This is a genomic window from Pseudoalteromonas sp. NSLLW24, from assembly GCF_015864725.1.
GTDB classification, from domain to species: Bacteria; Pseudomonadota; Gammaproteobacteria; order Enterobacterales; family Alteromonadaceae; genus Pseudoalteromonas; species Pseudoalteromonas arctica.
Genome location: NZ_JADYWQ010000025.1, coordinates 1 through 46,691, shown reverse-complemented (window position 1 = coordinate 46,691; position 46,691 = coordinate 1). Strand labels below are relative to the sequence as shown.

Annotated in this window: 42 protein-coding genes and 5 tRNA genes; 19 read left to right on the top strand and 28 right to left on the bottom strand. The window is 39.7% G+C overall.

Going from position 1 to position 46,691, the window contains the following annotated elements:
* Positions 1 to 103: 103 nt before the first annotated feature.
* From I6E72_RS18590 to I6E72_RS18555, 8 genes are all read right to left on the bottom strand, one after another.
* Positions 104 to 179, bottom strand: a tRNA-Gly gene (locus I6E72_RS18590).
* A 64-nt stretch (positions 180 to 243) separates the two neighbouring features.
* A tRNA-Leu gene (locus tag I6E72_RS18585) sits at positions 244 to 330 on the bottom strand.
* Positions 331 to 367: 37 nt separating this feature from the next.
* Positions 368 to 441: transfer RNA gene (locus tag I6E72_RS18580), tRNA-Cys, on the bottom strand.
* Between the two features lie 32 nt (positions 442 to 473).
* Positions 474 to 549, bottom strand: a tRNA-Gly gene (locus tag I6E72_RS18575).
* A 212-nt stretch (positions 550 to 761) separates the two neighbouring features.
* The gene (gene pgsA / locus I6E72_RS18570) at positions 762 to 1,307 is read right to left on the bottom strand and encodes a CDP-diacylglycerol--glycerol-3-phosphate 3-phosphatidyltransferase (protein ID WP_032827134.1); all 546 of its coding nucleotides are present in this window, start codon (positions 1,305 to 1,307) and stop codon (positions 762 to 764) included.
* 42 nt (positions 1,308 to 1,349) lie between these two features.
* Positions 1,350 to 3,173, bottom strand: a complete 1,824-nt coding sequence (gene uvrC / locus I6E72_RS18565) for an excinuclease ABC subunit UvrC (protein ID WP_197113678.1) — start codon at positions 3,171 to 3,173, stop codon at positions 1,350 to 1,352.
* 9 nt (positions 3,174 to 3,182) lie between these two features.
* A complete protein-coding gene (gene uvrY, locus I6E72_RS18560) occupies positions 3,183 to 3,833 on the bottom strand; it encodes a UvrY/SirA/GacA family response regulator transcription factor (RefSeq protein WP_002963136.1) in 651 nt (216 codons plus the stop codon).
* A gap of 108 nt (positions 3,834 to 3,941) precedes the next feature.
* Positions 3,942 to 5,093 (bottom strand): dicarboxylate/amino acid:cation symporter, encoded by a 1,152-nt coding sequence (locus I6E72_RS18555; protein ID WP_007587010.1) that lies wholly within the window; start codon positions 5,091 to 5,093, stop codon positions 3,942 to 3,944.
* A 362-nt stretch (positions 5,094 to 5,455) separates the two neighbouring features.
* Between I6E72_RS18555 and cysK the strand changes: the two genes are divergently transcribed.
* Together cysK and I6E72_RS18545 are read left to right on the top strand one after the other, a co-directional pair.
* Complete coding sequence (gene cysK / locus I6E72_RS18550; protein ID WP_002963138.1) at positions 5,456 to 6,424, top strand: cysteine synthase A; 969 nt, start codon at positions 5,456 to 5,458, stop codon at positions 6,422 to 6,424.
* A gap of 142 nt (positions 6,425 to 6,566) precedes the next feature.
* Positions 6,567 to 7,001, top strand: a complete 435-nt coding sequence (locus I6E72_RS18545) for a hypothetical protein (protein ID WP_007587009.1) — start codon at positions 6,567 to 6,569, stop codon at positions 6,999 to 7,001.
* A gap of 76 nt (positions 7,002 to 7,077) precedes the next feature.
* Here the strand turns inward: I6E72_RS18545 and I6E72_RS18540 are convergent, their stop codons facing one another.
* Positions 7,078 to 9,354 (bottom strand): acyl-CoA dehydrogenase, encoded by a 2,277-nt coding sequence (locus I6E72_RS18540; RefSeq protein WP_010555304.1) that lies wholly within the window; start codon positions 9,352 to 9,354, stop codon positions 7,078 to 7,080.
* 167 nt (positions 9,355 to 9,521) lie between these two features.
* Here I6E72_RS18540 and I6E72_RS18535 point away from each other — a divergent pair, with 167 nt between their 5' ends.
* On the top strand, positions 9,522 to 11,369 hold the full coding sequence (locus tag I6E72_RS18535) for a M2 family metallopeptidase (protein WP_197113676.1): 1,848 nt from the start codon (positions 9,522 to 9,524) through the stop codon (positions 11,367 to 11,369).
* Between the two features lie 67 nt (positions 11,370 to 11,436).
* On the opposite strand, the gene I6E72_RS18530 is transcribed toward I6E72_RS18535, so the two are convergent.
* The 8 genes from I6E72_RS18530 to I6E72_RS18495 all read right to left on the bottom strand — a co-directional run bounded on the left by I6E72_RS18530 (position 11,437) and on the right by I6E72_RS18495 (position 18,938).
* Positions 11,437 to 12,240 carry a putative porin gene (locus I6E72_RS18530; RefSeq protein WP_197113674.1) on the bottom strand — a complete coding sequence of 268 codons (804 nt, stop codon included), beginning with the start codon at positions 12,238 to 12,240 and terminating at the stop codon, positions 11,437 to 11,439.
* A 662-nt stretch (positions 12,241 to 12,902) separates the two neighbouring features.
* Positions 12,903 to 13,697: a putative porin gene (locus tag I6E72_RS18525; RefSeq protein WP_024591302.1), complete on the bottom strand. Its 795-nt coding sequence runs from the start codon at positions 13,695 to 13,697 to the stop codon at positions 12,903 to 12,905.
* Positions 13,698 to 13,898: 201 nt separating this feature from the next.
* Positions 13,899 to 14,273 carry a PH domain-containing protein gene (locus tag I6E72_RS18520; RefSeq protein WP_007377979.1) on the bottom strand — a complete coding sequence of 125 codons (375 nt, stop codon included), beginning with the start codon at positions 14,271 to 14,273 and terminating at the stop codon, positions 13,899 to 13,901.
* Positions 14,273 to 15,181 (bottom strand): ABC transporter ATP-binding protein, encoded by a 909-nt coding sequence (locus tag I6E72_RS18515; protein WP_007377980.1) that lies wholly within the window; start codon positions 15,179 to 15,181, stop codon positions 14,273 to 14,275. Before I6E72_RS18515 ends, I6E72_RS18520 begins: the two co-directional genes overlap by 1 nt.
* The gene (locus I6E72_RS18510) at positions 15,178 to 16,005 is read right to left on the bottom strand and encodes an ABC transporter permease (RefSeq protein WP_024599820.1); all 828 of its coding nucleotides are present in this window, start codon (positions 16,003 to 16,005) and stop codon (positions 15,178 to 15,180) included. Before I6E72_RS18510 ends, I6E72_RS18515 begins: the two co-directional genes overlap by 4 nt.
* Positions 16,006 to 16,148: 143 nt before the next feature.
* Complete coding sequence (locus I6E72_RS18505) at positions 16,149 to 17,330, bottom strand: cystathionine beta-lyase (RefSeq protein WP_197113672.1); 1,182 nt, start codon at positions 17,328 to 17,330, stop codon at positions 16,149 to 16,151.
* A gap of 9 nt (positions 17,331 to 17,339) precedes the next feature.
* Positions 17,340 to 18,260, bottom strand: coding sequence for an NAD(+) diphosphatase (nudC, locus tag I6E72_RS18500; RefSeq protein WP_197113680.1), 921 nt, complete (start codon positions 18,258 to 18,260; stop codon positions 17,340 to 17,342).
* 174 nt (positions 18,261 to 18,434) lie between these two features.
* Complete coding sequence (locus tag I6E72_RS18495; protein ID WP_024594121.1) at positions 18,435 to 18,938, bottom strand: LabA-like NYN domain-containing protein; 504 nt, start codon at positions 18,936 to 18,938, stop codon at positions 18,435 to 18,437.
* Between the two features lie 150 nt (positions 18,939 to 19,088).
* Here I6E72_RS18495 and I6E72_RS18490 point away from each other — a divergent pair, with 150 nt between their 5' ends.
* Together I6E72_RS18490 and I6E72_RS18485 are read left to right on the top strand one after the other, a co-directional pair.
* Entirely contained in the window at positions 19,089 to 19,712 is a 624-nt protein-coding gene (locus I6E72_RS18490) for a hypothetical protein (protein ID WP_010555313.1), read from the top strand.
* On the top strand, positions 19,712 to 20,455 hold the full coding sequence (locus tag I6E72_RS18485; protein ID WP_165735701.1) for a DUF3307 domain-containing protein: 744 nt from the start codon (positions 19,712 to 19,714) through the stop codon (positions 20,453 to 20,455). Before I6E72_RS18490 ends, I6E72_RS18485 begins: the two co-directional genes overlap by 1 nt.
* A gap of 127 nt (positions 20,456 to 20,582) precedes the next feature.
* Here the strand turns inward: I6E72_RS18485 and I6E72_RS18480 are convergent, their stop codons facing one another.
* Together I6E72_RS18480 and I6E72_RS18475 are read right to left on the bottom strand one after the other, a co-directional pair.
* Positions 20,583 to 21,977, bottom strand: a complete 1,395-nt coding sequence (locus I6E72_RS18480) for a DEAD/DEAH box helicase (RefSeq protein WP_007377987.1) — start codon at positions 21,975 to 21,977, stop codon at positions 20,583 to 20,585.
* A gap of 200 nt (positions 21,978 to 22,177) precedes the next feature.
* A complete protein-coding gene (locus tag I6E72_RS18475; RefSeq protein ID WP_024599825.1) occupies positions 22,178 to 23,017 on the bottom strand; it encodes an isopenicillin N synthase family dioxygenase in 840 nt (279 codons plus the stop codon).
* Positions 23,018 to 23,283: 266 nt separating this feature from the next.
* On the opposite strand from I6E72_RS18475, the gene I6E72_RS18470 reads away from it, so the two are divergent.
* A complete protein-coding gene (locus I6E72_RS18470; RefSeq protein ID WP_197113670.1) occupies positions 23,284 to 24,486 on the top strand; it encodes a bifunctional alpha/beta hydrolase/OsmC family protein in 1,203 nt (400 codons plus the stop codon).
* A 58-nt stretch (positions 24,487 to 24,544) separates the two neighbouring features.
* Here I6E72_RS18470 and I6E72_RS18465 read toward each other — a convergent pair whose 3' ends face one another.
* The gene (locus tag I6E72_RS18465) at positions 24,545 to 25,312 is read right to left on the bottom strand and encodes an alpha/beta hydrolase (protein WP_197113667.1); all 768 of its coding nucleotides are present in this window, start codon (positions 25,310 to 25,312) and stop codon (positions 24,545 to 24,547) included.
* A gap of 129 nt (positions 25,313 to 25,441) precedes the next feature.
* Between I6E72_RS18465 and I6E72_RS18460 the strand changes: the two genes are divergently transcribed.
* Entirely contained in the window at positions 25,442 to 25,765 is a 324-nt protein-coding gene (locus I6E72_RS18460) for a hypothetical protein (RefSeq protein WP_010555318.1), read from the top strand.
* 57 nt (positions 25,766 to 25,822) lie between these two features.
* Here the strand turns inward: I6E72_RS18460 and I6E72_RS18455 are convergent, their stop codons facing one another.
* The 3 genes from I6E72_RS18455 to aspS all read right to left on the bottom strand — a co-directional run bounded on the left by I6E72_RS18455 (position 25,823) and on the right by aspS (position 28,563).
* Complete coding sequence (locus I6E72_RS18455; protein WP_169044394.1) at positions 25,823 to 26,419, bottom strand: pentapeptide repeat-containing protein; 597 nt, start codon at positions 26,417 to 26,419, stop codon at positions 25,823 to 25,825.
* Between the two features lie 16 nt (positions 26,420 to 26,435).
* Complete coding sequence (locus tag I6E72_RS18450) at positions 26,436 to 26,666, bottom strand: hypothetical protein (protein WP_101163163.1); 231 nt, start codon at positions 26,664 to 26,666, stop codon at positions 26,436 to 26,438.
* Positions 26,667 to 26,784: 118 nt separating this feature from the next.
* Entirely contained in the window at positions 26,785 to 28,563 is a 1,779-nt protein-coding gene (gene aspS / locus I6E72_RS18445; protein WP_024591308.1) for an aspartate--tRNA ligase, read from the bottom strand.
* A 247-nt stretch (positions 28,564 to 28,810) separates the two neighbouring features.
* On the opposite strand from aspS, the gene I6E72_RS18440 reads away from it, so the two are divergent.
* The 6 genes from I6E72_RS18440 to I6E72_RS18415 all read left to right on the top strand — a co-directional run bounded on the left by I6E72_RS18440 (position 28,811) and on the right by I6E72_RS18415 (position 35,404).
* On the top strand, positions 28,811 to 29,659 hold the full coding sequence (locus tag I6E72_RS18440; protein WP_197113664.1) for a DUF72 domain-containing protein: 849 nt from the start codon (positions 28,811 to 28,813) through the stop codon (positions 29,657 to 29,659).
* Positions 29,660 to 29,683: 24 nt separating this feature from the next.
* Positions 29,684 to 30,184 carry a M48 metallopeptidase family protein gene (locus tag I6E72_RS18435; protein WP_197113661.1) on the top strand — a complete coding sequence of 167 codons (501 nt, stop codon included), beginning with the start codon at positions 29,684 to 29,686 and terminating at the stop codon, positions 30,182 to 30,184.
* Positions 30,185 to 30,414: 230 nt separating this feature from the next.
* On the top strand, positions 30,415 to 32,598 hold the full coding sequence (locus I6E72_RS18430) for a YHYH protein (protein ID WP_197113658.1): 2,184 nt from the start codon (positions 30,415 to 30,417) through the stop codon (positions 32,596 to 32,598).
* A gap of 37 nt (positions 32,599 to 32,635) precedes the next feature.
* Positions 32,636 to 33,142 carry a hypothetical protein gene (locus tag I6E72_RS18425; RefSeq protein ID WP_197113655.1) on the top strand — a complete coding sequence of 169 codons (507 nt, stop codon included), beginning with the start codon at positions 32,636 to 32,638 and terminating at the stop codon, positions 33,140 to 33,142.
* Between the two features lie 221 nt (positions 33,143 to 33,363).
* Positions 33,364 to 34,722: an ATP-binding protein gene (locus tag I6E72_RS18420; protein WP_231620588.1), complete on the top strand. Its 1,359-nt coding sequence runs from the start codon at positions 33,364 to 33,366 to the stop codon at positions 34,720 to 34,722.
* Between the two features lie 4 nt (positions 34,723 to 34,726).
* Positions 34,727 to 35,404, top strand: a complete 678-nt coding sequence (locus I6E72_RS18415; RefSeq protein ID WP_197113650.1) for a response regulator — start codon at positions 34,727 to 34,729, stop codon at positions 35,402 to 35,404.
* Between the two features lie 148 nt (positions 35,405 to 35,552).
* Here the strand turns inward: I6E72_RS18415 and I6E72_RS18410 are convergent, their stop codons facing one another.
* Entirely contained in the window at positions 35,553 to 36,239 is a 687-nt protein-coding gene (locus I6E72_RS18410) for a DUF3334 family protein (protein ID WP_007586957.1), read from the bottom strand.
* Positions 36,240 to 36,355: 116 nt separating this feature from the next.
* Here I6E72_RS18410 and cmoA point away from each other — a divergent pair, with 116 nt between their 5' ends.
* From cmoA to I6E72_RS18385, 5 genes are all read left to right on the top strand, one after another.
* The gene (gene cmoA, locus I6E72_RS18405) at positions 36,356 to 37,081 is read left to right on the top strand and encodes a carboxy-S-adenosyl-L-methionine synthase CmoA (RefSeq protein ID WP_007378000.1); all 726 of its coding nucleotides are present in this window, start codon (positions 36,356 to 36,358) and stop codon (positions 37,079 to 37,081) included.
* Between the two features lie 12 nt (positions 37,082 to 37,093).
* Positions 37,094 to 38,062, top strand: a complete 969-nt coding sequence (gene cmoB / locus I6E72_RS18400) for a tRNA 5-methoxyuridine(34)/uridine 5-oxyacetic acid(34) synthase CmoB (RefSeq protein ID WP_197113647.1) — start codon at positions 37,094 to 37,096, stop codon at positions 38,060 to 38,062.
* 190 nt (positions 38,063 to 38,252) lie between these two features.
* On the top strand, positions 38,253 to 39,305 hold the full coding sequence (gene purM / locus I6E72_RS18395; protein ID WP_002959993.1) for a phosphoribosylformylglycinamidine cyclo-ligase: 1,053 nt from the start codon (positions 38,253 to 38,255) through the stop codon (positions 39,303 to 39,305).
* Positions 39,305 to 39,952 carry a phosphoribosylglycinamide formyltransferase gene (gene purN, locus I6E72_RS18390; protein WP_007586949.1) on the top strand — a complete coding sequence of 216 codons (648 nt, stop codon included), beginning with the start codon at positions 39,305 to 39,307 and terminating at the stop codon, positions 39,950 to 39,952. The genes purM and purN overlap by 1 nt, the downstream gene beginning before the upstream one ends.
* Positions 39,953 to 39,968: 16 nt before the next feature.
* Complete coding sequence (locus I6E72_RS18385) at positions 39,969 to 40,703, top strand: DUF3108 domain-containing protein (protein WP_024591315.1); 735 nt, start codon at positions 39,969 to 39,971, stop codon at positions 40,701 to 40,703.
* Between the two features lie 43 nt (positions 40,704 to 40,746).
* Here the strand turns inward: I6E72_RS18385 and I6E72_RS18380 are convergent, their stop codons facing one another.
* Positions 40,747 to 41,511, bottom strand: coding sequence for a class II glutamine amidotransferase (locus I6E72_RS18380; RefSeq protein ID WP_010555339.1), 765 nt, complete (start codon positions 41,509 to 41,511; stop codon positions 40,747 to 40,749).
* Between the two features lie 324 nt (positions 41,512 to 41,835).
* Here I6E72_RS18380 and fadE point away from each other — a divergent pair, with 324 nt between their 5' ends.
* Positions 41,836 to 44,292, top strand: a complete 2,457-nt coding sequence (gene fadE, locus I6E72_RS18375) for an acyl-CoA dehydrogenase FadE (protein WP_007586946.1) — start codon at positions 41,836 to 41,838, stop codon at positions 44,290 to 44,292.
* Here the strand turns inward: fadE and I6E72_RS18370 are convergent, their stop codons facing one another.
* The 3 genes from I6E72_RS18370 to I6E72_RS18360 all read right to left on the bottom strand — a co-directional run bounded on the left by I6E72_RS18370 (position 44,293) and on the right by I6E72_RS18360 (position 46,691).
* Positions 44,293 to 45,408: a DUF6136 family protein gene (locus tag I6E72_RS18370; protein ID WP_197113645.1), complete on the bottom strand. Its 1,116-nt coding sequence runs from the start codon at positions 45,406 to 45,408 to the stop codon at positions 44,293 to 44,295.
* The gene (locus I6E72_RS18365) at positions 45,405 to 45,995 is read right to left on the bottom strand and encodes an ABC transporter ATP-binding protein (RefSeq protein WP_197113642.1); all 591 of its coding nucleotides are present in this window, start codon (positions 45,993 to 45,995) and stop codon (positions 45,405 to 45,407) included. Before I6E72_RS18365 ends, I6E72_RS18370 begins: the two co-directional genes overlap by 4 nt.
* Before the next feature lie 619 nt (positions 45,996 to 46,614).
* Positions 46,615 to 46,691 (bottom strand) — tRNA-Asp (locus I6E72_RS18360).

Here is a 46,691-nt window from a genome sequence, read left to right as displayed (position 1 = left end):
CCGGCACGACTTGTTAGTCGAGGGATTTTAAATCCCTTGTGTCTACCAATTCCACCACTCGGGCATCGAGTTTGCTATTAAAAGCAAGTGGATAAAACTAATATGGAGCGGTACACGAGGCTCGAACTCGTGACCTCGACCTTGGCAAGGTCGCGCTCTACCAACTGAGCTAGTACCGCATCATATTAATTCTAAATTAACCATTTTAAAAATTACACTTGGTAATGTAATTAAACCACAAAGTGGTGCCCGAGGCCGGACTTGAACCGGCACGACTTGTTAGTCGAGGGATTTTAAATCCCTTGTGTCTACCAATTCCACCACTCGGGCATCGAGTTTGCTAATTAAAGCGTGTGGAGTGTTGAAATGGAGGCGGAACCCGGAGTCGAACCGAGGTAAACGGATTTGCAATCCGGTGCATGGCCACTCTGCCATTCCGCCCCAATACTGGAGTAATAACCTTGAGATAAACTTGGAGCGGTACACGAGGCTCGAACTCGTGACCTCGACCTTGGCAAGGTCGCGCTCTACCAACTGAGCTAGTACCGCATTTTATTTATCAGTTATTTGAATCAACACATGATGATTTATGTGAACATTCAGGTAACTGATTAATTACCGTTTTGTTTATCTCGGGGGCTATGCCCTCTCAACACGGACGCATTCTACAGAGATTATTAAACGCGTCAATACAAAAAATGCTAGTTTTGAACTGTTTGCTTGTTTTTTATCTAAAACGGTGCGTTATTATACATTTAGAGTTAATTTTTAGTCAATTCACCCCATGCTGCACGTAAATATTGCATCATAGAACTCAAGGTTAAAAAGGTCGCAATGTACAGTAGTCCAAAACTTAAATAGTTCATCCACGTATCATATTGCCAAATCAAACCGATAATGGCTAACATTTGTGCAGCCGTCTTTATTTTACCCATATTTGATACAGCTACATTACCACGCTTACCCTGCTCTGCCATCCATTCACGAAGTGCAGATATGATAATTTCACGGCTTATTATAATAAGAGCAGGTATTGTCATATACATTGACTGGTACTGATCAGATAACGCTACAAGTGCAGCACATACCATTACTTTGTCAGCAACAGGATCTAAAAAAGCACCAAAAGGAGTTGATTGCTCAAGCTTTCTTGCCAAATAACCGTCTAATATATCGGTGATCGATGCAAGCCAAAAAATAAAGGCGGCAGCAAAAAAAGCCCAGCTATAAGGCAAATAAAATATCACCAAAAAAACGGGGATAAGAAAAAGTCTAAATGTTGTGAGTGTGTTTGGAATATTCCACATAACTACTTGGATATGTCTTTTTTGCTATATTCGCATGTAGGGCTAGCCCTTGTCATGCAAATGGTTAAATATCTTCTCAGCCATGTCAGGGCTGATCCCAGGAACTTTCTTTAACTGTTCTATATTAGCAGCTTTTACACCCTGCATGCCCCCTAAATATTTTAATAATGTTTGGCGACGCTTAGAACCTACTCCATTTATTTCTTCTAGTAGTGATTGTGTACGTTGTTTTTGTCGTTTATTACGATGCCCTGCAATAGCAAAACGGTGAGACTCATCACGTATATGCTGAATCAAATGAAGCGCAGGCGCATTTGAATCCATTGGTATTGTTTTTCGACCACCGTCAATCAATAGTGTTTCAAGACCGGGTTTACGACTCGTTCCTTTTGCAACACCGACTAATAAAGGCATTTTAGTGTGCGGCCAATTAGAAAAGTACTGCTCAGCGCGTCCTAACTGCCCCTTACCGCCATCAATAAAGATAACGTCTGGAATCTTGTCTTCGTCTACTAACTTGTTATAGCGCTTGTTAAGTGCAAATTCCATTGCAGCATAATCATCGCCACCGGTTATACCTGTAACATTGTAGCGCCTATACTCTTTTGTATTTGGGCCTTGTGAGTCAAATACAACACAACTTGCAACGGTGTTCTCCCCCATGGTGTGGCTTATATCAAAACACTCCATTCGGGTAATATCATCAAGTCGCAGTGTTGCTTTTAATTGTGCATAACGTTTATTAATAGAGTCTTGGGTACTTTGCTTAACTGCAATACTGTTTAATGCATTTTTATTGGCCAGTTGTAAGTATTGAGCACGCTCACCACGGGTAACTACTTTAAGGGTTACTTTGCGCTCACTTATTTGTGTAAGCGCTTCGCCGAGTGCCCCGCTCTCTTCTATTTCAAACGGTAATATGATTTCTTTTGCAATACGCCCTGTTGCTCCTGGCGCTAAATAGTACTGTCCTAAAAATGAAGTCAATATTTCTTGCTCACTCGAATCTTTAGGTACTTTTGGAAAATAGGTTTTACTACCCAGTACTTTATGATCGCGGATCATTAATAAATGAATGCCGTTTAACCCGTTTAAATGCGCAAAACCGACAACATCCATTTCTGCAAAGTTACCAGAAATAGACTGTTGCTCCTGCATTTTACGAAGTAGCATTATTTGGTCGCGAACTTTTGCCGCTAATTCAAAGTTTAATTGCAGGCTGGCTGCTTCCATTTTTTTTATTAAATCAGCAATAACTTCGTGAGATTTACCCGTTAAAAACTTACGAACATAGTCAACTTGCTCACTGTAATCATCATCAGTTACTTTATTTACACATGGAGCTGAGCAACGTTTAAGTTGATATTGCAGACACGGGCGACTTCTTGCGCGGTAATAAGCATCTTCACATTGACGAACAGGAAATATTTTTTGCATTAAGCGCAAGCTTTCAGATACCGCTCCTGCGCTTGGGAAAGGCCCAAAGTACTCACCTTTAATTTTACGACTGCCACGATGAAATGCTAAACGAGGGTGTTTATGGCTAGTTAGTAAAATATAGGGGTACGACTTATCGTCGCGTAATAATATGTTGTACCGAGGCTGATATTTTTTTATTAGATTATTTTCAAGCAGCAGCGCTTCGGTTTCAGTATTGGTGAGGGTGACTTCAATGTTACAAATATTACTCACTAAAACGCGTGTTTTGCTATCGGTAATGTTACTTCTAAAATAACTGCTCACACGCTTTTTTAGATGCTTTGCTTTACCAACATAAATAACTTGGTTGTCACTATCAAGCATGCGGTATACGCCCGGCTCACTTGATAGCGTTTTGAGAAAATGTACGTGATCGAATTCAGACATAAATTATAGTTAGTACGAAACGTCTATATCAATCATTTTATGACGAATAGCTAAATGGGTAAGCTCAACATCACCACCTACATTTAACTTTTCAAACATACGGTAACGATAGCTATTTACTGTTTTAGAGCTTAGATTTAAGCGTTCAGCTATATTTTGTGCTTTTTCACCTTTGGTGATCATAAGCATAATTTGCAGTTCGCGCTCAGATAAACTCTGAAAAGGGTTTTCATCTGTGCGGCCTGTCACTTGTGCAAGCGCTATCTGCTGTGCAATTTCAGGTGCAATGTAACGCTGACCAGCATGAACACAACGAATGGCACGAACCATTTCGTCAGAGCCTGCACCTTTAGTTAAAAAGCCATGTGCACCAATTTGCATTACCTTGCTCGGAAACGGGTCTTCACAATTAACAGTAAGCACAATAATTTTTACATCTGGGCAGTAACGACAAATCTTTTTAGTCGCCTCTAATCCGCCCATACCTGGCATGTTCATATCCATTAATACTATGTTTGGCGCATGCTGACGACAAAACTGTACAGCCTCCTCGCCAGTTTTAGCTTCGCCAATTACTTTAAACCCTCGTACGTCATCAAGAATACGCTTGATTCCTGTTCGTACAAGTTCATGGTCATCAACTAAAAGTACATTAATCAATGGAACATCCTCACTTACCTAACAACATGCAATTTAATTAAATTAATTTGCCACAGTAACATACATAAAGCGAAACAATAATTAATATTATTGCCTCGCTCTAATAGTTTAAGATGACGATTTTTCGCTAAATCTGTCAACCCATAACGCAATGATACCATCACCCGTTACATTACACGCAGTACCAAAGCTATCTTGTGCTAAATAAAGTGCAATCATTAATGCAACAGCACCTTCATTAAACCCAAGCATGCTTGTTAATAAACCAAGCGCCGACATGACTGCACCACCTGGCGCACCCGGTGCTGCAATCATTACTACACCTAACATCATAATAAACGGTAGCATACCCATTAATGAAGGAACTTCCATGCTTGGCGATAAAAACATAACAGCCATTGCACAGGTTACTATAGTGATAGTTGAGCCTGATAAGTGAATAGTCGCGCAAAGTGGCACTGTAAAGTTAGCTACATCTTCTTTAACGTTATTTGCTTTACTTGATTGAAGCGATACTGGAATCGTTGCTGCACTTGACATAGTACCTAACGCTGTAAAGTAAGCTGGTAGCATATTTTTAACTAATTCGATTGGATTACGTTTTAACAATATACCTGTCGCTATATATAAAACGCTTAACCATAACCAATGCATAACAAGCGCTGCAATTAATACTACACCAAATGTTTGCAACGTATCTACCACAGTGCCTGCCACCGTCATTTCGGCAAATACGCCAGCAATGTAAAATGGTAAAGCTGGAATAATTACTTTCGATAATAACCCGTCCACTACATCACGACCCTGATCAGACACCTTTTTAAGCGTATCAAGTTCTAGTTGGCTCATGCCTATACCAAATACAAAAGCAGTCACTAATGCGGTCATTACACCCATCAGAGGTGGAATTTCTAAATCAATAAAACTACCTATTTCAGTAGCAACTTCTGCTTCGAATGTAATGCCACCACTTAAAAAAGGGATAACAGCACTTACTAATAAAAATGCAAGCGTACCTGCAATAATGGTAGAGCTGTAAGCAAACCCGACTGTTTTACCAAGTAAGTGACCAGACCCTTTTGGTAGGCCAGCAATACCCGATGCAATAAAAAATAAAATGATAAGAGGGATGGTAAAGGAGATAATTTGACCAATCAGCTCTTTTACTGTAAATAAAAGTTCAACACCAGTTATAGGTACATATAGTCCGACTAAGATACCGGCCACAATACCGGCAATTAATTTTAAGATTAACTTCATTGTGATTGCTTAATTGAATTTAGATACGTGTTTTTATCATGTTTTAGACGCATTGTGTGATAAAACTATTCAAGTTACATTCATATGCACAAATAACGAACAAATACAGCTTGATCCAATGCTCTTTCGAACATTTTTTGACTAAACGAGTTTTTACTCTTTAAATTTCAAATTAAGCCCGCACCTATAATAACTAAAGCACCGTTAATAATTGATTTTTATTTCGGCTGGTTATAAGCCCAATAGATATATGTTATAGCCAAACTTTACTTTAGTTTTTTTAAACTCACAGTAAAGTGTGTTTATATAGTTAGTAGCAAAGGCTATTAACACGTTGATCAGATTGCATCCAAAGGAACATTATGTCTACTATTTTTGAAGATAACTCACTAAGCATCGGTAATACACCGCTGGTAAAACTTAACCGTGTTACAGGTGGGAATGTATACGCTAAAGTTGAATCTCGTAATCCAAGCTTTAGTATCAAATGCCGCATTGGTGCATCGATGATTTGGGAAGCTGAAAAGTCAGGTCAGCTTGTTGAAGGTAAAGAACTTATAGAACCAACATCGGGGAACACCGGTATTGCACTTGCATTTGTTGCAGCAGCACGTGGTTACAAGTTAACGCTTACTATGCCAAACACCATGAGCCTAGAACGTCGCAAGCTATTAAAAGCATTAGGTGCAAATCTAGTACTTACCGACGGTGCTAAAGGTATGAACGGCGCAATTGAAAAAGCAAAAGAAATTCAAGCAACAGCACCTGATAAGTATATTTTATTACAACAATTCGAAAACCCTGCAAACCCAAAAATTCACTTTGAAACAACAGGCCCTGAAATTTACGATGCGCTTGACGGCAAAGTAGACTTTTTTGTAGCAGGTGTAGGTACTGGTGGTACTATTACAGGTGTTAGCCGCTACCTTAAAACAGAAAAAGGTTTAAACGTTAAGTCTATTGCTGTTGAGCCAACTAACTCTCCTGTTATTAGCCAAACGCTTGCCGGCGAAGAAATTAAACCTGGCCCTCATAAAATCCAAGGTATTGGTGCAGGCTTTATCCCTGGCAACTTAGATATGGACTTAATTGATGGTGCCGAGCTTGTATCTAACGAAGACGCAATTGCAATGGCGCATCAGTTAATGAAAAAAGAAGGTATTTTAGTCGGTATTTCGTCAGGTGCTGCGGTTGTTGCAGCTAAGCGAATTGCTGAAAAACCTGAAAACGCAGATAAAAATATTGTTGTTATCCTACCTAGTGCAACTGAGCGTTACTTATCAAGCCCAATGTTTGATGAAGAATTTAGTGAGCAAGAGTTAGTACAATAAGTAATTTTAAGATTTTTAAAAGGATGCTTTAGGCATCCTTTTTTATTATTTATTATCCAATTTTCTATTTATTGCCCCCCATACCTTTACATCTGCATAGATAAACCACACACTTTAAAAAAACTAATTAATAATAACTAATATGAAAAAAATCACGAGTTTATTAAGTTTGGTTATCTGTTTATTTTTATCAGCCTGTGGAGACGATACCAAAACACTTGGCGACACTCCTGGCGATACAGCAACCGCTTATTTTGATGCGCTTTATAACCAGCAAGACCTTCAAAAAGCCAGCACCATGGCAACACCCAATCTTACGCGCATCATGAAATCCTACGGCACTGCAAAACAGTTTTCCCGTAACTTAGTAAATATGCAATATGATGAAGTAACCATTGAAGTTGATATGACCAATATGAGCATCCGTGAACAATACGGTGATAACGCCAAAATAAACCTTATTTTTACCGGCTATTTAAATGGTGATAAAATTGACGAAATGCGCAGTGTAAAAATGCTTCGTAAAAAGGGCAAATGGTACATAGATAAAATAGTTGCCGACCCTTACGCTCGTTAAAATAAATGAATTAAATATAAAAAGGCCTTACATTTGTAAGGCCTTTTTCGCTTTAGTTAGTATTTAAAGTACTGCGCTACAGCTCACCTGGTTGAAAATTATCAACTGCGATGGCTTTCTTTCGTAACTTATTAGCGTGATGCATTGCATCTGCATCAGTTTGCTCTAATAACTTATTTTCAAGCGCATAATTTATAGCACCTTCAATATCAAGCGTTGCAGGCACACTGCCCTTACGCTGCCATTGTTTTAGATCTTTAAACTGCGCTTGCATATCATGCATAGCTAAAAATGCGCTTTCCATGACCCCTGTACCTGCATTTTCATCTACATAACATAAATGCGTTAAGCGGTTTCTAAATACACCCGGTTGAGTCATACGCTCACAAATACTTTGTGCAATTTCATCACTTGGTCTGTGGTAATGATTTCCAAGCGGGAAGACGATACGTTTAAGGGTAAAATTAACAACCGGATTTGAAAAGTTTTTAAAGAAGCCATTAAACGCTTGGCCAATTTCAAATAATGAGTTCTCAATAGCATATTTTACAAATGGTAAATCAGCTTGTTGGCGCCCTTCGTCTTCATAACGTTTTAAAACAGTTGATGCTAAGTACAAATGACTTAATACATCACCCAAACGTGCCGATATCATTTCTTTTCGTTTAAGCTCACCGCCAAGCATTAACATAGCCACGTCTGTGCAAATAGCTAAGCCTCGGCTCATTCTGCTCAGTTGCTTATAATAAACAGCCGTTTCACCACCTACAGGCGCTTTAGCAAAATAACTACGTGTTAAGCCATGCACAAATGCCATACCTGCATTACTTGCTGCAAATATTATATGGTTCATTAATAAACCATCAAATTGTTCAAGTGCTGCGTCGTCATCTTCCATTGCAGCGGCTTCCATTTCTTTTAAAACAAATGGATGACAGCGTGTTGCACCTTGGCCAAATATCATTAAGTTACGCGTTAAAATATTCGCGCCTTCAACCGTAATTGATACTGGAATACCCATATAGCCATGCGCCAAATAGTTATTAGGCCCTACTTGAATTCCTTTACCTGAATGAATATCCATTGCATCATTCATTACCGTACGACCCATTTCAGTCATATGGTATTTAGCAATCGCTGTTACAACCGACGGGCTTAATTTTAAATCAATCGCACCTGCGGTCATTAATCTGCATGACTCAAGTGTGTAAGTTAAACCACCAATACGCGCAAGTGCCTCTTGCACGCCTTCAAATTGCCCTATAGATACACCAAACTGCTGGCGTACCATGGCATATGCCGATGTCATTTTTGAAGCTAAATGTCCAGTTGCTGCACTCAATGCTGGTAGTGATATACCACGCCCTGCACTTAAACACTCAACAAGCATTCTCCAGCCACGCCCTGCACACTCTTGACCACCAATGATCCAGTCCAGTGGTATAAATACATCTTTACCGTAAGTGGTACCATTCATGAAGGCCATATTAAGCGGATAATGACGCTCACCCGTTTCGACACCCGGATGATCGGTTGGTATTAGAGCACATGTAATGCCTAGCTCTTTCTTATCACCTAATAAAGCATCAGGGTCATACATTTTAAATGCTAAGCCGAGTACAGTAGCCACGGGTGCAAGTGTAATGTAACGCTTTGACCAATTTAAACGCAGGCCCATTACTTGCTCGCCATTGTGCTCACCCATACACACCACGCCCGAATCAGGAATGCTGCCAGCATCAGAGCCCGCCTCTGGTCCCGTTAATGCAAAACAAGGAACATCTGTACCATTAGCTAAACTTGGCAGCCAACGATCTTGCTGCTCTTTAGTACCATAGTGAAGAAGTAACTCGCCCGGACCTAAGCTATTAGGCACCATAACAGTGACTGCGGCTGTTAAGCTTTTAGTCGAAATTTTTGACACTATCGTTGAATTAGCAATTGCCGAGAACTCACGACCGCCAAATTTTTCAGGAATGATCAGCGCAAAAAAACCTTCTGTTTTTAGGTAATCCCACACTTCTTTTGGTAAGTCTTTGTCTTTTTGTACAATTTGATAATCATCAAGCATCGCCAATAAGGTTTCTACTTGGTTAGCCATAAATGCGTTTTCTTTATCGCTAAGCTCTGGTTTAGGAAAGCGGTGCAGTTTTTGCCAGTCTGGGTTACCACTAAATAACTCACCATCCCACCAAACATCACCTGCTTCCATCGCCTCTCGCTCTGTTTGCGATAATGGCGGAAGCACCTTTTTGAACATTTTAAACGTAGGACGACTAATCAAGTTTAGGCGAATATCTTTAACCGCAAAAATAACCACCACCACGACCAGCAATATTATAAATATTAACATGCGCACATTCCTTACACATTGAATGAAAATAGTAACTTAATTATGACCCATCTTAATTTAAATACAATCATTGCACGACGAGTCGTGAGCCTTAACGCATTCATTTTATTGTTTTAAACATCACTGCTATTATCAACGTTTTAATAACAATAAATTAAAGGAATAGCATGACCCCCTTTCGATTTAAACTAAGTATGAGCGCCTTAATGGTAGCAAGTACTCTTGCTTTAACAGCCTGCGATGCGCAAGTAACGATAGACACTACCGATTCAGCACACACTAAAAAAGCTGTAACAGCTAAAGATGCAAATACATTTATAACAAACACAGAAAAAGAACTAAGTGCACTTTATTTAGAATCGAGCCGTGCAGAATGGATTTACGCAAACTTTATTACTCATGATACGTCGGCTCTATCGGCTGAAGTTAACCGTAAAATGACCGAAACAGTCGTGCGTTTAGCAAATGAAGCTGCAAAATACGACGAACTAGAGCTTGATTACGATGCTCGCCGTAAGCTTGATAAACTAAAACTAGCACTTACACTTCCTGCCCCACAAGACGCTGATAAAACAGCGCAACTTTCACAAATTGTCGCAGAGCTTGGCGGGCTATACGGTAAAGGTGAATACTGTAAAGAAGACGGCACCTGTTTAAGCCTTGGCGACATGACTTCAAAAATGGCCACCAGCCGAGATTACAACGAACTACTTGATTTATGGCAAGGCTGGCGTCAAATATCAAAACCAATGCGCTCACTTTACGAGCAACAAGTAGTGCTGACCAACGAAGGTGCAAAGGAGCTTGGTTATGCCGATACGGGCGCTATGTGGCGCAGTAAATACGATATGCCTGCTGATGACTTCACCACCGAGCTTGACCGTATTTGGGGCCAAGTTAAACCACTGTATAACTCGCTACATTGCCATGTTCGCGCAAAGTTAGGTGAAAAGTACGGCACCGACAAAGTACCTCAAGATCAGCCAATACCAGCGCACTTACTTGGTAATATGTGGGCGCAAGCATGGGGTAATATTTACGATGTAGTTGCACCAGAAAACGCCGATCCGGGTTACGTCGTAACCGAGTTATTAGCTCAAAATAATTACGACGAACTTAAAATGGTAAAAGGGGCTGAAAACTTTTTTACCTCAATGGGTTTTGACGCACTACCAGAGACATTTTACGAGCGTTCACTGTTTGTAAAACCAAAAGACAGAGATGTGCAGTGTCATGCATCAGCATGGAATATCGATAGCAAAGACGATTTACGCATTAAAATGTGTATTCAGCGCACAGGCGAAGAGTTTTCAGTTATTCACCATGAATTAGGTCATAACTTTTATCAACGCGCATATAATAAGCAGCCTTTATTTTATCAAGAAAGTGCAAACGATGGTTTTCATGAAGCCATTGGTGACACCATTGCCTTATCGGTTACACCGGGTTACTTAAAAGAAATCGGCTTACTTGAACAAGTACCTGATGAATCTAAAGATATTGGTTTATTAATGAAAATGGCACTTGATAAAGTCGCCTTTGTGCCGTTTAGCTTAATGGTTGATCAGTGGCGCTGGCAGGTATTTTCAGGAGAAGTAGCACCGGAAAATTACAATAAAGCATGGTGGGAACTACGTGAAAAATACCAAGGAGTGCAAGCTCCTATCGCACGTAGCGAAAATGATTTTGATCCGGGTGCTAAGTACCACGTTCCGGGTAACACGCCTTATACACGTTACTTTTTAGCGCATATTTTGCAATTTGAGTTTCATCGCAGCTTATGTGAAATTGCCGGTAACGATAAAGCCATTCATCGCTGCTCTATTTATAACTCAAAAGAAGCAGGGGATAAGCTAAACGCTATGCTTGAAATGGGTTCGTCTCGCCCTTGGCAAGAGGCGCTTGAAACTGTAACAGGTAAGCCGCAAATGGATGCAACAGCAATGCTCGATTACTTTGCACCATTACAAACTTATTTAGATAAACAAAACGAAGGCCGCAACTGCGGCTGGTAAATAGCGCTGAATAAAAAGCCCGCTCAAATGAGCGGGCTTTTTATTCATATTCTAATTTTCTGTTAAATTAGAACTGTAAGCTTACATTTGCAAAGTAAGCATCATAATCAGAATCATCCCAGTTATTGCCGTAACCTGCTTTTAAACCAACATTGTTGTTGAAAAAGTGTTGGCCACCAAGAGTGTAGTCATCATTTTTATTAACTGTAACAAACACCGATGTTGCTTTGCTGAAATAGTAGTTAGATGCTAATTCCCAGTTACTTGAACCGCCATCAACATCTTCAAATTTACCTTCAACAGTCAAGTAGTTACCTTGCTGTAAATCAACAAAGTACTTAGCTGCTACTGCACGGTAATCAAACTCATCATCTGCTGTTACTGTAAAGCCGATGTAATCAGTGCTGTTTAACTGATGGTTATATGCTAAGTCAAACACAAACTGATTGTCAGCATCTTCTACATCAACAAACGTTGCTTTTAATACAAGGTTTGGATTAAAGAAGTAACCCGCTGAAAGTTCAATTACATCCGTGCTTGAGCCAAAATCACTATCGAAATTATTGTACTGTGCACCTAATACAAAATCTTCTACAAAATACTCACCGCCAACGCTAGTAACATCTCCAAGATCATTATCACTGTATGCACCATAAACATTTGTTTGCTTATTGATGTATTCAAATTGATCGTAAGGACCTAAAGTCGCTTTTGGAGAAAAATAATACGTTGAGTCAACACTTACTGTGTCATCACCATCTACGTCCACATATCCTACATGGCTGATTGATTGGTAAGTATCTGCGGCTATTGCAGTGGTTGCAGCGCTTGATAATAAAATGCTCGAAATGATAACGGCTAATTTTTTCATTTTAAATTCCCTATAAATATTACTTTTATGCCTCAGCTGTCTAGCCAAAGTCGGGGCGCATCCTAACGCCAAAAAAATGAACAAAAACTGAATAAAGGTCAAATTAAACCCAGCGGAATTGTAATAATTTATACGTAAATGTAAATGCAAAGTATCCATTAAATCTACAAGACAATATCATGTCATCATTTAAATTTAAAAAGTAACAAATACGGTACAAACTGTCGCTAAATTGAACACAACTTAATTATTCGATAAACCTCATCAATATAATTTCCTCTCACTAAATTTTTTTAATTTCTCAAAAAATTACTCTATTTAATTCATTATTTCTGTATTTATAATGAAAAATAGGTTTGTATCCGTGCATATTTTTATCTGTTTTTTTCCAATAACTATTGTTTACTAGCAAAAACAACTCCAATACTTACTATTTTATAGCTATTATCATCGACTGCACTTAATGACTTTAGTAATAATTTAGCCATTCATGGCACTCTATTTATAACTTAAAGGAGTTATTTAGATGAGTATAATAAAGGCCGTAATTATGGCTGGTAAAAGTTTATAGTTGAAAGCTCAAACGTTTAAAAACGACAAAGCCCGCTAAATTTAGCGGGCTTTTTAATATTACTCTTGTATTAACTAAGTACGGGACTTAATTAAAACTGAAAACGCATGTTAGCAAAGTACGCATCGTTGTCAGAATCATCAGCGTTGTTTTCGTAACCCACCTTTACACCAATATTTTTATTGATAAAGTGTTGAGCACCAAAGCTATAAGTATCTTGCTTATTGTAGTTAGCAAATACAGATGTTGCCTTTGAAAAGTAGTAGTTAGTTTCTGCTACCCATTGGTTTTGGGCATCATCAATGCTTTCGTATTTACCTTCAAAAGTAAGGTAGTTACCTTGCTGTAAATCAATAAAGTATTTAGCAGCTACTGCACGGTAATCAAAATCGTCGTCTGATGTAAGTGTAACACCTACATAATCTGTGCTGTTTAGCATGTAGTTGTAAGCTAAATCAAATAATGCGTAATCATCGCCGTCTTTATTTTCAACTAGTGTTACTTTTGCAAGTAAATCAGGGTTGAAAAAGTAACCACCCGTCAGTTTATAAAGCTCACTGTTAGAACCTGAATCTGGGTCTAGGTTTTCGTAAGATGCGCCAACAACAAATTCATTAATGAAGTATTCACCACCAACTGATGTTAAATCGCCAAAGTCGTCATCAGCATAGCCACCATATACGTTAGTTTGTTTATTGATGTATTCAAACTGATCGTACGGGCCTAAAGTTTTTTTAGGAGATAAATAGTAAATAGAATCTACAGCAACAGTATCGTTGTTATCGCTATTTTTGTAGCTTAGGTTACTAATTGAATTATAGCTGTCTGCAGCAGCCGCAGTGCTAGATAATAAAATGCTCGAAATAATAACTGCTAATTTTTTCATTGTAAGACTTCCCTATGTACATTGCTTTTTATGCTCTAGCTGTATTGCTAAAGTCGAGGCACATGCTAACGTTAGGAAACTGAATGAAAACTTAACTAACCAGTTGTATTTATTAAGTTAATTGTAAGGAAGTGTTGTAAACTGTAAAATTAAAGTAGTTGCAACATCTAGTCAACAACTACTTAAAACATGTACCGCAGCTTAAAGCGCGTGTTGGCTAATAATACGATAAACATCGTTAATATTATCGCCAGACTTAAACTCTTTACTAATTGGTGTTGGATCTGAGCCAACCCATATTTTTAGCTCGGCATCTAAGTCAAAATGGCCTGCACTTTCTTTACTAAACTTGGTAATTTTAGAGTAAGCAATACTCACCATTTCCATTTTAGAGCCGGTCATACCTTGCTTATCAATTAAGATTAAGCGCTTATTAGTAAAAATAAACATATCACGTACTACTTTATATGCTTTTTCTACTTGCTCGCCGTCAATTAATGTATTGGCGAGGATTTTCTCTAAATCAGAATCGTCAACTTCGCTTGCATTACCCATAAGTCCGCTAAGTAAACCCATTATACTTTCTCCTGTTTAAATATTTGATTCTCTAATGTGTGACCATTAACTAACTGCCTGTACTGCCAGTGTTGCTGATGACAAAAATTCAGTAGTGCAATATCAAGTGGATCGCTCGTTGGCTGATACTCAACAACATATTCTTTATGTTGGCTCATATACACCCGGCTCACCCCTGCAATTGCTTGAAGCTGTTGCTCAACATTTTGATAAGCTTCGCTTAGCATTAATGTATAAAAGTGTTTATCGGTATTGTTTGTTTTTGTTTGATGCTCGCTTAGTACGCCTTTATCTAAATGAAGCACCTGTGAGCATAGTCGTTCAAGCTCAGTTAAATCGTGAGAGCTTAAAATAAACGTAGCCTGTTCACTTAATTCAGATACTAGCTCGCGTACTTCTCTGGCATGAATCGGATCAAGCCCTGCGGTTGCTTCATCAAGCATTACAATTTGTGGTGCGCCAATAAGTGCTTGCGCTATCGTAACGCGCTTGCGCATGCCGTGCGATAAGTCCCCCGCACGCTGCTTTGCAATCTCTTTTAAGCCAACCAAGTCAAGTACACGTAGCGCCTCAGTTTGGCTTTGCTTAGCGCCCATACCTTGCAGTTTTGCATAAAAGGCGAGTTGCTTGTCTATATTAAAACGAGGGTCAAGTTGTGCATCTTGCGGTAATGCACTTACTTTATTAAATAAAGCAGCGCTCCCTGGCTTATGCCCTAATATTTCAAGGCTGCCTTTACTTGGCGCTATATAGCCGCACAACAAACTAAATAAGGTGGTTTTACCCGCACCATTTGGCCCAACAAGCGCCACTGGCGCGCCTTTATTAATCTCAAAGTCCACATTATTAAGCGCAAGTTTTGCACCATACGATTTACTTAAACCGCTAGCTGTAATTAATGGTCTCATAGTGAGCTCCTTGCAAAAATACGTTGAGCAACACTTAGTAACACCGCAGTTTGCACAAGGGGAATAGCCACAGCGCTTAATAATGGTAAATTTTGCCCCGCTAATAACTCTATTTGCACACCCGGAAATAAATAATCAAGCAAGCCTAATGCGGGTATTTGCCATTGCAATATACCAACTACAATACCGCCTGCTGCAAAATATAAAATTGCCAATACAATAGATAAACGCGATGAGCGAGCAAAGGTATTTATTAACGTCATAAGTGCTACAAATGGGCACAGAGTAATCACTAATATTAAAAATATAGAAAGCGCACGGGCAAAACCACCAGCCAGTAAACTTGGATCTCTAAAACCCAATACCGCGAGCGTAGCCACAAGAGTAATGCCCACTAAGCAGGCTAATACCGCTAATTGCCCTAAAAAACGACCAAACAGTATTTCAAAGCGAGTGGAGCGCAGTGATAAAAACCTTAGTGTGCCGCGCTCTCTATCGCCTACCGTTTGGTCGCTACAAATAAATAAACCAAAAACGGGAAAGCTATACAGGGCTATTAACCAGTACATAGCAAATTCGGCCTCAGGCCAATCCAATAATTTACTTAAACCAATAGAACCTGATATATCACGGGCTATTTGCTCAAAATCGGGCGCACTTACAATGCCTACTGCCTGCCCTATTGGGTAGCGCAGTATTATTAGCCACACCAATGCAAAGGCAGCTAATGCAATAAGTCCACGTTTAGTTAAAAACATACGTACAAGCTCAAATCCCGCTATTTGCGTTAATCGCCCTACGTTTATCGGTAATGGTGTTGCCATTGACTATCCTTAATGACTTTTTATTTTCTGTGTATTTATCCACACTAAGTGTAAACACCTTGAATTACCAGCAAAAAAAAGCTCACCTATAGTGAGCTTTGTAACAATACATTTAAATGTAACAGCATAAATTGCGATATAAATTATAAATGCTGCTTATAAACCTCAAGTGCTTGGCTTAAATCGCTAATTAAATCTTCAACATCTTCAAGGCCAATATGCAGGCGAATAACCGGGCCTAAATCCCAACCTGTATTTGAACGCAGCCCTTTCATAGTTAAATTAGCCGTTACTAAACTTTCAAAACCGCCCCACGAAAAGCCCATTTTAATATGCTCAAGGCTATCTAAAAATGCATCAATCGCTTTTTGATTACCGGTTTTCATCACAAATGAAAACAACCCATTACTGCCATCAAAATCACGTTTAAAAAACTCATGCCCTGGGCAGGTTTCAAATGCAGGGTGGCGAATATGATCAACAAGCTCATGTTGCTCAAGCCATTTAGCTACTTCTATTGCTGCTTTTTCATGTTGATTTAAACGCACACCCATTGTACGCAGGCCTCTAAGTGCTAAATACGCATCATCGGCACTGGTACATTGCCCTAGTAAGTATGAGTTTTCGCGCAAGGTTGGCCAGTACTTTTTATTAGCAACAGCCACCCCCATCATCACGTCTGAATGGCCGACAATATACTTCGTTGCAGCCTGAATACTAATATCAACACCGTGCTCTAGCGGACGATAATGCAAACCGTTGCCGTAGGTATTATCAAGTATGGTCATTACGCTATGCTCATTGGCTACTTTTACTATAGCAGGCACATCTTGCACTTCCATCGTAATAGAACCTGGGGACTCTAAAAACAATACTTTGGTATTTGGCTGAATGTAGTCTTTAATACCTGCGCCAATGGTTGGCGGGTAATAGGTTGTTGTAATGCCCAGCCCCACTAAAATTTTATCGCAAAAATCGCGAGTTGGTTCGTACACGTTATCAACCATTAAAATATGATCACCGGTTTTTAAAAACGATAAAAATACTTGGCTGATCGCCGCAGCGCCACAAGGGTACAATGCACACCCTTCGCCGCCTTCAAGTTCTGTAATCGCTTCTTGTAGCGCAAAGTGTGTTGTTGTTCCTCGGCGCCCATAAAATAACGTTTTATCGCCACGGGTTTTAGCTGCTTCTTTTAAATCGGCTACAGTATCAAATACAATGGTAGATGCACGCTGTACAACGGGATTTACTACGCCATGTGTATAGGCTTTTTTTCGCCCTGATGATACCAGCTGAGTGTTTTTATTACTTTTACTCGACATTGTTAATCCTTAAGGGTTTGTGCGCCAATGCTCAATTAAATAACGAGAGATAGAATCGGTTCTAGGCAGCTTTAAATGCTCGCCTTCTTCGTGCCAATTACCAAATTGCTCTAAGTCTTCACGACTAAACCATTTTGCATCGTCTAGCTCTTCTTTATCTACGTTAATTTCCTCAGATGTCGCCTCTGCAAAAAAACCAAGCATAATTGACGATGGGAACGGCCATGGCTGAGATGCAACATAACGTACGTTATCAACCTCTATGCCTGCCTCTTCTTTAACTTCACGCGCAACAGCTTGTTCCAGTGTCTCCCCTGGGTCTACAAATCCAGCAAGCGACGAATACATACCAATAGGCCACGCAGCTTGACGACCTAATAAACAGCGTTCTACTCCGTCAGCAAAGACTTTAGTAACGACCATAATTACCGCAGGATCGGTACGCGGGAATGTAGGATGCTTACAGTTTTCGTTTTCACACACTCTAGAGTGCCCGGCTTCCACTGAACGGTTTTTACTACCGCAGCGCCCACAAAAACGGTGCGTTGCATGCCAATAACATAAGCCTCTTGCAAGTGCGGCTATTGAGGCATATTTAATGGTTACTTGAGGCCCATATTGGCGAATATCAAAAAATTGAGCGCCCTCTATTAAAGGCGTAAGTATGCTTTCATCCAGATCAGAAACATCCAATGCAAACACACCATGTTTAGCATTGTTTAAACCAACAAAAATAGCACTCGTTAAATCTAAATGCGCCACTTGTTGATACGTTAAATAGCTTACTTTAGGGGTATCTTTAATAAATAGGGTTTGATTATTTTTAACTAAAACCCATTTACTTTGCGCCGACATTTGCGCTTTAAGCCACGATGGGTCTTTACGAAAATTTGAGCCTCTGTCTAGTGGCATGTTGCTGTAATGAAGCATGTAAGTCCTTGGTAACTCGTTATGCTTTAAAATTACCATAATCATTTAGCAAACCCAATTGATTACAGTAATAAAAAAAGCCTATATAAGGCTTAATTCATCTATTACGGCTTTGTATTAAAATCTCTCATGTTGCAGGCACTTAGCTTGCACTTTTTTAACTATTTTTTACTGTTAAAGGAGCAAAGTATTATCAATTAAATGAAATTGCTCTGCGCTTTGTTTTAATACCTCAGCGGTTAACCGGTCAGCACCGTATACATCGCACGGTACATTATATTGATTTTTTAAATGCCCAAGTAACAAAGCAAAGTCACCATCGCCAGAGAGCAAAATAACCTTATCAAGATTCTTACCCTGCTCTAACATGTCTATTGTTATGCCTACATCCCAGTCACCTTTAGCACTTCCATCACGGCGTTGAATAAATGGCTTTAGCTTTACGTCAAAACCAATCGCACGCAAAATATTTTGAAACTGATTTTGCTTTTCATCACCTCGATAAATAGCGTACGCAAAAGCACACTCAATATTGTATTGCGCCTGCATTACCCGCCAAAACGCATTGTAGTCAAAGTTTTTTCCGTAACTCTCGCGGCACGTGTAATAAATATTTTGCACATCAACAAAAATACCTACGCGTGGTTTCGTGCTTTGCTGCTCGTTTTGTAAAGTCATTTAGTGTCCTAGTGAGGATTAATAGCAATAAAAGTAACGTTATAAAATAAGTGTACCTTGCAATTTATATTTAAGTAACCTAAATTAGTTACATACCCTTATGTAACCAATATTGGTTACATATTAAAAAGTAACCATTTTGAGATTTTTATGATTGGTGTGATCAGCGGCGATATTATTAAATCGCAAACAATCCCTAAGCAGCAATACGATGCCATGCTTTATCAACTAGAGCAAAGTTTGCGAAACATTTCGGGGGAGCAAACACTTTGGAATATATACCGAGGCGATGCCTTTCAGTTACAAGTTAATAATCCTGAGCTCCTTTTTAAAAATGCCATACTTGTATATTTACACCTTAAATCGTCAGGTTATGAGCTACGGCAAAGCTTGGCACTTGGGCAAATAGATAACCCACGCAGCGATATAAAAACAGCAACCGGTTCTGCTTTTACCCTTTCGGGGCAAGGCCTTGATAAAATAGGTAATCAACGCTTTGTTTTTAATATTAATGAGCAGCAGCTTGATGAAAGCTTAAATCTTAATTTAGCCTTTGCCGACGTATTACTCACTAAAATCACGCAAAAACAAGCAAATGCCCTGTATGTCTATTTAACATCATCAGACAACAGCCACGCGGCACTGGCTAAAGAGCTTAAAACAAGTCGCGAAAATGTAACAAAACTACTAAATTTAGCGCACTACCAACTTATAGAACGCTTTATTAAACACACACAACACGTTATAAAAAATATAATTAAAGGAGGTGAATAATGCAGTTTTCACTTTTACTGGTCGCGCTTATTATTGGCCACTTACTCGCTGATTTTTACTGGCAACCTATGAGTTGGGTAAACGACAGAAACACCCGTCACTTTAAAGCCAGTAAGCTTTATTTTCATGTACTTGTGCATGGTGTAACAAGTGCACTCATTATTACCGTGTGGGAATACACATTCGGGTGGCAACAACTAAGCAGTGTTTTAATTGCCACGGCGAGCATTATGCTGAGCCATTACTTTATTGATATAGCTAAATCGTATTCTAATAAAGGCGTGGTGCCTTTTTTACTTGATCAAATAGCGCACATACTCGTTATTATTGCGCTCAGTATTTGGCTAACTGATAACAATAGCTTTATGGCAGCAATTAATAATATGCTCACTGATCCCAAAATACTGTGGGTGGTATGCGGTTATTTAATTATTTTAAGTCCTAGCGCCGTATTTATAAGAATGATGTTAGAGCGTTTAACAAGTAACTTTTCAAGTACTGGTAGCTTACCATTTGCAGGGCAAAGCATAGGTATGCTTGAGCGCGTACTTATGCTGAGCTTTATATTGCTTGACCAATTTGCAGGGCTTGGCTTTTTACTTGCGGCAAAGTCGGTATTTAGGTTTGGTGATTTAAGTGCAAGCAAAGATAAAAAACTTACCGAGTACGTTATGCTCGGCACACTACTTAGCGTAAGTGTTACTTTATTTGTCGGCTTGGGTATTAACTATTTAATCAGGTAGGCAATACAGTAAGTACAAATTACAGGCAATAAAAAACGCGCTGCTTCTATTTATTCAAAAGAAGAGAGCGCGTTTTTTGTATCAGCCTTTAACCAAGTTCTAAATTAATTAAACGCCAATATGATCATTAATCGTTATTTGTGCGACGACGGCGTTGGCCACTACCGCCAACAGATTCACGCTTTGCCCATGGGTTTTGCGCGCTGTCATCTGTTTTAGCAGCTGGCTTTTTAGAACCACCACGGCGTGGGCCGGTACCATTACCACCATTATTTGGCTTTTTACTGTTAGGCTTGCTGCTATCAGATTTAGGCTTATTGAAAGGCTGCTTTTTCTTAGGCTTTTTAGACGGCAGTGGGCGAGCATCTAATGCGCGCTCTGCTACTGGGTTAATAGGCTCAAAACCGTCTTCTTCAGCACGTGGGATAAGCTCACCAATAAAGCGCTCAATACCGTATAAATCAACAGCATCTTCTGTTGTTACAAACGAAATCGCATGACCCGACGCACCGGCACGGCCTGTACGGCCAATACGGTGAACGTAATCTTCATATACATTTGGTAAGTCGTAGTTAACAACATGCGGTAATTCAACAATGTCTAAACCACGTGCAACAATGTCTGTTGCTACTAGTACGCGTACTTCACCACTTTTAAAACCATCAAGTGCTTTAACACGTGCGCCTTGTGATTTATTACCATGGATAGCCGCGCCTACAATGTCATCGCGCTCTAGTTGTTTAACTAAGCGGTTAGCACCGTGCTTTGTGCGGCTAAACACTAATACTTGTTGCCAATCGTTAGTACGAATTAAGTGGCTTAGCAATGCTGTTTTACGTGTTTTATCTACCGCATAAACACACTGAGTAACACTTTTTGCAGTAGTATTTTTTGCAGCAACTGAAATTTCAACAGGGTCATTAATTAACCCTTTTGCTAATGCACGAATTTCGTCAGAAAATGTAGCCGAAAACATCAAGTTTTGACGTTTAGCAGGCATTTTAGCAATTAAGCGTTTAATGTCGTGAATAAAGCCCATGTCTAACATGCGGTCAGCTTCATCGAGTACAAGCACTTCAACGCTATCAAATTTAACTGCATTTTGATTATGTAAGTCGATTAAACGACCCGGCGTTGCTACTAAAATATCAACACCTTTACGAAGACGCTGCATTTGTGGGTTAATTTTAACGCCACCGTAAACTACAAATGAGCTCACATCCGAATGCTTAGCGTACTCTTCAACGTTTTCGCTTACTTGCAAAGCAAGCTCACGTGTAGGCGTTAAAATAAGTGCACGTACGTGGTTACTTTTAGCTTTAGGGCCTGACGACAAACGCTCAATAAGTGGTAATGTAAAACCCGCTGTTTTACCTGTACCTGTTTGCGCTGCTGCCATAACATCACGGCGTTCAATAATTGCAGGAATTGCTTGAGCCTGAATCGGCGTTGGCGTTTCATAGCCCTTTTCTAAAACCGCATTAACCAAAGACTGTGATAAACCTAAACCTTCAAAACTCATATAAACTCTCTTTTAAATTAGGCTACGTTAGCCAGTTGCGCGCATTATACCTGTAGTAGCTAAGAATGCATGCCATTATTTACGTTGCGAGCAATTGAGCATAGCTTAATAAAATTAAACCTGTGCTCAAGTTGCTTAAAAATGCAAAAAACGGCCATAAGCCGTTTTATATTTATACTTAATTACTCTAAGTATAAGAGTTACTTAACACCTAACTCACGCAGGCGTTCTTGCAAGTAGCTATCTGCCGTGTAGCGCTCTGAAAGCACAACATCTGGATGCGGGTGTAAAAATAACGGTAGTGAAATACGCGATTTAGTAGATGCTTTACCCGTTGGGTTAATTACACGGTGAATTGTCGATGGGAAATACCCGCCCGACGCTTCTTGTAACATGTCGCCGATATTAATAATTAAGCTGCCAAAATCACATGGCACGTCTAACCAACCGCCATCTGTTTTTTGAACTTGTAAACCAGGCTCATTAGAAGCTGGCAATACAGTCAATAAATTAATATCGCCGTGAGCTGCTGCGCGAATAGCACCTGGCTCTTCATCACCTGTCATTGGCGGATAATGTAAAATACGTAACAATGTTTGCTCAGAGCCTGCAATCATGTCTTTTAAATCAATCGAAAACTTAGCACGTACATCAGCTGGAGATTCAGCCTGCACCCAGCTTAGTAAAGTACCAGCAAATTCACTTGCTAAACGGTAGTATTCACGTACATCAGCTTCAAGCTCTGCAGGAACGCGACCTTTAGGGTACACATGGAAGTACTCTTTAATGTCTTTTATTGTAAAGCCTTTCGCTACTTCAGATACTGAAGGCGGAAAATAACCGTCTTGAGTTTCTTTAGAGAATAAAAAGTCCTGCTTTTGCTCTGAGTTAAAAAAGTCTTGCCAATTTTTGTAAATAGACTCAACTAAAGACTGTGGGATTGGGTGGTTTTTTAAAACGCCAAATCCAGTATTTCTTAATGATTCAACAAATTGTGCAGCCGCATCGGGAGCTTTATAATCAACAGTAGGTAATTGCATTGTACGTTCCAGTGAATAGGTTGTGAGAAGTGAACTGCTTCAATAGTAGCAAATAGCTAAGATAAAGTAGCAAAGCCTTCATTATAGCGCTATGCGAGGATAGACAAATGACCTTAAAAACATAAGGACATATGTCCGCAAAGCATAGCCGCCGCCACTTAGCTTGATCAAGATCAACTTATAAAAAAACGTTGAATTTGCAAGGTTTAGTAACAATCTCTGGTCTACTACTATAATGTATTTTATTTGTGTAAATAAGGCTCCCCATGCGACAAAAAGTATCTTTTAAAAGCGGCGATTTAGAACTTGCCGGCCTACTTGAACTTCCCTCTGGTGACGTTAAGTTTTACGCGCTATTTGCACACTGCTTCACATGCGGAAAAGACATTGCAGCAGCTACACGTATAAGCCGTGCACTTACGCAACAAGGCATAGCCGTACTGCGTTTTGACTTTACCGGTTTAGGCAATAGCGATGGCGACTTTGCTAACAGTAACTTTTCGTCAAACATTCAAGACTTAGTATCTGCAGCAAATCATTTACGTGAGCATTTTGCGGCGCCGCAACTACTCATTGGCCACAGTTTAGGCGGGGCTGCAGTACTTGCTGCTGCTGAGCATATTCCTGAAGTATCGGCTATTACAACTATTGGCGCACCGTCAGATGCGCAGCACGTAGCGCATAATTTTAAAGCACACCTTGATGAAATTAACGAAGCGGGTGAAGCTAAAGTTAACTTAGCCGGTCGTGAATTTACCATTAAAAAGCAATTTATTGACGATATAGCCAAGTACGATAAAAGCCACATCAGTAAACTTAAGCGCGCATTATTAGTAATGCACTCCCCTATTGATGCGACTGTAAATATTAGTGAAGCTGAAAAAATTTATGCATCAGCTAAGCATCCTAAAAGCTTTATTAGCCTAGATAACGCCGATCACCTTTTAACAAATAAAAACGATGCCGACTACGCTGCACAGATAATTGCAACGTGGGCAAACCGTTATGTTAAGTACGACAAAACTAAATACACGGCAAGTTTAACGGGTGGCAATGTACTTGTTGAAGAAAAAGATCATGTATTTACTCAGCACGTAAGCACCAAAGATCATACTTGGCTTGCCGATGAGCCAATAAAGGTAGGCGGTAAAAACTTAGGCCCTGATCCGTATCATCACTTATTGGCGGGGCTTGGTGCCTGTACGGCAATGACACTGCGCATGTACGCTACACGTAAAAACTTAGCGCTAGAGCATGTCAAAGTAGAACTTGATCACACTCGAGATTACAACAAAGATTGCGACGATTGTGAGCAAACCGGTAACCTAGAAGCCATTACCCGTAAAATCACTTTAATCGGTGATTTAACACAAGAGCAGCGCCAGCGTTTACTCGAAATAGCCGACAAATGTCCTGTGCATAAAACACTACATAACAATCCTGTTATTGTAAGTGAATTGGTAGAGTAACTACCATAAAAGTAATATAGCGCAGCTAACACTGCGCTATGATTTAACTTTTATAAACCTAATTTTTACTATCTAAAAATCCCTCTACTTCTTTACTCATTCTATCCACCAGCCATTTTGGCCCGCCATCGTACATATCGTTATGGCGCGATTTTTCTATGAGTATTTGCTCAACAGGATAAACACCCCGCTCCTCTGCCGTTAATAATACATTCGCATCAGCTGGGTAATCACTACCACGAAGCGTAAGTACGCGAATGTTTTTATTGCGTGGGATCAACATGCGGCGATGATCGAGAGTAATAATTTGGCTTACTTCATTAGGGTAAATAGAGCCGTATAACGCCGAAATATCCCCGCCATTAGAATGCCCAAATAAGGCAAGTTTTGTAAAATCATACGCTGGGTATTTACTCGATAGCTCATTAACTAAAAACTTAAGCGTTACTACGCCACGGTGCCAGTTTTCCATGCGAGTGGTTAAGTAAGGTTGCTCACGATTAAGGTAAGGGTCACTTTTTAATTCATGTGCAACGGCTACTGTTAAGTATCCGCGCTGATTAAACACATTACTGGCAAACGTATACTCGTTATGGCTAATACCGTAGCCCGCACTAATAAACGCTACAGAGCATTTTACTTGAGCTGTACACTTAGCATTGTTACTTGGTAATGTAATATTGATAGGAATAGTGCGATTGCGGCTTTCATCAGTTATAACGCCATCGTTTGCATAGCTTGTTGCGCCTATTACTGATGTGCTTATAACTGATGTACTTAGAGCTAGTGCGCTTAATATAAAAAGCTTTTTAAGTGTTTTTTGCATATTTAAATTTATATAAATTATTGTTTTTAATTAAAAATAACTTTTACTTTATAGCTTTGCATTCTCTATTGTCAAACTATGCGATAATAGCCGCCATTGTTTAAATATATTTAGTAAAAGATCCAATAAATGAAATCATACAATAGCATTCAAGAACGTATAGAAATTTTAGAAGACAAACTAACTGCAATACATGACGAAATCGAAACACTAAAAGCACCTGCTAAAAACAACAATGAACGTATTATTTTTAAGTTTATTGAAACAGGCAGCACAGGTAAAACGAAGGATTTTGTTCGTGAGTTAGGTATTAAATCACCACGTGACGGTTTATTTTCGTCAGGTGACGTTACAAAACTAATTAAAGATGGCGCTGAAGATATTTCACCTGCGTTATTAGAAATCGCAAGACAGCTTGCCAGTGCACGTAATAAAAATGGCCCAAGCCGTTAATTACGCAGTCACGCAGTATCTAGAAGCCCAGCCAAGCTGTCGCTTCTAGGTGCTTAGTTAATCACATAGTTCTATATTAAGGCTGGTAAGCAAATTAAGTGCTTCGAAGCGATCAAACTTAGCATTCGCTAAAATATTATTATTCAAATCTATATTAAACGCTGTAGCACCTACAAAATCACATTTTGTTAAGTTAGTTTGAAAAAACTCACTATCGCGAAAATCTGTTCCTGTAAATTCACTACCGCTTAAATCAGCGTGTCTAAAATCAACATTTTTGGCAAAGCAGTGTGTTAGTTTGAGGGCTTTGAGAGTTAATTCAAAAAAAGAACTATTACTGAGCTCACAATAATTAAAACTCACCGGTGCGTTAATACTAAGCGCTGGCCAATCTACATCAGCCCATTGCAAACTATTTAATTTACAGTGGCTAAAACTTACATTTTCAAGCGAACTGTAGTTCCATTTTAGTGACGATAAATTACAGTTTTTAAAGTTGCACTGTATAAATCGGCAATTTTTAAACTGCCCGCCTGAAAAGTCGCAATCGGTAAATGTACACTCTTCAAACTCAGAGTTTTCAGTTAGCTGCTCTGCGTACTGTAAAGCATTAAATTGTTCATCAAAATACTGGTTATTGTTACTTAACAACACAACTCACCTATTAAATTTAACCCGTGTAGCCATTATTTTTAGGTAAATCTTTTTTAAGCGCAAGCACTGCAATAAAAATCAAAGCAAATAGTGGAAATAGCGCTAAACAGCCACCCACAAAAGCTAAAACACCCGGCATAGTACTTTTACGCTTACCTATTTTGTAGCTAATTACAGCAAAAATAGGAATACACAGCACAATAATAAAAACTAAAAACTCACCAAATAAGGTTGCATTGATCGACATAATAATTCCTTTTCATCTGTTCGTTTAAAATACACTCTGCTATAAATTTAACCATAAAAAAACCCTTAAGCATATAACTTAAGGGTTTTTAAATTTAGCTCAAAAAAGCGAAACAAGATTACTCTTCGTTAGGTATCGCTTTTTCTACAACACTTATTGCAAGTTCAGCTAACGAGTCAAGGTTAGGTTTGCTTGGCGCGTTGGTTAATAAACACGACGCTTGTGTTGTTTTAGGGAAAGCAATAACGTCACGAATGTTATCGGTACCACATAAAAGCATTGCTAAACGGTCAAGACCAAATGCTAAACCTGCATGTGGTGGTGTGCCGTATTTAAGTGCATCAAGTAAAAAACCAAACTTGTCTTGTTGCTCTTGCTCGTTAATACCTAAAATTCTAAATGCAGTTTCTTGCATATCTGCATTATGAATACGTACCGAACCGCCACCCACTTCGTAGCCGTTTAATACCATATCGTAGGCATCTGAAATAGCAGCTGCTGGGTTTGCTTCAAGCTCACTGGCGTTAATGTCTTTTGGTGCAGTAAATGGATGATGTACAGCATGTAATGTGCCTTCGTCATCTTCTTCAAACATTGGGAAGTCTACAACCCAAAGTGGTGCCCAGCTATTAAGGTTAGTGATTTCTAAATCAACACCAATCTTAACGCGCAGTGCGCCCATTGCTTCATTTACTGTATTGCGCTTATCGGCACCAAATAAAATGATATCGCCAGACTGTGCATTAGTACGCTCAAGTAATTTAGTGATTACGTCTTCGCTTAAAAACTTAGCTACTGGTGATTGAACACCCTCAGCGCCTGCAGTGTGGTCGTTTACTTTCATCCACGCCATGCCTTTAGCGCCATAAATACCAATAAACTTAGTGTAATCGTCAAGTTGTTTACGAGAAAGTTTAGCGCCACCCGGTACAGTTAACACAGCAACGCGACCTTTTTCGTCGTTAGCCGGACCTGAGAAAACATTAAACTCTACGTCTTTAACTAAATCTGCAACATCAACTAATTTCATTGGGTTACGTAAATCTGGCTTATCAGAACCGTAAAGGCTCATTGCCTCGCTGTAAGGCATGATTGGAAAATCGCCTAAATCAACGTTTAGCAATGTTTGCCACATCTCGCGGATCATTTTTTCAGTCATACCACGTACTTGATCAGAGCTCATGAAAGAGGTTTCTATATCTATTTGGGTAAATTCTGGTTGGCGATCGGCGCGTAAATCTTCATCACGGAAACATTTAACAATTTGGTAGTAACGGTCAAAACCAGACATCATCAACAATTGCTTAAACAACTGTGGAGACTGTGGTAATGCGTAAAAACTACCTTTATGAACGCGGCTTGGCACTAAGTAATCGCGCGCGCCTTCTGGCGTTGCTTTAGTAAGTACAGGTGTTTCGATGTCTAAAAAGCCGTTTTCATCTAAAAAGCGACGAACAAAGCTGCTTGCTTTAGCACGTAATTTAATACGGTCACTCATTTCTAGACGACGTAAATCTAGGTAGCGGTATTTTAAACGACGCTCTTCAGAGTTTACTTGGTTAAAATCAAGCGGTAATGGCTCAGAGCGGTTAATAATATTAAGCTCTTTACCTAAAATTTCGATCTCCCCTGTTGCCATGTCTTTATTTACTTGGCTGTCTGGGCGTGCGCGAACAATACCTTTTAACTGAACACAAAATTCTTGGCGAAGTGTGTTAGCCGAACTCATTAACTCTTCAATGTCAGAGTCGAATACAACTTGTACTAAACCTTCTCTATCGCGTAAATCGACAAAGATAAGTCCACCAAGGTCACGTCGTTTGTTGATCCAGCCACATAGTTCAACTTCTTGATCTACGTGAGTTTTATTTAGCTGTCCGCAATATATAGAGCGCATAGTTTTCCTGTCAGATAAAAGGCTTAAACGGCTAAACTTATTTGTTTTAAGGCGTGTGATTTAAAAAACAGGTCACCACAATACAAATAAAGCCGCTAGCAATCTAAAAATAATCAAATTAAGCCCTGCATTATACCCAAGTAGTATCAAGATGCTAGGGCGTGTGCCGCTTTTGCCCCTGAATTTACAGCAGCTTGTTTTGTTATTTGCTACACTATCGCCACTTTATAATAAGGCGCTAGTTTGTATGTTATATATTGGATGCCCGCAGTGGTCGAGTAATGCATGGAAAGGCAATTTATTCTCAAGCCAATGTAAAAACGCCGATATGCTTAGCCAATACGCACAACATTTTAATTCTGTTGAAGGCAATACTAGCTTTTACGCTGATCCTTCGCCAAGCACCGTATTGCGATGGGCAAACAGCGTACCCGACGATTTTAAATTTACTTTTAAGTTTAATCGTCGCTTTAGCCACGAGCTGCATCTAACTAATGTTCAAACCGAGCTTACTGATTGGCTTAACTTGTTCTCCCCTATTTTAGAAAAAACTGGGCAAATCATGCTGCAATTACCTAAAGCATTTGGTCCTGGTGACTTACCCAAACTCGCACAATTTATTAGCCTATTACCAAAAGAGGTTAATTACGGTGTAGAGGTACGTCATACTGCGTTTTTTCAAAAGGGCGAAGCCGAAATAGCGCTTAATCAGTTATTAATGGCAAACAACATAAATCGCATATCGATGGATACTCGCGCCCTATTTGCGGTAAAACCAACAACCGAAGCGCTAATAGATGCACAGCAAAAAAAGCCGCATTTACCCGTGCATGCCATTGCTACAAGCACGCAACCCATGGCGCGCTTTGTTATCGCCAATTTACAAAACGACTATAAACCCTTTTATAAACCGTGGCTGAGTAAAGTAAAACAATGGCTTGATGAAGGAAAAACGCCTTATGTGTTTTTTCATACGGCAGATAACCGAGAAGCACCTTTATTAGCAAGGCAGTTTTGTAAGGACCTTGGTTATAATCACAAAGCATTAAACCCATTTACTGGCGAAAAAGAAGCCCACCAGCAAGCACTTTTTTAAAAGTAAAACGACTGAGAAATAATAATGAGTGAATACGCACGTTACTTTACCGGCTACCCAGCTAACATTGTTGAGCAAGTATTAAGCCTTATAAATAACAAAAAGCTATGTGACTACTTACTTAAAAAGTATCCGCAAGCACATACCATTACTAGCGATAAACTACTTTATAACTACGCAACCGAGCTTAAAAAACAGTATTTAAAAAATGCACCACCGTTTGGGCGCGCAGCATTTAAAAAGCAAGGCGACATGGTCACCAACGCACTTGGTACACATACGTATCGAATGCAAGGTAAAACCCGTAAGCACGATTTAGCGATAAACAGCGACTTACTGCGCGCTCCCGAGCCATTATTAAAAGCGTTAGTGGTACATGAGCTCGCCCACTTTAAAGAAAAAGATCACAACAAAGGCTTTTATCAACTTTGCTGCCATATGGAGCCGAGTTATCACCAGCTAGAGTTAGATTTAAGAATTTTTTGTGTGGTCGTCGCAATGGGAGAAAATCCTTATTTAAAATAAGGGTTTTACCGTTGTTTAACTGAGTGAAAATAACGCCCATGCTTAAGTTAATATTTCCTTCCATAACCAAGCGTTCATACCCAGTCTTTTATCCCCGTAAGCAACTCACAACTTAACGCCTGCCCTTAATAAAAACAAAAAAGTTTAAAACTACATAATTGCCCTACATTTGAGAACTACACTCTTAATAGCTAATTCTTTCTATGTACTCTTAATCTTTGGAGTTTTAAATGATGAAAAATACCTATGCCTTTTTACTCAGTGCACTGTGCTGTGTAACCTTAAGTGCCTGCAACGAGCAAAACAGCCAATCACTTGAACAATCAAGCCTCAATGATTTTACTCTAACAAGCTCAAAGGTAAGCGATGGCGGTAACTTGCCTATTACTTATACGTGCGATGGGCAAAGCATTAGCCCTCCACTTAACTGGAGCGGTGCACCTAACACAACCAAATATTATGCGTTAATTATGGATCATAAAGCGCCAGAGGGAATGCATTGGTATTGGACCATGTACAACATTTCCGCCGATAAAACACAAATTAAAGCGGGCGAAACTCTCGGTGAAGTAGGCTCTAATAGCGTAAACGATTTAAACCAATACGCGCCACCTTGCTCTAAAGGCCCGGGTGAAAAAAGCTATACTTATACTGTGTACGCATTATCTGCACCGGTTACCTTTAATAGCGATACAAAAGTAGATCGCTCAGCATTACTCGCCGCTGTAAAAGATATTACTCTCGATACTGCAAGTATGACGGTTAAATACTCGCGAAGCGCTAATAGCGCCGAGCAAAAACCGGATTCAAAACCAACACCAAACGAGCAACCAAAGCCTGATAAATCATATTTAACCGCTAACGTAAAATCACCTCGCTGCGATGCTATTACACAATCAGTAAATAATGCAGGGTTTGATAAAAGCGTATCTGTTACGTGCGATGAACAATATGCTTATATTGCCTCATCTACTTACCCTGATCATGAAGTAATGACTGGTATTACAGGTACTAACGAGCAAATACCCGTTCCAGCCAAAGACTACGCCGCACCTATAAAACTAAACCCTAAAAAAGCAAAAACAATTACAACAATTGATGCAGCCGTAGGTGTTGCCATTAATGGCGTACCAATATACGACTATTCTTCGCAAGGTGAACTGGACGTAAATAGCTACGATGAAAAACACGACACGTTAGCACTCGGACAGTTAGATATATGTGGCGGACACGCAGGACGAGGTGATGACTACCATTATCATGTATCGCCAACGTGTATGATTGACACAATGAAAAACCAATCAAGCGATGCCATTATTGGTTGGGCTTACGATGGTTACCCGCTGTATGGCAGTAAAAACCCAGACGGCAGTGCAATTGCCAAAGGTGACCTTGATGTATGTAACGGACAAACCGACGACACATTTGGCTATCGCTACCAAACATCAGCTACACCGCCGTATATTATTCAGTGCTTAGTAGGTGAAGTAGATACCGCAAAATTACCAAGAGTGTCACCACTTAGTGGCGATACTCAAGGTATAAGAGCCGATCTGCGCCCGCCACAAGGAGGCGTTGAAAACTTAACGCACGCAATCTCTGAAAATGGCAGCCGTACAATGAGCTATTCATACAAAGGTGAAAACTACTTTACTACCTACAGCCCTGCATCACAGGGAAAAGATTGCTATAGCTTTAAACAAAAAACCATCAGTAATGGTGGCAAGGTTCAAACAGGTACATTTTGTAGAGGCCCGCAACCAAATCACCTTACACCTACAGTCACAAAGCAAAATACAAATTCTGCCATTACAGGCAAGCATAACTTAAAACTAGAAGCATGGGCTGATAACTGGTTTACAGCCTACATAGGCGAGCAGTTACTTGTTGAAGATTCTGTGCCTATAACCACAGAGCGTTCATTTAATGCCGAAAGCATTACGTTTTCTGCAAACTACCCTATTGAGCTTAATTTAATAATTAAAGACTTTAAGCAAAACGACACTGGGCTTGAATACATCGGTGCTAAAAATCAGCAAATGGGTGATGGCGGTTTCATTATGCAACTTACCGACACCGATACAAATAAAGTAGTTGCCGTAAGCGATCAAAGCTTTAAATGCGAAATACTTCACAAAGCGCCGCTTAACAAATTATGCGAAAGCGAATCAAACCCTGTCGCAGGCGAAGGTGTTTGTACATTTATGTCAAAAGAAGCGCCAACTAACTGGCTGCAAAGTAACTTTGATAACGCAAACTGGGCTAATGCAGTAGAGCACAACTTTGCCGATGTAGGACCAAAAGACGGTTACGACGATATTAACTGGGATGAAAATGCAAAGTTCATATGGGGCGAAGACTTAGAAACCGACAACACCCTTATTTGTAAAGCAACTATTGAGCAACCTCAATAAACAAAAAGATCAACCGCCTCAATAAAAGGTAGTAATTATGTATTTTTTAAAAAAATTAAAATGGCTAATGCTAGCGTGTATTTTAACAAGTATGAGCGCTCAAGTGAGCGCCCATGTATTAAAAAACACAACAGCCCAAGTGATTTTAAGAGACGGGCAAGTTGAGGTTAAAGTATTAACTAATGCTGAGCATTTAACTTCAGCGCTGCAAAGCGAGCAAGCATGGCTTATGGGCGATATTGATAAGCTTATGCCTACAAACTTAAGTGCAGAGCAACAAGAAGAGTTTGTAAAAAATGCACTTAAACAAAAAACGAGCTTACGTGTAAATCAGCAAGTTATCGTGTTTGAACGCGTCGCTTTTACCACCAGCAACAACGAAGCGCACGACCTAGAAATTGTTTTTCAAGCGAAGCACACATTTACAACAGTGGATGAGCTTGCTATATCGTTCCCTAAAAGTTTAGGTGCAGTACACGCAAGCTTTGTAAAACCACAATATAAGTTACTGGGTGCTGGCGATACCGCAAAAATAAAGTTCTAGCCCAAGAATCAACATACCTAAAAAGCTTACTTAAAAAGGATTTTAGTAAGCAACTCCCTAAATACGCTAATTGTAGGCACATAATCAATATGCAATACTGCTTGGTACGTTAACACATGATTTTTACTATTTGCCAATCAGTGAAATTAATACATAAATTCTTTTTAGCTTTTTTTATCACTAATATCGCCCTTGTTGGGCTTATGTTTGTGTTTATATACATGACCTTTTCGTCAGGGTTTAACGACTTTGTTGAACAAGAAGAAACAAAGCATGTAGCAATGGTTAAGCAGCAACTTATTGAGCTTTATAGCGAATTAGGCAGTTGGCAACCCATTACGCAAAACACACAATTATGGCGCTCTATTGTTGAGCCACAAAAAAAGCCAGGCGAGCCTGAAACGAATAAACACACAAGCACCCCACCCAAACCAAATAGCAGCAATGCAACGCCCTCTTTATTGTGGGTACACTTACCTGCAGGTTCCCTTAAAACTGGGCAGCGTATAAGTTTATATGATCAAAATAAAAAGGTTGTTGTTGGTAGAGCTAATTTAAACGACAACCCACATATAGAACCTATTTTATTAAACAATAACGTTATAGGCTGGATAGGTTTAGTACCTTCAAAGCTTGTGCAAAGTAGCCCAGCAAAAGCCTTTTTAGCAGCGCAATTTCATAACTATTTTATGATCACATTACTCGTTATTGCGCTCGCATTTATTATGGCTATTGTGTTATCTCGCCATTTAATAAAACCAATAAAGCAAATAGTAACTGGCACCGATGAGTTAACAAAAGGAAATTTTGCCAGCAGAATAACCTCCTCTAGTAAAGATGAGCTAGGTACCCTATCCAACAACTTTAATGCCTTAGCCCACACGCTTGAGCAAAACCAACAAATGCGGTTTCAATGGGTGTCAGACACATCCCACGAATTAAGAACCCCACTTACCGTACTACGCTCGCATTTACTAGCCGTACAAGATGGCGTATTTACAGTCGACACAAAGCGCATTAATTTACTCATAAACCAAGTAGATAATTTAAGTCACATTGTTGACGACCTAGCCCAACTAGCACAAACAGGTAGCGTTAATTTAACCTATAACAATGCGCGTACTGATTTAATAAGCATTTTTGAGCAATCAATTGAAAACTACACCGCTCGCTTTAAAGAGCGTGAATTAAATGTAGATAGCAAAAGCTTAGCCAAAGCCGGTAAATGTATAATAAATGGCGATAAAGAACGCCTTGTGCAACTATTTTCAAACCTGTTAGAAAATACCTGCAGATACACGCATAAAGGTGGGCAAGTAATAATAATTGCCAACAAAACACCTAATAAAATTGAGCTTATTTTACAAGACTCAGCCCCAGGTGTTTTACCAAACGACTTACAAAAATTGTTTGAGCGTTTTTATCGCGTTGAAAAATCTCGAAGCCGAGAGCACGGCGGCTCGGGCTTAGGACTTGCACTTTGCAAACAAATAGTAGAGGCACATGGCGGTCAAATATCGTTGCACAACTCACCACTCGGTGGGCTAGAAGTAAAAATAACACTGACACTTTTAGGTTAAAATAATGGCATCACAAAAAATACTTATCGTTGAAGACGAAGAAAACATTGCAGAGGTACTTATTGCCTATGCTAAGCAACAAAATTACGAAACTGAGCACTTTAATAGCGGCAAAGGTGTAGTTAGTTTTGTAAAACAAAACGCTGTAGATTTAATACTTCTTGATTTAATGCTGCCAGATGTTGATGGCATAGAACTATGTAAGCAAATTAGAGCCTTTTCAAACGTGCCTATTATTATGCTTACCGCAAAAAGTGAAGAAATAGACCGCTTACAGGGTTTAGAGATCGGCGCCGATGACTACATATGCAAACCTTTCAGCCCTAAAGAAGTTATAGCGCGCATAAAAGCTGTACTAAGAAGGACCAGCCAGCCTAAAACCAACATCATCATTTATAATAATTTTCAATTACACAAAGACGATTACGAAGCCCGCCTAAACGGCAAAAGTATTGGCTTTACCGCCGTCGAGTTTAAAATATTTTTACTATTTATAAGCCACGTAGGGCGTGTTTTTACCCGCGAAGATATTATTAATAACGTATACAGCGACACAACCGACATCTCCGATCGCAACATAGATACACACATTAAAAATATACGAAAAAAGATTAACGACATTCAAGCAGGGCTAAACCCAATAGCTGCGGTTTATAGTATGGGTTATAAGTTTAAAGAGTAGGTTTACTTATTCAAATAAAGCTAACATGACGAAAAAGCGCGATATAAATCGCGCTTTTATTTTAATCACTAATCTGATCACTAACAGCTAAAGATTAATAGCTGAGCAGTCGTTGGGTTTCGCTTCGCTCTACCCAACCTACATATAATTAAAGTCCTAAGCCTGCCATAAAATCATCATCGGCATCGTCTTGCTCTACTGCTGTAGATGCTTTTTCTTTATCCGCTTTTTTACGTGCTTCGTTTTCAATTATGTCGTCTGGGTCTAGTGCTTCTGCAATATCAAAGTCGTGTAATTTAATAAACTCTGTTTTATCCATCGCTAATTCCAAGTAAAAGATATTTTGTTTACTTGTAGTGAATGTTACGCGGCGGGCTTGCGGGCGATCCATCGTGGTATCTACCGATATTTGCACTTGCTTGTTTATTGCCATCATTTTTGGCTGGTTTTGCGTAATTGAAGTATGTAACTGCTCGCGCACTTTAGACGTAAAGTCGCCAACAATTTGATTCATCAACTCGCCTAGTACGTTTGATACGTCGTCTGATAAATGGCTATGCGCTATTTCATCTTCTGGCATTCCCATGTTTCGCATGTAATCGCCATAAATTTCCATCGCCGCTTGCGAAGTAAAGTTGGTAATTACAAGCCCTGTAAAACCGCCGTCAAATAAAACAAAGCAGCCAATATCTGGTCGCATACATGTACGTGTTATTTTTTGCACCATGGCTGAGTAGCTAATACCATTGCCGCTGGCTGATGTGAGTACGCCTGTCACTGAATGACAAAGGGTTGCTAATATATCGTCTGTGCTGATGACCTTACTTTTGCTCATTTAATCTTCTCTTTTATACTTATTATTCATAATTCTAGTCAAGCTACTGAATTTATCACTGACTATCCAGTATAAAATGTTAAAATAGCGCCATTATTTACAAAGAGACTGCCTTCGTGACCATAAAAGACAGTATTTATGCCTCTGAGCAACAAGTAAAAGATTTTAGCTTTGACCAAAATGTAGTCGAAGTTTTTCCAGATATGATCCAGCGCTCTGTGCCTGGCTACGCAACTATTGTCAGTACAATGGGTAAACTTGCCGGTGAATACGCGCAAAGTAACTCAAATCTTTATGATTTAGGCTGCTCACTGGGTGCAGTAACGCTTAGCATGCGACGAAATATTCGCACCGATAACTGCCATATAATAGCGGTAGATAATTCTCAAGCTATGGTTGAGCGTTGTAAGGTACATTTACAAGGTTTTAAATCAGATGTGCCTGTTACTGTTACTTTGGGCGATATTAACGAGCTTGAGATTCAAAACGCCTCAGTAGTAGCAATGAACTTTACTTTGCAGTTTATTCCACATGCGCAGCGCCAAGCTGTGCTTGAAAAAATATATGCTAATTTAAAACCTGGCGGCGTATTACTGTTAAGCGAAAAAATTAAAGCTGAAAACGAGCAATGCGACAATTTATTGATTGATTTGCACCACGACTTTAAACGACACAATGGTTACTCTGAGCTTGAAATAAGCCAAAAGCGTACCGCCATCGAAAACGTTATGCGCCCAGATACACTAAGCGCTCACTTTACTCGCTTACAAGATATTGGTTTTAGCCAAACTCAAGTGTGGTATCAATGTTTTAATTTTTGCTCAATGGTAGCAATTAAATAAAGAGAGTCATCCATGTCTCAATGGTTTAACCAATTTTACGCATCTATCGCACAAAGCCCACTTAGTCATTGGCTAGAAACCTTGCCTGCACAATTAAAACATTGGCAAAACGAGGCTAGCCACGGTGATTTACCTAAATGGCAAAAAGTACTTAAAAACTTGCCAGAGGTGGCTACAACACACGTTGATATTTCTACTAAGGTAGAAATTGGCGCACCAGGGGAGATGAGTGATGGCGAGCAAAAGCAAGCCATGCATTTATTAAAACGCATGATGCCATGGCGCAAAGGCCCATTTAATGTGCACGGAATTGAAATAGACACAGAGTGGCGCAGTGATTGGAAGTGGGACAGACTCCTACCTCATATTGAGCTATTAAAAGGCCGCACCGTTTTAGATATTGGTTGTGGCTCAGGTTATCATTTATGGCGTATGCGCGGTGAAGGCGCAGAGTTTGTAGTGGGTATTGATCCGTCTGATTTATTTTTATGTCAGTTTCAGGCAATTAAACACTACAACCCAGACGAAAACGTGCATTTACTGCCACTAGGCGTTGAAGCATTACCGGAACTTAAAGCGTTTGATACGGTTTTTTCGATGGGCGTACTTTATCATCGTCGCTCACCTATCGACTTTTTAGCACAGTTAAAAGCGCAGCTTCGCCCAGGCGGCGAACTCGTACTTGAAACGCTAGTAATTGAAGGTGATGAAAACACAGTATTAGTCCCTACCGACCGCTACGCTAAAATGCGCAACGTTTGGTTTATTCCAAGTACTGCAGCATTAAAACTGTGGATGGAACGCGTTGGCTTTAAAGATGTGCAAATAAAAGATTGCGCTATTACCACGCTTGAAGAGCAACGCAAAACCGATTGGATGGAAAACGAATCGTTAATCGACTTTTTAGATCCAAACGATACAAGTAAAACAATTGAAGGCTACCCCGCTCCACTTCGAGCCATATTAACCGCAAAAGCATAGCTGTTAATTTAACGCCTTTAATACTAAAAAAACGCCTACGGGCGTTTTTTTGTTTATTTAAACAACAGACAGCGGACAAGTGTCCTTGTTAATTATTTCAAAATTACATTTGAGCTAGCCGCGACCTTGCAATTGTTGTAAAATACGCGCGTTTCTAAGCAACCCAAAACAACTATTTTGAGGAAAACCTGTGAGCGAACAAAAACAGTCTCTAAGCTATAAAGACGCGGGCGTAGATATCGACGCTGGTAATGCACTTGTTGAGCGTATTAAAGGCGTAGTTAAAAAAACTCGTCGTCCTGAAGTAATGGGCGGAATTGGTGGTTTTGGCGCACTTTGCGAAATTCCTGAAGGCTACAAGCAACCAGTATTAGTTGCAGGCACAGATGGCGTTGGTACTAAACTACGTTTAGCAATCGACTTAAAAAAACACGATACTGTTGGTATTGATTTAGTTGCAATGTGTGTAAACGACTTAATTGTTCAAGGTGCTGAACCCCTGTTTTTTCTAGATTACTATGCAACTGGTAAACTAGATGTAGACACAGCAGCTGACGTAGTTACAGGTATTGGCAAAGGTTGTGAAATTTCAGGTTGTGCCCTAATTGGTGGCGAAACAGCTGAAATGCCAGGTATGTATGATGGTGAAGACTACGACATGGCAGGCTTTTGTACAGGCGTTGTAGAAAAATCAAAAATTATTGATGGCACAAAAGTAGCAGCAGGCGATCAGCTTATTGCACTTGCATCAAGCGGCCCTCATTCAAATGGCTTCTCTTTAATTCGTAAAGTACTTGAAGTGTCAAAAGCTGATACCAGCGCTGACTTTGAAGGTAAAACTTTAGGCGAAACTTTACTTGAGCCTACTCGTATTTACGTAAAACCTTTACTTGAGTTATTCAAAAACGTTGACGTACATGCGCTTTCGCATATTACTGGCGGCGGTTTTTGGGAAAACATTCCACGCGTATTACCCGCTTCAGCAAAAGCTGTAGTTAAAGGTGATAGCTGGCAGTGGCCACCTATTTTTAACTGGTTACAAGAAAACGGTAATATTACTACACACGAAATGTACCGTACATTTAACTGTGGTGTAGGTATGGTTTTAGTAGTTCCTGCAGACAAACTTGAGCAAAGCTTAACAATGCTAAAAGACTTGGGTGAAAATGCGTGGCACCTTGGTGAAATTCAAGATGCAGCAGCTGGCGAAGAGCAAGTTGAAATTGTAGGTGGTGCTAAGTAATGGCACCGACTCGTCTGGTAGTTTTAATCTCAGGTAGTGGCTCTAATTTACAAGCCATCATAGATGCCTGCGAACGTGGCGAGATAAACGGACATATAGCGGCTGTTATTAGTAACAAAGCAGACGCTTATGGCCTAGAGCGTGCAAAAAAAGCAGGTATTGCTACAAAAGTGCTCAGTCATAAAGATTTTGACTCGCGCGAAGCGTACGATGCGCAATTAATGAACGTTATCGACTCTTTTATGCCAAATCTAGTTGTATTAGCTGGGTTTATGCGTATTCTTACTCCTGGCTTAGTGCAAAAATATGTTGGAAAAATGTTGAACATTCATCCATCTTTGTTGCCTAAGTATCAGGGGCTGAATACCCACCAAAGAGCAATTGATGCAAAAGACGATGTTCATGGCGTAAGTGTTCACTTTGTTACTGAAGAATTAGACGGCGGTCCCGTTATTCTTCAGGCGCAAATACCTGTACTCAAGGATGATACAGCAGAAACATTAGCAAAACGCGTGCATGAGCAAGAGCATATAATTTATCCTTTGGTGGTCAAGTGGTTCAGTGAACACAGACTTACTATGGAAGCAGATTATGCAGTTCTTGACAAAAAACAACTTCCTGCACACGGCGCGCACTACTCACAATAAAAAAATAAGTGCCCTGTTGTTATGTGCGGGCGCTTTACTTCCAACTAGCCTAATTGCAGGCGAATTGACCCAATATCAAGCTAACTACGATATTTTACGCAAAGGTAAAAATCATGGTGAGGCTGTTCGTGAGCTCAAAAAAATGGGCGACGATACTTATGAACTAACATACCACAGCAATATTGAGTGGATGATTTTCTCTGATTCTCGTGAAGAAACATCAAAGTTTACCTTTAAAGATGGCAAGGTTACCCCGCATCATTACAATATGATCCGCACCGGTACAGGCCCAGATAAAGATTATAAAATTGATTTTGATACAACAAACAAAGTAGTGACTAGCAGCGCTAGCGAATACCCACTTAAATGCGAATGGACTGATGAATTTCAGGATGCTATTTCATACCAAGTGCAAGTGCGCGAAGGATTGAAAAAAGGCGAAACGAGCTTTTCATTCCCGCTTATAGACAAAAAAGGTAACCGCCGCGACTACAACTTTGAAGTTGTTGAAAAAGAGATGATCTCCCTACCTATCGGTAATGTAGAAGCCATTAAAGTAAAACGTTTATACGATAACGATAAACGCCAAGCAATTGCATGGTTTGCGCCAGAAATGGATTACATGCTGGTACGTATGTGGAAAGGCGAAAAAGGTATGGAGCAGTTTGAAGTTCAAATGAATTCATTTACTGTTACATCACCTACAGCTGTTGCGCCTGCAACAGCACAACAACCTCAAGAAGCTAACTAAATTTAATTAAACTAAAGTTAAACTAATATTTAAAATAGGTGGGCTAAATTAGCTCACCCATTTTAAACAATGCAAATTCCCCCGGCTCCATTTTTTGCCAACGCTCATCATTCGTCAAAGGCCTTGTAGCTATAACCGTCACTACATCGTTTGGTGTGGTCTCTTGTTGAAAATCAACCACCATGTCGGCATCAATCAACGTTGCTTTACCAAATGGCGCACGGCGCGTTATGTAATGTAAGTTATTAGTGCAATACGCTAAAACAAACACCCCGTCGGTCAATAGCATATTAAACACCCCTTTTTCACGAAGGGTATGCGAAAGCTTAGCGGCGTATCTAAAAACCGACGCCATATTACTTGGACGCTTTGGGTATTTTTCACGAATTTTATCAAGTAACCAACAAAAAGCGAGTTCGCTATCGGTGTTACCTACTGGGCGATAGTACTGCGGTTTTAAATCATGATAATTAGATAGCTGCCCGTTATGAGCGTAAGTAAGCTCGCGCCCCCATAACTCTCGCGTAAAAGGATGAGTATTTTCAAGGCATACTCTCCCGCGGTTACCTTGGCGAATATGGCTAATAACCGAGACACTTTTAATGGGGTATGCTTTAACTAGCTTTGCAATTTCAGATTGATAACTCGGCTGCGGATCTTTAAAGGTTCTACAGCCTTTACCTTCGTAAAATGTAATACCCCAACCATCTTTATGTGGTCCCGTGTTTCCGCCACGCTCTAAAAGGCCTGAAAAACTAAAACAAATATCGGTAGGCACATTGGCTGACATGCCAAGTAATTCACACATTAATAAAATAACCCTTAAAAACCATACATTAAAATAAATAGCGTTATATTTGTGTATTAAGCGTACACTAATTTGCAGCCCGCTATAACGGCTATACTTACTTAAAAAGTGTCATTTTGCTATTAGATTTATTTATTTTTACGTTAACACTACTTACGGTTAATGCTTTGACTATACGATAGTTATTGTGCGTTCCTCTGTCGGGTAATTAAATATCGTATTTAAGTTACTTTCTACTACAATTTAACATCGTTATGTACTTGAAAATTACTGTTACTAGCGCTACTCTAAGTGAGGTGGTCTGACCTCTATTAAGGAATAAAAATGACACTCATATTTACACTGGTTCTAATCGCGTTGCTTTGCACTGCGGTTTACCACAGAGCAAGTTGGAACACAGCACTTGGTGTTTCGGCTATAACTTTATTAATTGGTACCTTTGCAGGTGCTTTTGGTTTAATTAGCTGGTTGATCTTTTTGATCATCGCGGTTCCTCTTTCTGTTACTGGCCTTCGTCAGCAATATATCATCAAGCCTATTTTTGCTACGTTTAAAAAAGTAACGCCAAGCATGTCTGATACTGAAAAATCAGCTATTGATGCCGGTACGACGTGGTGGGAAGCTGACTTATTTTGCGGTAACCCAGATTGGAAAAAACTTCACCAATACCCAGTTCCTAAACTTACTATTGAAGAGCAAGCCTTTGTTGATGGCCCTGTTGAAGTAGTATGTAGCATGTTGGACGATTGGGAAGCAACGCACGAACTAACCGACCTTCCTCAAGATGTATGGCAATATCTAAAAGATAATAAATTCTTTGCCATGATCATCAAAAAAGAATACGGCGGTTTAGAGTTTTCTGCATTTGCACAATCATGTGTACTTCAAAAACTAACAAGTAAATCAACATTACTTTCGTCAATTGTTGGTGTACCGAACTCTTTAGGCCCAGGTGAATTATTACAACACTATGGTACAAAAGAGCAAAAAGATCATTACTTACCGCGCCTAGCGAGCGGTCAAGAAATTCCATGTTTTGCGTTAACTTCGCCAGAAGCGGGTTCTGATGCAAGCTCAATTCCAGACTACGGTGTGGTATGTAAAGGGCAATGGAATGGTGAAGAGGTTGTGGGTGTTAGTTTAACGTGGAATAAGCGTTACATTACACTTGCCCCAGTGGCTACCGTGCTTGGACTTGCGTTTAAATTACAAGATCCAGACGGCCTAATTGGCGATAATAAAGAGCCAGGCATCACCTGTGCACTTATTCCAACGGATACTCCTGGAGTTGAAATTGGTCGTCGACATTTCCCGCTTAACGTACCATTTCAAAATGGTCCTACTCGCGGTAAAGACATTTTCGTACCACTTGATTATATTATTGGTGGTCCAGATATGGCTGGTCAAGGCTGGCGCATGTTGGTTGAATGTTTATCGGTTGGTCGTGCAATTACATTGCCGTCAAACTCTGCCGGTGGCATTAAAATGATTGCTATTGCGACAGGTGCTTATAGCCGCATTCGTCGTCAGTTCCGTTTACCTATAGGTAAAATGGAAGGTGTTGAAGAGTCACTAGCTAAATTAGCTGGTTACGCTTACAGCTCTGATGCTGCGGTTAGCATGTCTACGGGTGCGGTTGATTTAGGCGAAAAGCCATCGGTTGTTTCTGCCATTATTAAATACCACCTGACAGAGCAAATGCGTGATGCAACTATTCATGCAATGGATGTACTTGGCGGTAAGGGCATCATGCTTGGGCCAAATAACTATTTAGGTCGTGGCTATCAAGGTGCACCTATTGCCATTACCGTTGAAGGTGCAAACATCTTGACCCGTAATATGATTATTTATGGTCAAGGTGCTATTCGCTGTCATCCATTTGTACTTACCGAGCTAGGTGCGTGCGAAATTGAAGACCGAGAAGAAGCGCTTAACGTATTTGATAAAGCGCTAATGGGTCACATTGGTTTTACTATGTCGAACCTTGTACGTACTAAGTGGCTTGCTCTTACCGGCGCTCGTTTTACAAGTGTGCCTTACAACGACGAAACCGCTGAGTTTTACCGTATAGCGTCACGCTTTAGTGCATCACTTGCTCTTATGTCAGACATTAGCATGGCAGTATTTGGTGGTTCACTAAAACGTAAAGAACGTATTTCAGCACGTTTAGGTGACTTACTTAGTTACTTATACTTAGTGTCTGCAACGCTTAAGCGTTACAACGATGAAGGCCGTAAAAAAGAAGATTTTGCTCTAGTAAAATGGAGTTGCCAAGATCACCTTTACCATTGCCAACGTGCACTTGCTGATTTAATTAATAACATGCCTTCGGCTCCACTACGTGCCGTGTTAAAAGTATTGTTATTCCCGTTTGGTCGCCCGGTTCGTAAACCAACTGACCAACTTGAGCATAAACTTGCGCAACTACTACAAGTACCTAGTGAAACGCGTAACCGTTTAGCAAGCTATGTATACTTAACAAATGAGCCGCTTAACCTTGTAGGTCGTCAAGAGCAAACGCTTAAAGACGTACTTGCTGTTGAGCCATTATTTGACCGTGTATGCAAAGAAAAAGGTCTTAAACTGCCATTCTTCCAGCTTGATAAAGTAGCGCAAATGGGGCTTGAAGCAGGCATATTAAGCCAAGCAGAGGCTGATAAACTAGCTGCTGTTGAGCAATCTCGTTTAGATGTTATTAACGTTGATGACTTCGACCCAGCTGACTTACTTGCAGGCAAAGCCGCGCGTAATAGCGTTAAAAAAGAAGCTGATGCAGCTTAACTAATTTAGTAAAGCAAGCAGCCCAGCTGTAAAAAAAATCCAAACCAGCGCATAATGCGCTGGTTTTTTTTGTGCAAAATAAACCTGCAACAAACACCACGGTAAACCTAAACTCAACAAAATAATGTTTAATCTCTCAAACGTAATGCTGTAAGTTACGAAGGTCGCTAAAAACAACAGCATACTAGGTATAAACTGGCTAATATAAAACGTCCGTGCTTTTTGGCATGTATTAAAAAATAAGCGATATTGTGCATAAACTTTAGCGCAATCAAATTGTAATGAGCTGCAAAATAATACAATAAAAGCCATCGCCACAGCATCAAGTATATTAACGAGATCAGCACGCTCAGCAGCTAACGTAGTCGAGGCCATAAACACACATAAAAGTAACGACATACGCCATACCAGTGTCCAGCTGTGATTTATAAAGTAGCAAAACCAAAAACCAAACAGTGACCGAACACTAACACGCCCATTTATATTAACTCTAGGTATAAGCAAGCTAATGCTAAAGATGATTGAAAAAACAATATGATAAATAAGCGGCGGTATGTTGATGGGAGTGAATAAAAAAAGGCCGCTTAACATAAAACCATAAACTAGTGCGCTAGGTTTGTATAAACACACAATGCCTAATCCTAACTGAATAAACATAAATACTATAAAATGCGGCACCTTTAACCACTGTTCAAAGGTAAGATCAAGCGCTATCAACAAACTAGCGATAAGCCAGCCATTGCTGATAAATAACAATTTAATATCGGCAAGGTGAAGCCAGCTAGAGTGAGCGATCGTAAGTTGAAACAGCCGTTGGTTACTATTTTTAATCGCCAGTTTCATTGCGCTTATCATCACGCTTTGCAATAACAAGTAAAATAGTGCCATTTGCGCGCCATATAAAGGCGTATCTGCACTATCTATAATTTTCCCTAAGCCTAAAAAAAGCAATAATACAAAACCAAGAGCGGATGATCCCAACACCACTAAAAATAACAAACCAAAGTTTTTTAGCTGTTGAAGCAATTGCTTAAGCTCAAACGTGTACGCTAAATACCGGTAACCTATAAACGCGAGATACTGATTAAGTTTGCTTTTTATGCTTATGATACTCATAGCGAGACACACTTAAAACCATGCTCAATAAACACAGCGGGCTCATGGCAAGTAATGATAATTTGCCCATTGGGTTTGTCAGCCAAATAAGCATCGAGTTGGTTTAAAAGAGTGTGAATACTGGTTTGATCGAGCGCAGCACTTGGCTCATCTAATAATAAATAAGGTGATTTACGCATTAATGCTAAAATTAGCTGGCATTTTTTTTGATTGCCCGACGACAGTGCTTCGAATCGCGTATTTAAAAATGCATTAAAGTTAAACCCGTTAACCAGCGAATGGGGCCAATCGCAACCTAATGTGTTAACAGATAAATCAATAATTTGATTTGCAGTTAAAAAATCTGGTAACGCAATACGGTCACTGGCAATTGCTACGGTTTTTGTTGGAGTGTTCAATCGGCTACCAGCAAATAAAAGTGAACCACTTTGCGGCTTTTCAAGTCCTGCTAGCATCATCAGTAATGTCGTTTTTCCTTGGCCGTTAGGCGCTTCAATACACCCCTTTTGATCTGAAAAAACTTTGTTGTAATCCTTAAAAACAACATTGCCTGAAAATTGCTTATTTAAGCTTATGACTTCAATCATAAAATATCCCTCTAAACTGACTATTCATTATAAGAATTCTGTTATGAGAAACAACTAATACCAATTCGCTTAATTAAGTGATCTATTTTGAGGATGGAGAAACGTGTTGATAGCTAGGCAAAAAATTCGCTATTTAGTTTTTCTCGGCAATTGCTCCTGCATTGCTCTACCTTCTGCATCCATGCAGTCGTAAATGAGAATTTTTTAACACAGGTAGCGACACGTTTAGCCCCGCAAAATGATTAAGTATTATTGCGGATTGGTATAATGATTGGAGTGGTATAATGATTGGAGTGGTGCTGTAGCTCACACTGCATACCACCCATGAAAAAATTAAGGTGGTTAAAATCGCTGAAATAGCTTCTGGCACGAGTAAATACTTTAACTAGCCGTTATAGCCGATAAGAGCTAATTACGTCATGTGTGACACCATGGGGCAATTTAAGACTGGAGCGGTATTCAGTGCTAAGTGTTTAACTATTCATGGAGATAGAAGAAGATGAATATTTAGGAATAAGAGGAATATTAAAAAGTCGATTTTTTAGCTGATAGCCAAAGAATGTTTTACTAAATTATTTAATCAAGGATTTTATAAACTTGTTATTGAGGAAATAACAAGTGGCGGAGTGGACGGGACTCGAACCCGCGACCCCCGGCGTGACAGGCCGGTATTCTAACCAACTGAACTACCACTCC

What these genes read in the sequence shown, in the direction of transcription:
- I6E72_RS18430 (WP_197113658.1), top strand. Translation starts at nt 30,415, where the DNA reads ATGATGAAAAATACCTATGCCTTTTTACTCAGTGCACTGTGCTGTGTA.
- I6E72_RS18370 (WP_197113645.1), bottom strand. Translation starts at nt 45,408, where the DNA reads ATGAGTATCATAAGCATAAAAAGCAAACTTAATCAGTATCTCGCGTTT.
- I6E72_RS18480 (WP_007377987.1), bottom strand. Translation starts at nt 21,977, where the DNA reads ATGAGTTTTGAAGGTTTAGGTTTATCACAGTCTTTGGTTAATGCGGTT.
- aspS (WP_024591308.1), bottom strand. Translation starts at nt 28,563, where the DNA reads ATGCGCTCTATATATTGCGGACAGCTAAATAAAACTCACGTAGATCAA.
- I6E72_RS18415 (WP_197113650.1), top strand. Translation starts at nt 34,727, where the DNA reads ATGGCATCACAAAAAATACTTATCGTTGAAGACGAAGAAAACATTGCA.
- uvrC (WP_197113678.1), bottom strand. Translation starts at nt 3,173, where the DNA reads ATGTCTGAATTCGATCACGTACATTTTCTCAAAACGCTATCAAGTGAG.
- cysK (WP_002963138.1), top strand. Translation starts at nt 5,456, where the DNA reads ATGTCTACTATTTTTGAAGATAACTCACTAAGCATCGGTAATACACCG.
- I6E72_RS18495 (WP_024594121.1), bottom strand. Translation starts at nt 18,938, where the DNA reads ATGACTTTACAAAACGAGCAGCAAAGCACGAAACCACGCGTAGGTATT.
- I6E72_RS18485 (WP_165735701.1), top strand. Translation starts at nt 19,712, where the DNA reads ATGCAGTTTTCACTTTTACTGGTCGCGCTTATTATTGGCCACTTACTC.
- I6E72_RS18540 (WP_010555304.1), bottom strand. Translation starts at nt 9,354, where the DNA reads ATGTTAATATTTATAATATTGCTGGTCGTGGTGGTGGTTATTTTTGCG.
- I6E72_RS18520 (WP_007377979.1), bottom strand. Translation starts at nt 14,273, where the DNA reads ATGGGTTTACTTAGCGGACTTATGGGTAATGCAAGCGAAGTTGACGAT.
- I6E72_RS18450 (WP_101163163.1), bottom strand. Translation starts at nt 26,666, where the DNA reads ATGTCGATCAATGCAACCTTATTTGGTGAGTTTTTAGTTTTTATTATT.
- fadE (WP_007586946.1), top strand. Translation starts at nt 41,836, where the DNA reads ATGACACTCATATTTACACTGGTTCTAATCGCGTTGCTTTGCACTGCG.
- I6E72_RS18530 (WP_197113674.1), bottom strand. Translation starts at nt 12,240, where the DNA reads ATGAAAAAATTAGCCGTTATCATTTCGAGCATTTTATTATCAAGCGCT.
- I6E72_RS18515 (WP_007377980.1), bottom strand. Translation starts at nt 15,181, where the DNA reads ATGAGACCATTAATTACAGCTAGCGGTTTAAGTAAATCGTATGGTGCA.
- I6E72_RS18555 (WP_007587010.1), bottom strand. Translation starts at nt 5,093, where the DNA reads ATGAAGTTAATCTTAAAATTAATTGCCGGTATTGTGGCCGGTATCTTA.
- I6E72_RS18490 (WP_010555313.1), top strand. Translation starts at nt 19,089, where the DNA reads ATGATTGGTGTGATCAGCGGCGATATTATTAAATCGCAAACAATCCCT.
- I6E72_RS18465 (WP_197113667.1), bottom strand. Translation starts at nt 25,312, where the DNA reads ATGCAAAAAACACTTAAAAAGCTTTTTATATTAAGCGCACTAGCTCTA.
- I6E72_RS18510 (WP_024599820.1), bottom strand. Translation starts at nt 16,005, where the DNA reads ATGGCAACACCATTACCGATAAACGTAGGGCGATTAACGCAAATAGCG.
- I6E72_RS18535 (WP_197113676.1), top strand. Translation starts at nt 9,522, where the DNA reads ATGACCCCCTTTCGATTTAAACTAAGTATGAGCGCCTTAATGGTAGCA.
- I6E72_RS18440 (WP_197113664.1), top strand. Translation starts at nt 28,811, where the DNA reads ATGTTATATATTGGATGCCCGCAGTGGTCGAGTAATGCATGGAAAGGC.
- cmoB (WP_197113647.1), top strand. Translation starts at nt 37,094, where the DNA reads ATGTCTCAATGGTTTAACCAATTTTACGCATCTATCGCACAAAGCCCA.
- I6E72_RS18460 (WP_010555318.1), top strand. Translation starts at nt 25,442, where the DNA reads ATGAAATCATACAATAGCATTCAAGAACGTATAGAAATTTTAGAAGAC.
- I6E72_RS18475 (WP_024599825.1), bottom strand. Translation starts at nt 23,017, where the DNA reads ATGCAATTACCTACTGTTGATTATAAAGCTCCCGATGCGGCTGCACAA.
- I6E72_RS18425 (WP_197113655.1), top strand. Translation starts at nt 32,636, where the DNA reads ATGTATTTTTTAAAAAAATTAAAATGGCTAATGCTAGCGTGTATTTTA.
- I6E72_RS18365 (WP_197113642.1), bottom strand. Translation starts at nt 45,995, where the DNA reads ATGATTGAAGTCATAAGCTTAAATAAGCAATTTTCAGGCAATGTTGTT.
- I6E72_RS18420 (WP_231620588.1), top strand. Translation starts at nt 33,364, where the DNA reads ATGACCTTTTCGTCAGGGTTTAACGACTTTGTTGAACAAGAAGAAACA.
- purN (WP_007586949.1), top strand. Translation starts at nt 39,305, where the DNA reads ATGGCACCGACTCGTCTGGTAGTTTTAATCTCAGGTAGTGGCTCTAAT.
- I6E72_RS18435 (WP_197113661.1), top strand. Translation starts at nt 29,684, where the DNA reads ATGAGTGAATACGCACGTTACTTTACCGGCTACCCAGCTAACATTGTT.
- I6E72_RS18380 (WP_010555339.1), bottom strand. Translation starts at nt 41,511, where the DNA reads ATGTGTGAATTACTTGGCATGTCAGCCAATGTGCCTACCGATATTTGT.
- I6E72_RS18505 (WP_197113672.1), bottom strand. Translation starts at nt 17,330, where the DNA reads ATGTCGAGTAAAAGTAATAAAAACACTCAGCTGGTATCATCAGGGCGA.
- I6E72_RS18545 (WP_007587009.1), top strand. Translation starts at nt 6,567, where the DNA reads ATGAAAAAAATCACGAGTTTATTAAGTTTGGTTATCTGTTTATTTTTA.
- I6E72_RS18525 (WP_024591302.1), bottom strand. Translation starts at nt 13,697, where the DNA reads ATGAAAAAATTAGCAGTTATTATTTCGAGCATTTTATTATCTAGCACT.
- nudC (WP_197113680.1), bottom strand. Translation starts at nt 18,260, where the DNA reads ATGCTTCATTACAGCAACATGCCACTAGACAGAGGCTCAAATTTTCGT.
- I6E72_RS18470 (WP_197113670.1), top strand. Translation starts at nt 23,284, where the DNA reads ATGCGACAAAAAGTATCTTTTAAAAGCGGCGATTTAGAACTTGCCGGC.
- pgsA (WP_032827134.1), bottom strand. Translation starts at nt 1,307, where the DNA reads ATGTGGAATATTCCAAACACACTCACAACATTTAGACTTTTTCTTATC.
- I6E72_RS18410 (WP_007586957.1), bottom strand. Translation starts at nt 36,239, where the DNA reads ATGAGCAAAAGTAAGGTCATCAGCACAGACGATATATTAGCAACCCTT.